Origin of the sequence: Psychrobacter sanguinis (assembly GCF_020736705.1) — a bacterium.
Lineage (GTDB): Bacteria > Pseudomonadota > Gammaproteobacteria > Pseudomonadales > Moraxellaceae > Psychrobacter > Psychrobacter sanguinis.
In genome coordinates this window covers 576,716-634,386 of record NZ_CP085990.1, presented here as the reverse complement: position 1 = coordinate 634,386, position 57,671 = coordinate 576,716, and the positions used below count along the sequence as shown (strand labels likewise).

Here is a 57,671-nt window from a genome sequence, read left to right as displayed (position 1 = left end):
CGAGGCATATTGATCAACAATTTTACAACCTAGTACTCTACCGATTACTTCTCTATGTTTAGGTAGAACAGTTTCTGCAGTAGGAAAGAAAACTTTTACCTTAGTCTTTATACGCAACCCTTGAGTATCAGCAATCTCGCATATTTCATAGACGCTTGATGGAAAACCAACTATGAATTCTGGAGCGAAATCATTTAAAGAATTCCAGTAAATATCGAAATTTTTTTGATTGAGGTGAAATGTCGAGTAAAATCTTATTTTATTTATAAAATCGTAGTGAGAACATATTTGTTTACTTAAATGCTTTTCTGATATTAAGTTCTTTCCCGAAAACCAAGCTGTTTTTTTGCCCAATTTATAGCCGTGCTGTGCTCTAAAATGATCAAGTATTGCATAGCGCTCTTGAACATCACTCCGAGTATATATTACTTTCATAGATGCACCAGTAGTGCCACCGGTTAGACTAATAATTCCATTTTTTTCTTCTAAAGTTTTAATTTCATCTAAATTATTTATAATATCTTCTTTATTCAATATGGGTAAAAGTTTTAGATTACTAAAATCAAAGCTTTTATACCAAGGAGAATGAGATTTAATGTAACTAAAGAACTCATCTCTTTTCTTAATCATTTCTTTTTCTAATTGTCTAGAGTCCATTGCATCTACTTTTGCATAGTAGTTTCTAAACGTTTTATATTTGCCCCCATGTCTAACTTTGTACTGATAAGTATTATAGGCAGTTATTGCAACATCTTGAATGAAGTATGGAGTAATTGCGAAAAATTTTTCTTTCAAAGACATTTAATTTACCTTTCTATTACGTGTTTTATAAATAAAATACAATTATGAATTTGAGATACTTAATTAATTAAAAAAATATAATTAAACGTCGTCTAGTTTTTTATTTAATTTGTCTAGATATTTACTTTTATATAACTTATAATTTTCCTTCGATTGTAAATATAATTTCACATATCTAAGATTCAGTCGATCTCTGTACCACTGAAGATTTCGACTTTTTTTACGCTGCAAACTAATTTTCATTAAATCGGATTTTCTAATTGCATCTATATCATTAAAATCAAGATTAGCTAAGCTTAATTCTGATGTTATTTTATTAATCAAAGGATGCCCATCTTCTTTTAAGATTAACATATTCTCATCACCCATATAGGTCCATATATGCTCTATATCTATTACTTTATTGTTTTCTATTGTCAAAATTGGAATTAAACCTAACTTATTAGCTTCAGACATTCTGACTAGAGGTGTACCTTTATTTTTACGTGAATAGACATCATCAAAACAAAAGTTACCTAAACTGTAATACAAATGAGACTTTTTGTGTTTCTCAAATGACTGTACGACGTGGGGGTGATGACCATATAATACAAAATCGATTTTATTAGCTAAGTATCGAAAAAAAGAAATATCTTCTATACTAGGTAGATGGATATGTTCTAAACCACTATGAAAAGCTATAATGTTTAAGTATCCTAAAGTATCAGTTTCAAGTAATTCTTTCTCAATAATATCGGCATCAGCAACGTTAACTCCATATAGTTTATTATCTATATTATGAAGAAAGACAGGGTTAGCGTTCATGTTACAAAACCCGCTTAAACAGATTCTATTATTATCATGATGGACATAGCTTTTTATACCTTCAATACCAAAGTAATGAATATCATTTTTTTCCAATATCTTTTTAGTTAAACTATAGCCTTCTAGACCAAAATCACCTATATGGTTATTAGCTAAATTTACATGAGTTAATTTTAATTGACTTAACAATGCAGCACTTTTACTTGAAGAGCCAATAACAGCTGATTTAGGTTTATATTCTTTAAAAATATCCGTAAAAGGTATTTCAAGATTACCAACTATATAATCACAATCACTAATTGCTCTAAGATAAGAGTCAAAATAACCTTCTAATGATGAGTTAGTATTGCTAAACTTACCAAAAAAACCGATGTCACCTAGCAAAGCAATCTTCATAATTAATCTCATTTCTTAATTTTAGATATTATATATAATATATATCGGGAATCGTTTTTACACTGGAGTTATAGTTTCCTTCCAAACAGTATTATATTTAGATATCATTTTTGATAAGCTAAAATTAGCTTTAATGTGACTTTCCGATGAGCTAATAAGTTTTTCCCAATCTAGACTATCATCCATAGTAGTTACGGCAGATAAAATAGCGTTTCCTAGAGCTTTTGAGTCTGATGGTTGAACTATCCAACCATTATCGCCAATAATATATTTTGAGTCACCAACATCTGTAGCTATACATACTGTTCCACAAGCCATTGCTTCGGTTAAAGCATTCGGAAATCCTTCACCGGATGAGGAATTAGAAATATGTATATCTAGTGCGTTCATAATACTTGGGATATCATTTCGTTGTCCTAGAAGTATTACATTAGTAGATAAATTTAATTCTTCAATCTTTTTAACAAGTTCAATATTTTTATTGTCTAAACCCTTCCCAACTAGTAATAATTTGAATTCTGGAAGCCTGTCTTTAATTAGACTCATTGATTCTAACAAACCTAAATGATTTTTATTTACTCCATACCTTGCTACTCTGCCAAATACAAGCATATCTTCTGGAATATTTAAGTTTGCTCTAATATCTGAACGAAGTTCTGAGTCTCTATAAAAATGTGTAAAATCGTAGCCATTATTGATAACTACCATTTTATTACTATCATAACCATTTTTTTCAAAATCTTCATAAGTTTGATAAGAGCAACATATTATTTTTTTTGGTAAAAATTTACTTAAAGCCATATTGGTATATATAACGGCGTTAGTTTTTAAATTTCTTAAGTTATTATTTAGTTTCGTATGTCTAATATTCCATACTATATTATCATTGCCTAAAATTTTGGCTACAATGCCCCCGATTAAATCAGCGTGCGACATCCAAGTTTGTACTACATCTGGTTTCTCTAGCTTTATAATATTTTTTAGATTAAATAAAGAAACAGGAAGTCTGAATTTTTTATTCATATTTAGTGTATATACTTTTATATTTTGCTTTTGTAGTAATACACCATATTTACCTTCATCCATTAAAGATATTACTACATGCTTATTTTCTTCGTCATTGGTTACTAGTCTATAAAGTACTCCTTCTGCACCACCATCTTCTAATCCAGTAATAATATGTATGATTTTCATAGTAACCTACGCCATTTTTAATTAATTTTATAAAAAATTGTATACCAATCAACAAACTGTTTTATACCTTCTTCGACAGAGAATTGAGGTTTATAACCAACGCTTTTCTCAAGGTTACTACTGTCTGCGAATGTATCAGGAGCATCACCTGGTTGTAAGGGTAACAATTCCAAAATTGCTTTTTTATTCAGTGCTTTTTCAATTGCATGGATATAATTTTTTAAAGTAACAGGGCTGTTATTACCGATATTAAATATTCTAAAAGGGGCATTACTAGTGTTTGGCTCAGGAGAGTCACTGTTCCAATCTAAATTCGGTGTAGCAATCTGATCGCTAGCGTAAATTACACCATTGGCTATATCATCTACAAAAGTAAAATCTCGGGTATGATTGCCATTATTAAATACAGGTATAGGCTTATCTTCGATAATATTTCTAGTAAATTTAAATAGAGCCATATCTGGTCGACCCCAAGGTCCATAAACAGTAAAGAACCTTAAACCAGTAGTAGGTAAGTTAAATAAATGACTATAGCTATGAGCCATAAGCTCATTAGCACGTTTGGTTGCAGCATAAAATTGAAGGGGATGATTTACTCCGTGTGTTTCTTTAAATGGCATAGTGGTATTAGCACCATATACACTACTTGTACTAGCATAAGTTAAATGTGGAGTATTAAAATGACGACAAGCTTCAAGAATGTTAGTAAAACCTACAATATTACTTTCCACATAACTGTGGGGGTTCTCGATAGAATATCTTACCCCAGCCTGTGCAGCTAAATGGATTACTCGATCGAAAATATGCTCGTTAAAGATATTATCTATAGCAACTTTATCAGCGATATTAGCACGGATAATTTGAAATGAGCCCTTAGTTGTATTAGCTATATCAATTAATTGTTGGTTTCTAGCTTGCTTTAACTTAGGATCATAATAATCATTAAAGTTATCAATACCGATAACATCGTCTCCACGCTCTAGTAATTTCTTGGACACATGGAAACCGATAAATCCTGCTGACCCTGTTACTAAAACCTTCACTCATCACCTCCAAAAATGTCTCTAGTGTATACTTTGTCTAGAACGTCACTTAAATCACTTGATAGCCTATTAGTTACAATAACATCGCTCAAACCTTTGAATTCTTCAAGATTATCAATAACGCGTGATTTATAAAACTCTGTATCATTTAGTGCAGGTTCATAGACTATTACCTCTACACCTTTAGCTTTGATACGTTTCATAATCCCTTGAATAGCCGAAGCTCTAAAGTTATCTGAACCACTCTTCATGACTAGTCTGTGAATACCTACTACATTAGGATTCATCGCTAAAATAGAATCAGCAATAAAATCTTTACGAGTTCGATTCGAGTCAACAATTGCCTTAATTAAATTATTTGGTACTTTGTCATAATTAGCTAGTAGCTGTTTAGTATCTTTAGGGAGACAGTAGCCTCCGTACCCCAGTGATGGATTATTGTAGTGGTTGCCGATACGATCGTCTAAGCAAACACCTTCAATGATTTGTTTCGTATCTAAATTATATGACTGTGCATAAGAATCTAACTCATTGAAGTAAGCTACCCTCATAGCTAAATAGGTATTTGAGAATAACTTGATAGCTTCTGCTTCAGTCGGGTCAGTAAACAGGATGGGACAATCCTTTTTTATTGCACCCTCTAATAAAAGCTTGGCAAACTGTTGTGCGCGATCTGAACGTTCTCCGATAATTATTCTAGAAGGGTAGAGGTTATCATGTAACGCCTTTCCTTCTCGCAAAAATTCAGGCGAAAATATAATATTTTTAATACCTAATTTATTCTTTATACTTTCTGTGAATCCTACAGGCACTGTTGATTTAATTATTATAATCGCATTAGGGTTTACGTCTTTTACCTGTTCAATAACCGATTCAACACTGCGAGTATTAAAATAATTAGTCTGAACATCGTAATCGGTCGGTGTTGCGATAATCACATAATCTGCTTTATTGAATGCATCGTAAGTGTCTATTGTGGCTCTGAAATTCAACTTTCCATCGGATAAAAATTCAGAAATATCTGTATCTACTATAGGAGATATGCCATTATTTAACATTTTTATTTTTTCAGAAATAATATCTAATGCAACAACCTCATTGTTTTGTGCAAGTATCATTGCATTTGATAACCCGACATAGCCAGTTCCAGCTACTGCTATTTTCATAACTATTCTTACCCTAGAAATTTTGAAATTAATATTTATTATCTACTTTATTTGAACTAATCTTATCTATCTTATCCCAGAAAGCATCGACAGAGTGCTTTTGAATAACTGTATTCTTGTATTGTTCGGAATAGTTTTCATTACTTTTGAGAGCCTGAGACAAAAGTTTAGAAATGCTTTCTTGAGAACAATCTTCTGAAATAGTGATGTTTGGTATGCCTTTGATCCCATCAGTACAAGGGGTTGAAATAATACTCTTTGTACCTGAAGCCATCATTTCTAGCAATACGTTTGGAAAGCCTTCTATTTTAGACGAAACAATACCAACCTGTGCATATTTAAAATAAATAAATGGATTATCTACCTTTCCAACAAGATATACAGAATCTTTAAGATTAAGTTTTGCTACTAGTTCAAGTAAGTTGTTTTTCTCACTACCTTCACCAATTATTAAAAGTTTATAATCGGAATACTGACGATAGACACTTTCAAATGCTTTTATGAGAAGATCGAATTGTTTAAGTTTAACTAATCTTCCACAAGCAACAATAAATTTATCCTTAGCCAATTCAGCATTAATTGAACTAGAAATTGAAGAATTTATAAAATCAACACTCACTGGATTAGGTATAACTACGGTATTTTTTACTGGATTAAAGCCTAGATTAGATAATAAAGATTTCTTCATCGATTCTGTCTGGCATATTAGTAAATCTTGACTACCATATAAGTATTTATAAACAAATTTAAAAAAATACTTTTTGTAATCAGTATTCCTTTCAAAAACCATGGTTGACTCTCTAGAAGTCAAGAATGAACCAGAAAAAACACCTAATTTTTTTAAGGTACTTAGATAGCTGTTAATATGAATATGTGACGAGAAGATATAGTCAAATTTATACTTTCTATCAAGTTTTAAGATTTGAAGAGTGATAGGTATTAATGAAGATTTCTCTGATTTATATTCTCCAATAATCCAGTTGAAGTTTGAATGATCATTTAATACGTCCCAACCTTTTTCAAATCCCCGTGTCATTGTTATTAACGTAACATCTTGATCGTTTAAAACTAAATGACGAGCTAAATTAAACATCACTCTTTGAGCACCACCGCTTAATTTGGCAGCAGGTAAAACAAATAGAAATTTTTTTTTCAAAATGTTAACTCCCATATCAATAACTGTCAGTTTCTAAATTATTATAATTAATATAGAAATTATGACTTTAATAATAAAGTTCCAAAATAATTTAGATCATGTTCGACTACTTAACATCTTGAACTTGAAAATATAATTTATAAATTTAAATAATTAAGAGTTAGTATCAGATTCAATGTGAGAATGGGAAAGTAGACTTTCAATCATCCAATATTGAGGATTAAATTTCTTTGTATACCAGTTCAAATTTTCGTCCCAATAACCTGGACATTGATCATATGCTTCAATAGAAAATCCATAACTAATTTCTACGATAAGTGGATTACCATCATCATCTAAAACGAAGTCGAAAGCCACACACTGGGACCGTAAAATTTCATTTACAGAAAAAGCAAGTTCAATAGTTTTTATATTAATGCTATCTATATCATATATGATATTACCACTTCCCGAAGCTCTAAAGTCGCCTGTGCGTACCATTCTTTTAATAGCAAAAGCTTTTCTATTTATAATTATGACCCGAGTATCTGACTTATTATTAGGGATAAAATCTTGAAAATAAACATAACCATTTTCATTATTTTGTAATCTAGAGAACTCAGGCGTAACGACTAATCTTCCCGCGCCTTTGAGCACACCTATTAAACTATCTTGACCAGCCTTAAATTTATTAAAACGTTCTTTTAAGTTACCAAGCTTATCAAACTGTGCAAAGCCTTTATTAAAAGCTTGATGTATAATTTTTTTAGCTTCTTTATAACTTCTTACAAGCTTGACGTTTTTGGCACCAGCTCCACCTTTTAGCTTAAATACTTTAGGAAAGGAAGTCTGCTTAGCCCAAGCTAGTGCTTCTGCCTGTTCATAAAAGACATAACTCGGCACAAGCGGAGCACCAATAGCTTCAAGTAAATATTTCTGAGCTACTTTGTCATCAAAATGCCAACCTGTATTGAAGTTAGGAAAAACAATAATACCTGCTTGTTCCAAAGCGAATAAAATTCTTTTTGCAGTAAGCACATCTTTGAATTTTCCATGATGATGATGCCACATAAAGATATCGCAATCTTTGACTTGATGAATGATATCATTATCAAAAGCGTTTACTATTTTGTAACTTATGTTATTTTTTATACAATACTGTAGCCAACGTTCAGAAAAACTTCCTTCTCTATGGTGAATTGCAATTTTCATTTATTTTTCTCTTTGTTAATCAATAATTAGTAATGTAGTGGATAAATATCTAATGTAAAACTAGTGAGAAAATAGGAGTCTATAATATTAGCTATATGACACAAATAGTTAGATTCTCAAAATAGATATTATATGTTAACTCAATTTTAAAGAGTTGCTTATTTAAAACTCAGCAAACTAATGTCACTTATATTGAAAACCCTATCTTTACTTATATAGATAAACTACTAAGATATGATTTATCAAAATCAAATATTTTAAATTAGCGATACTAGTAGCTAATTCTCAATAATAATATATTTTCTATACTAATATAATTCGATCCTTTAATTTTATAACTAACTATAATTATTGCAGCATGAATGTCATAGTTGACAACTTCTCTAAGATATTTTTCTTCTTCTATAATATATATCTATTTAAAATATTGTTAAAATTATTTGACTCAATATTAATAATTGTTTATAGCGAGTTGCAATCTTAAAATGAAGGATTAGTCTGATTAAAAAAGTAGTAAGGTAAATATAATTAAGCATGAAATAATCTAAAACTAAAAATGTAAATATTTTATTTACTAACCTGGAGAATTATAAAATTAAACTAATATGTTCTAATTATTAATTATTAATTATTAATTATTAATTATTTTTATTAACCATACTTTTTTTATAGAAAGTACGTAATGTCAGAATAGTACGCATAGGAGAGAATTGAAATTTTTTCTTATTATCATTACATATTGAATTATATAAATTCTCATATTTATCTAGAGCCTTTTCAATATTAAAATACTTATCGAATACTATATTCATATATGCAGAAATATTTTCATAAAATCTGGAATTAGTTATTAAATTTTCAATGTTCGAAAGGTTCTCATTATTATCCAGAGAAGGAAAAATATTTCTTCCAGAAAAATTAGTTTTAAAAGCTTGTTCGAAAGTATCTTGTGTTAATAAAACAGGAATATGGCTCTGGGAATTTATAGTCAAAACAGGTAAACCTAAAGAAGCTGCTTCCATAACTCCTCTACCTGTAGAAATCGTAGCATCTGCGAGGAATAGCATTTTCGAAGCATTATATGTATACTTATTTTCAGTTAATATAACTACATTACCGTTCTTAACATGTTCATTCAATATAATATCTTCTAAAACCTCATTATCTTCCACTACTCCAATTATAAATAGTTTGATTCTCAGTTTAGAATTTCTTTTATATAGGATATCTAATAAATTAATAGAATCTAGAATACTACTCTTGTATGTTTGTCCAATACGAGCAATTTTTACAAATGTAAAAGCATCTTGTGGTTTATTAATATCTGTACTTTTATCATCAGTATTAATCTTTGCTACTCGATTTGGTATAAGAGTAGTAACTGTATTTCTATAATTACTATTACTTTCAAACCATATTTGATTTTCAAGACTAAATAAGACAAGATTATGAACATGCGGAAATTCGTTCTCTTTCTTCGGATTAGGGCCTCCACATTTATTAAGAACAGTTTTAGTCGCCCATCTTGGATATAATGGTGCTATTACATTATAAGAAGCTACATCAAAATAATGAAAAATATCAGGTTGAAAATCTTTAATTGTTTTATCAATGGTCGACTTAAGTTTTAATAAATTTAAACCATTAAAATCAATGTGAACAATATGATGGGGATTATTACATATATTTCTACTATCACCAGGACCGATTGAAATCACACCAACATCATGTTTTTTTGAGATTATATTTGAAATGTGTAACAAACTATATAGATGCCCACCGTTACCATGTTTGAGTACGGAAATAAAGAACAAGATCTTCATTACGAAATTATCCTTTGCTCAACTACCAATTCAATACCAAAATGCATTTTTACCCTTCTTTGAATTTCACTAATTAGAGAAAGAATATCTTGCCCTGTTGCACAACCTTTATTAACAATGAATCCACTGTGCTTAGTTGATACCTGAGCTCCTCCTATGGATAATCCCTTAAGATTTAATTCATCAAGCATTGGCCCTACGAATCTACCTTCGGGTCTTTTAAAAACACTGCCAGAGTTAGGATATTCTCGAGGCTGCTTGGCCCATCTAAGTTTTTTTCCTTGCAACATTTTATGCTGTATTTCACTAGGATCACCAGGACTAAGCTTAAACCATGCTTTTAATATAATATGGTTATTTTCTTCTTGAAAAAAGCTATTTCGATAAGAAAAATTTGCTTGTTCACTTGTAATTTCACTTACCTCTAGAGTATTCAAATCTAAAAATCGGATTTTAGTTATTACATCTTTAATTTCTTTATCTTTATTGCCTGCATTCATTACGATAGCCCCGCCAACAGAGCTTGGGATATCATAAAACTCCTCTAAACCTGTTAAACCATAGTGTAGAGCTATTTCGCTCAACTTCAATAAAGTAGCCCCTGCTTCTGCTATCAATAAACCATTTTCGAATACTATTTTATCAAAACATTTGTTTAAAATTATGAAAGGGGTTTCATAATATTCCTTAGACAAAATAATATTATTACCATTACCAATAATATTTAAGGGTTTAGATGAGTTATCTTTAAGTAGGGCGATTAGTTCTTTTTCACTATCAGGGAAATAGGCCTTTTTACAGATGCTCTTTATCCGATAGGAATTTAGTTCAGTTAAGTCCATCTTCTCTATAACTTTCAAACCATACCTCATTTTTTATTCAATATTAATATTTATGGTGTAAGTAATATAGAAAAACCTATAGAGCATCTTAAAATAAATTATACTCTTATTATATGTAGATGCTCGATTATTAAGGTTCTTCTTTTATCCAATCTTAGCTTATCGTCTCAAATCTACGGCAATTAGCTAACCATATTTTTTAGAAAAAATTAACTTGATAAGGCTTTAAGTTTTTCAGTTATGTTTTCATAGCCTCGAGAAATCTGCCAAGCATCTTCAATTATAGTTTCTCCTTCAGAAACTAATCCTGCTAATATAAGAGCCATTCCTGCTCTTAGGTCTAATGCCTTAACTCTGGCACCTTGTAGTTGATTACCACCATGTATCTTTAGCATATCCCCTTCAATAGAGTACTTCATTCCCATTTTAGCTAATTCCTCAGCATAAGCATATCTTCCTGGAAAGCGTAAATCTACAATTTTAGAGTCGCCTTGTGAGCATGCTCCATAAACTGCAAAAAGTGGTTGCATATCAGAATTTATTCCTGGATACGGGCCTGTACTAATCTCTATAGGGTAAGGGGTACTGCCCTTTACAATTAGGGAACGCTCACCTTTATAGAAATTCATTCCACTTTCACGTAGAAAGACTAATGGTACCTCGAGATGCTCAAGAGGAAAGTTAATAATTTCTATATCTCCACCTGTAATTGCAGATGCAATTGCCCAGGTAATAGCTTCCATGTTATCTGGTATTACTTTGTGTTTTACACCTTGTAATTCTTTTACACCCTCTATCTCAATAGATCTCTGACCATAAACTTTAATATTTGCTCCCATTTTATTTAACATATCTATTAAGTCTAAGATTTCTGGACGAATGTGAGGGTTCCAGATTTTAGTAAAACCTTCTGCAAGCACACCACATAAGATCGCATTTTCTGTTGCGCCAGTTGAGCGAATAGGTAAGTGTATTTCACAACCTATCAATCGCCCGTTAGATTTTGCGCAAAGATATCCCTCTTCTTCCCATACTTTTGCTCCCATACTCTCTAAGACTTGTATATGTAAATCATATTTTCTATCCCCTAGAGGACAGCCACCAGGAAGTGGAACTTTTCCTTGACTAAAGCGAGCTGTTAGGGAACCTAGTATTAGTAATGAGTTTCTTATTGAGCGTTCGTCCCATAACAACTCATTAGATATGGTTGAAGATTCTTCTATACATAAATAACCATCTTTTTGGTAGCATGTTTTCCCCATTTTCTCTATCATACCGATATGAACCTGCATATCTAATAGACCATTAGGGGAGTCAAATAACTCGACTTTATCACTAGTTAAAACTGAGGCAGTCAGTAATTTTAAGGCAGCATTCTTTGCACCACTTACTTTAACTTTACCCTCTAGTTTAGTTTTTGAAACACATAAAATATTTTTTTTCATTATTAAAACTCTTTTAGTCTTAAGTTAAGTTGGATTTATTGTAATATTAGGTTTTCTAACTGTAAATATGATAAATAAGGTAGTTCCTAAATAATATAAACTTAGGTAAATACTAAGGGCTATTACAAAAGTTTCATGGCTGAATTCATAAGTATTAAAAATAAGCAATAAAACTGCTAAGCCCAAAATTCTAGTAATATTTATTAAAAGGAAATGCTTTTGAGAACCTGCTATATTTAAAACCTGCATTAATGGATTTGATGTGAATTGCAATAATACAAAAGGGGCTAGAATTGCAGCAAATTGTCCAGCAACTTGCCATTCTGCACCAAATACCACTTTAAACATAGACTCGGATAAAAGCATAACTAATATAGTGATTGGAATGCCAATTAAGAACAGCTTTTTTTGGATATCTATTGTCAAATATCTTACTTGGTCTAAATTTCTTCTACCAATTTTAGCGATTTCAGCATAGAACGCACTACTTATAGCTTGAGAAATAATACCTGTCGGCAGAGATATAGCCATAATTGCTAGGCTTAACTGTCCAGTTAGACCTTTACCATATAAGGCTGACATCATCAATACCGGTGCATTACTTGATACTTGAAGCAGTAATTGTGATGGCAGACGAAAAATAGGGAATTGCTTATAATAAGCAGCAGCAAATTTTATCCTACTAAGTTTAATATTGGGTAATAAAAGACGAAAATCTTTAAATGAAGCCTTTATCAATCCTCCAGAGCCACTACTAAGTGTTAATAGTTGGCCAATTATCAAACCAATAGGTTTATAACCCAATAGTCCTAATACTATTTTTGATGAGTTGCCAATGAATGATTGAGCAAACTGGGTAGTAGCCATAACGCGATACTGTTTCTTTCTAGTAGCCCAAGAGTTAAGCAATTCATAAATAGCAGCTCCCGCTATGCTGAGTATAACTAACCACCACAGACTACCTAGTTCAGAAATATTAAATTGTAGAAAAATTATGTCTGAAAAAAAATAAAAGATCGTAAAGAGAGATATGCAGTACAATAATATTAATAGGAAGCCTAAGGCTAGAAGATTTATAGCAAAAGCATCTTTTTTAGGTAATGGTATAGCAGTTCCGTATCTAAGGGTAGCTCCGGGGACTAAGATTGAGACTGTAGAGACATATAATGCTAATACCCCATAATCTGACGGCGAGTAGATACGAGTTATTATTGGAATAGACAGTATTCCAATAATTCTCGCTGTGCCTGACCCTATAGCTAATGTAAGCATTCCCTTAAAGATGCTAGAGCTATCTTTTTTATTAAAAGTATCTTTTAATAAAGCTACTATTTTGTGCGATATATTTTTATTCAATTTATATTATCTTTGAAGAGAAGTAACATACCAAGCCATTGCCTCATCAATACCCTGAGAAATATCGAATTCTGGCTCATAGCCTAATAATTTTTTAGCTTTACTAACGTCAGCTTGACTATGACGTACATCACCAGGTCTGAAGTCACAATAGGTGGGCTGTCGTTCATATGTCACATCATTATCTGCTAATGCTAACTTGATAGCATTAAATAAATCATTAAGTGTTGTACGGTTACCAACGGCAACGTTATACACTTGGTTAATCGCATCCTCATTTTTAGTAGTAGCTGCTAAGATGTTGGCTTGAATGGTATTTTCAATATAACAAAAGTCACGACTGGTTTCACCATCACCATTAATAAATACCGTATCATCTTTAATCATGGCTGTTGTCCATTTAGGGATAACTGCAGCATAAGCTCCGTCTGGATCTTGACGACGACCAAAGACATTGAAGTACCTTAAACCAATACTTTTGAAACCATATGAACGAGCAAATACATCGGCATATAATTCATTAACGTATTTAGTCACTGCATAAGGTGACAATGGTTTGCCAATCTTATCTTCTACTTTTGGTAGACCAGGGTGGTCACCATACGTTGAGCTACTCGCTGCATAGGTAAAGCTTTGTACTTCCGCATCACGAGCGGCGGTTAACATATTTAAGAAACCGGATATATTAACTTCATTAGTCGTAATGGGATCAGCAAGTGAACGAGGTACAGAACCCAACGCAGCTTGGTGTAATACATAATCTATGCCCATGCAGGCTTTTTGGCAGTCTACAAAGTTACGAATATCACCTTCGATGAAGCTAAAGCGCTGCCACTGTTCAGTAGAGACTAGGCGTTGAACTTCGTCTAAGTTCTTTTGATGGCCCGTAGCAAAGTTATCTAAACCTACTACTGTCTGATTAAGCTTTAATAAAGTCTCGAGTAGGTTCGAGCCAATAAAACCAGCCACACCTGTAATAAGCCAAGTCTTAGGAACGGTAACTAAGTCTTGTTGGGTTTTTTGGTATTGAGTCATAAAAGTTCACTCTTTTATATTCTATAAATTCAGTTCGTTTAAGTTTTACTGTATAAATGAGATCAGATTATAAACGTATATCGCTCAGCTCACTATCAAATAGATATTTTAAATCGTAGAGAACGTGGTTAGATTTCCCTAGCTCTCTAATTTTCTCCACACCCATCTCTACAAACTGTTTATGTGCCACAGCTAAGATAATACCATCGTAGCTATTGTTCTCTAAGTTACCAATATCATTAATAGGCGAAATACCATATTCATGTTGTGCTTCATGAACATCAACCCAAGGATCATACACATCAACATCGATGTTGTACTCTTCTAGTTCATGTACAATATCAATCACTTTAGTATTGCGTACATCAGGACAGTTTTCTTTAAAGCTTAAACCTAAGATTAATACCTTAGCACCTTCAACTTGGATGCGCTTTTTAATCATAGTCTTAACTAATTGAGTAACCACATATTCGCCCATGCTATCGTTTAAGCGACGACCCGCTAGGATTATCTCAGGGTTATAACCGATGGCCTGAGCTTTGTGCGTTAGGTAGTAAGGGTCAACACCGATACAATGCCCGCCAACTAAACCTGGGCGAAACGGTAAAAAATTCCATTTAGTACCAGCTGCGGTTAATACCGCTTCCGTATCAATTCCCATTTTATTGAAGATAACGGCTAACTCATTAATCAAAGCAATGTTGACATCACGTTGGGTATTTTCAATCACTTTAGCCGCTTCAGCTACTTTAATAGAAGGTGCTTTATGAGTTCCGGCTGTGATAATAAGGTTATACACGTCATCTACTAGGTCTGCCACCTCAGGATTAGAGCCTGCAGTCACCTTTAGAATGTTAGTAACACGGTGCTCTTTATCACCTGGGTTAATGCGTTCAGGGCTATAACCAGCAAAGAAATCTTTATTAAATGTTAAACCCGAGCTACGCTCTAATACGGGGATGCAGACCTCTTCGGTAGCTCCAGGATAGACGGTTGACTCATATACTACGATATCGCCTGTTTTAAGCACACTCCCAATAGCCGTAGAAGCTTTGACTAAAGGCGTTAAGTCAGGCTGTTTGTATTCATCGATAGGAGTGGGCACAGTCACGATATAAAAATTACATTCAGACAGCTCATTTATATCTGAACTAAACCGTAACTGTTTGGCGCCCGCTAGTTCTTCATCATTAACTTCTAAAGTATGGTCTGTGCCAAAATTTAATTCATTAATGCGGTTTTGATTAATATCAAAGCCGATAACTGGATATTTTTTACCAAATTCAACGGCTAAGGGAAGGCCAACATAACCAAGACCAATTACCGCAATTTTTATATCCTTAATATTTAGCGTGTTCATCTTTTAACTCTCTTGTTTAAAAATAATAATTATAAATTTATAAATACTAAATAAAACTCTAATCTTTAGAGTTATCATATGCATAGCTATAGTGGTAACTATACTTATCAGTAATACCACGTACTACATCATTTAGTACAATACCATCGACTATAATATTTGATTTCTGCATCTGTTTAATTGCATAAGCTAATTGTCCTTCGATAGAAACATTATAACGAGTGACCATTAATACTTTATCTGCATATTGTGCTGTAATTATAGCATCAGAAACGGCAAGAACCGGCGGTGTATCAATGATAATATAATCATATATAGACACTAACTCTAATAACATCTTACTGAATTTATCTGTAGATAGAAGTGAAGCCGGATTATAAGGATGTTTACCTCTTGGCATAAAATCAATAAATTCAAAGCTAGTAGGATGAATGTAGTCATTAAGGCCAGCATTATCTTCAGTTAAATAGTCGCCTAACCCATTATTTTGAGTAACAGTAAAAATCTTATTGAGCTCGCCACGGCGCATATCGCCATCTATAATTAACACTTTCTTATTAAGTTGGGAAAAGGTTTCTGCAAGATTCGATGAAATAAACGACTTACCAATGTTAGGGGCTTCCCCTGAGATAACAATAACCTTGCCTTGTTTAGCAGATAAAGCAGGATCCATATCGCCAAATATACTAGCTATTCTACTGGTCTTAGGCATTGCAAACATTAATGAAGTTCTTAAGCTCTTTATGCCTTCATAGCTCAATCCATCATGCTCAACCATAGCTAATAAGCGACGATGACTGTTTTTCTTTTTACTTAAGTTAAACGAGGTTTTAGATCTTGGAATAGTGGCAATAACAGGTACACCAGTTTTAGCCTCCAAACGTTCAGGGTCTTTAATAGAATTACGTAATAAGCTTTTGGCAAAAACAATAAGTATTCCTAATAACATGCCAGATAATAAACCAAGCATTTGGATTAAATCTTTCTTAGGCGTAATTATTTGATAAGTATTAATAGGCATATCTACAACACGTACATAACCTATCTCGCCAGCTTTAGCAATTTGCAACTGTTGATAGTTCTTGAGCATTGTTAAATAAATTTCTCGATTAATCTCTGTATCTTGTGAGAGCTGTAGAAACTCACGTTGCATCTCTGGTAAACGCGAAATGCCTTCCTTAATTTGATTACGTCTTTCTTCTAATGTATATAATTGATCATTTATTTGAATAACTAGAGGATGCTCTTCAGTATAGTAAGTTAATAGTTCTGCCTTTTTGAGATTCAACTCACTCACCTGTTTTTCAATAGCAGCTCTTTCGTTAACCAGTATCCCAGCCTCTTGATTTACATCAATAGTACCGTATTGTTGACGAAATTTATTAAAGTCTTGCTCTGATTGCTCTAACTTTTGTTTAAGCTGAGGAATCTGAGATTGCATAAAATCAAGGGTTGTTCGAGTCTGTTGTGAGCCACGCTCGAGGTTTTGTGATACATAAGACTGTATAACTTGAGCCAAAACAGTACTAATATGTTCCTGGTTACTACCGCTTAATGTCAACTCGATGATGCCAGTTTTAGATCCTCGCTCTGCCACAGACAGAGAGCCATTCAAAGCGTTAATAGCATTAGGCATAGCTATTTTAGAAATATTTATAGAATGGCCTTCGGAAGGTAATGCATTAACCAATAAACTGATCTTTCCCTCTGGAGTATTAATAGTAGTTGGCGTACCAATATTACCCTTATACTCTACTAATTCTTCATTAATAAAATGAGACAACTTGAAACCTGTGGCAGTCTTATTCAGAGTAAATGACTTATTCAAATAAGCCAATGGAACATTAAAACTAGCCACCTTAACGTCACCATACTTTGTATCTAATATTACTTCCTTTCCAGTACTAAATTGGGTCGGTATCTTATCCTGTAAAATACGGTCGACAGATCTGATCTCAGGATTACTGAGCCTAATATCTAAGTGTAGTTTTTCAATAACTGGTTGAAGAACCATACGTGATTTGATCAGCTCACGTTCTGTATCTGCAGGAGTAGATTCAGTACCGACTAATTCAGAGATATTAGCCCCTAACGCAGAAATGCTCTTAGAGGCACTATCTATTTGTACTAGCGCATCTGTTTTATAAGTAGGCTGTTCATAACGACTGTAAGTAACCCCTAATAACAGCCCTAATAGAGCCATTGCTAGAATGGTCTTCCAACCTTTAAAGATGGTTAGCAATAGAGCCATCAAGTCAATTTGCTCGTTATCTTGAGAGATACTACTCTTAGAATTGTTTAGATCAGTCTGACTCATAAGTTTTCACAATTTTATTAATGACTTGTTAAAAAAACGGGAATATAAATGCTGCTTATTAATTTAAAGATAATCTTTATAATTAGACTTAATAAGAAAATTAGATAATCTTATCTTGCCATTCATTGAGACCTTCAACGATATCTTGATATGCAGTCTGAAAAGCACTCAACTCATGTTTGTAAGGGTCAGCAATATCTTTATCATTCCAATGACCTAACTTAAAAGTTTTACCACGACAAAAAGGCCAGCGTTCCTCGATCCATTTATTTTGACTGTCTGACATAGTGAAAATAAGATCAGCGTTTAATGCCAAATTCTCATCAATTTGTTTGGCAACATGGCTAGTAATATCGATGTTTTGTTCTTGCATAATTTTGATGGCTGCTGGATCTGCACCATGGCCGACTAAAGCACCCACACCCGCTGAGTCAATATTTTTCTCAGGAAAGCGCTGCTTTAGTAAAGCTTCTGCCATCGGGCTACGGCAGATATTACCAACACAAACGACTAAAATATTTTCAAATGCCATAATGATACCTATCAATAAATTTAAAATGCATATCTATCAAGCGCTGAAGCTGAAGGAAGTATCGAACTAAGCACTCGGTTCCATCGCGTTAAACCGGTTGGATCAACATACACGATATCACCAGGTTGCATCTCAAAGCGATTGGCCAAAGCTAGATTAGTAACAGACTGCAAGTTGGCATGATAAATATCGGTATACGACGCATGGCCATGATCACGTATTACGTACAACTTAGCTGCGTCTGCTGTGCGTGAATCCAAACCTTGGACTTCCCCTAATACTTGGGTTAGGCTTAGCCCCTGTTCAGGGATCTCAATAGGTTTTACACTGCCAAACTCACCAAGTACATAGACTTTATTACGGTCACGACTGTTTACATGAATAGAGTCACCATCTCTTAGATAGATTCGACTAGCAGAAATCCCCATATTCTGTAAATCAAGTAGACCTAGCTCATAGGTAGTCCCATTGCGAGTTAATACCAGATTATTTGAGTCACCTTCAGGACCAACGCCACCTGCCATGGAAAGGGCGGTATATAGAGAAACAGGTCGGTCTTCAATACTGAACTCACCAGGCTGCTTAACCGCACCATCAATAAAAAAGTTATTACTACGATATTTAAGGACCTGTACTTGGGGATCTGGATATTTCAAGTAGCGTTGAAGTTGACTACGTAGCTGAGTGGTAAACTGAGGTAGTGATAGACCACTTGCTTTTATTCGACCTATCAAAGGGAACTGAATATAACCTTGTTGATCTATAGGATAACCGATATCCGATTTAGGGATTTGGGGATAGTCACCTAAGGTGATAGATAGAACATCACCTTTTGAAAGGCGATACTCAGAACTGCGTGAGCTATTTAATAACTCACGCACCCTAGCATTTTTCATAGTTGTGCCAGAACGATTGACAGAATAAGCGGGTGCTGATGGTAAAGTGGCTAAACTTAAGGGCTGAATATTAAATTGCATCCCATTTTCAGCAATAAAGGCACCTTGTGGCGGTAAGTCACCTGATTGCAAGCCTGAATTAATACTAGTACAACCAGAAGTTAATCCAATTATTACGGCAAGTGTCATGCTGGTAAGCAAAGGTTTACGGTGTCTTAAAAAATTCATGCTAGCTTCTCTACCTTAGTTGCCCATATCTATTCAATCATTCTAATCAGTTTCATCTTAATACTTTATTACTTTCTAGATAAGCTGCTTTTAAAAAGCAAAGAATTATTACATTCTTAGCGACTCAAAACTATATCTGTTTGGTTAACACAGCATTGATATTGGTTTAAAGAGTTTTTAGGCGTAATACAACCAATGTTCTAGTTATTTTAGCATTAAACCTGCAGTATTGTCGTAATTTGCTCCAATATGGCAATACAAAATAATATATATATTATAGAAGTAGGGAATTAAAAGAAAGCGTAAGTTTAGCAGGATAAATAAGCCAGTCAAACTTGATTAAAGCGAATTAATACAACCTGTTGCCAAGCCTTTCAACAAACATATTAAAAAACTACCACCAATCAGGCTCATTAGACTTGGGTTTATGACGGCTCATCTTTAGACTGGTGGTAAAGTCTACTTGGATAGTGTCTTTAGATACTTCACTAATAAAACGAGAGACCTTATCAAAGTAACCAGCAAAACTTGAAAAATAATCAGGAGCAGTTAGATATAAATGAGTTTTAGCACGGCTACAGGCAACATAAAATAGCTTACGCTCTTCTTCTAGTTCTTCAAATTCGGCTACAGAGCGGTGATGAGGCATCAGTCCATCAACCAACGCATTGACAAATACTACCGGCCATTCGAGACCCTTAGCACTGTGAATGGTAGATATGGTCACCGCATCTTTGTCTTTTTGCTCTGGCTGAGTTAAGGTCGCAACTGAGTCATTAGGCGGGTCTAAAGCTAAATTCTCCAAAAAGTTGTCTAAGCTGCTGTGCTCTTGGGCTAAGTTCTTAAGCACTCGGAAGTCTTCAGACCGTTCGCGCCAATTATCCTCAACCGTCTTTAACACTGGCAGATAAAATTCAATCAAAATATCTAAAGTATCGGCAACAGCGGTTTGTTGACCGGCTTTGATTAATACTTCATATAGCTCAATAAGCTGTTCTTTATTTTTGTTAAGCTTAGGGTCAAGTAAAGGCTCAAAAGAATCGTTACTGCTGTTAATCGCTTGGGTAATCCTAGTGGCAGTTACTTCACCCACGCCTTTAAATAAAGTAAGGATACGGTGCCATGCAATAGAATCATTAGGGTTATATAATATTTTAACCAAAGCCAAAATATCTTTGATATGACGTTTTTCAATAAACTTAATACCGCCAACCACAATGAAAGGAATATTACGTTCCATAAATTCCAATTGGATTCGGTTAGATTGGAAGGAGGTACGGCTAAGTACCGCAAAGTCATTGTAATCTAAGTCGGGTTTAAGGTCGATTATTCTATTGGCAATATATTTGGCTTCTTCTGCTTCATTACTACGACGCGATAATACTGGCTTATTACCAGCTATGGGTAGGTCTGAAAACAGTCTCTTTTGATAACCCAAAGTGATTTGCTCCGACAAAGCGTTGACATAGTCAAGTATCGCTGGCGTGCTGCGGTAGTTTTGTTCTAATTTAATAAGCTTGGCATCAGGGTAGCTGTTACCAAATAACAAAATGTTTTCATAGTTGGCACCGCGAAAAGCATAAATACTTTGATTGTCATCTCCCACCACCATTAACGACACATTATCAGGCTCGCAAATATAATCAATCAGTTGCTTTTGGGGGACGTTGGTGTCTTGATACTCATCGACCATTACATGACGATAGGTGTCTTGAATCAGCCTTCTAAACTGTAGGTTGTTTCTTAAGTGACTGACTACTTGGCTGATAATATCATCAAAGTCATACAGGTGATTGGCACGTTTATAGCGATGATACTCTTCTGCCAATTGCTCAATGGCTGGTATGTGAATGGTTAAGTCTGGATAATCATTTTCAATCAAATCCTTTAGCAGGATACGGCGGTTACGGGACGTAGAGATCAGGTTCTGTAGTGTCTTCTTGCGAGGGAAGGCCTGTTTCATGTTTTTGCGCACAAAACCTTTCTCTTTACAGATTAAATCTATCGCATCTTCACTGTCACTGGTGTCCAAAATCGTGAATCTAGGGTTAATGCCCAGCAAACCTGAATAGCGGCGCAATAGCATGTTGCAAAACGAGTGGAAAGTACCGCTAGTAATGGCGTTAAGATTCAAACCTCTTAGATTGGCTGAGGCACTGTTATCAGCGACGTTTTCTGCCAACAGTGCTTTTACCCGACCCTTAATCTCATCGGCGGCTTTACGGGTAAACGTTAGTAATAGAATGCTACTTGGAGAAGCACCGCTTTCAATTAAATAACTGGTGCGATAGGTCAGGGTCTTGGTCTTGCCAGAGCCGGCACCAGCAATAACCAACACCTTGCCTTTGATAGTGGTGGCTGCTAGAAGTTGACTTTGATTTAACTCGCCCGCGTAATCGACTGAACTTTGTTCAAGAATAGGATTATTATTAAAGTTATGGTCAGTATTAGCGTCTTTTGCTACTGAATGAGGGGTAAGTAGGTTGGCTTCAAGTCGAGCAATAGACTGACGCAATTTTGCAATTTTTATCCGAGTGTCATCATCCAACATTGGATAATTATAAGCTTGGGTGTCATATAGGCTATCGGTCATAAGGGTCAGTCAGGCTCTATTGAATAGGTTTAAAATGGCGCAAAAAGGTCGAACGGAATTAACAATATTAAAATTAACGCCGTTAAACCCATTATAAACTAACTATAAACAATAATCGCCCTGCTTAAAAGACAACATTGTTAGCCTATCTTTCAAACCTATTTATTAGACACAGAAGGCGACATTCAAAGACCGCAATTAAAAGAACCGCATTAACTGGCCAATAGAAACTGTTTAAGTGCACGGGAGAATTGTAGTGGCGCATCTAAAGGAATCGCATGACCTGATTTGGCAATTTCAATAATATTTGCGTGGGGCAAACCTTCGGCTACTTTATGCTGCCATTTGGGGTCATAAAGCTGGGACTGACCACCAATCAACATGGTTAGTGGAGATTGAATAGAGCTTAGCGCCTGCCGATAATCATAAGGTAATTCTAAGTAGGCCTGTAAACCGCGCAGTTTCTGTTGCCAAGTCGGATGTTGATAACGGTCGAGCACACGTGCGGGTTTATAACCACTGCTATTGATTAGCCACCGAGAAGGCAAACGCTGTACTGACATTAAAGAGAAAGCAGTCTCTAACTCGACAATCTGTTTTTTAACCTTCAAAGGTAACTGAGCAAATTCAAGGGTTTGTCGTTCTTCTAAACCCGGCTGCTCTAAATCTTGTTTCGGTAAATAAGGTAGGGTTGCCTGTAATACGTGATGAAAATGATTAAACACTTCAGTTTGCTTTTCACCGAAGACACCACCGCGCCAATCCGATTGGTTCTGCACAGTGGGCGACTGATCAATATTTAAATAACGACCTATTTTTGAATGCTGCGGCGAATCGGCATAGCGGTTAAAATGAGCCCAAGCCACCAATGCACCCATCGATATGCCTGCTACATCAACAGATGCCACTTGATGGGTGTCGCAAATATGAGTCAATAACTGATCCACATCTTTAGCATACTGTTCAATAAAGTCAAACTCAGAAGTAGGATTGTCTGCAGCTAAGCCGAAACCCCGAAAGTGGGGCAGATAAAAACAAAACCGACCCGCTAAAAGCAATACAAAAGGCAAAAATTGGCGGGCATCCATACCAAACGCATGAAGCATTAATACCGGCTGGGCTTCAGGATTACCAACCACGGTGACAGGAATAGCCATGCCATCGTAGCTTATAACCTGTTGCAATCGAGGAGTATAAGATTGCAGCAGATCTGATGCTTTGATTGAGAGGTTAGTTGGCTTAAGCTTTAACGATTTAATCATTGCTGTACATATCCAGAATTAGCCCATCCCGAATTAAAAATTTTATCTAGCTGCTTTTGATTAGGCTGGCCTTTTATCAAGCCAGCCTTCTAGTCAACTAACCAGTCTCTTAGACAACTAAATAATGAACTAAGTAATAAACTAAATTGGATCGAGAATTAACGATTTGGGGCGTCAGGTGAATCAACACACTCCACCACATTTAAATCAAAACCTGATAAGGCATTAAATTTAAGCGGCGTCGATAATAAACGCATATCACGCACGCCTAAATGACGTAAAATCTGAGCGCCAACACCAATGCTACGGTAAGGCTGATTAGATAGGGTAGAAATAGATTGATTGTTGCTGGCACGCTCAAGCGCTTCGCCCAAATCTACAGGTTGATTGCTACCAATCCATACCAGTACGCCACGCTCAGATTCGCTAATTTCTTTTAAAGAGCTTTGCACACTCCAGCCACTACGGCCAGTTTCATCACGTTTGGCGGAAAATAAGTCACGTAATGGATGGAAACCATGAACGCGTACGGTACTTACGCCTTCGCTTAGATCGCCCTTCACCAAAGCAACATGAGTTTCAGAAGCGCCATACTCTTTGAACTGATACAGGGTAAACGTACCAAAGTCGGTTTCAAAAGGACGTTTGCTCACTTCATTCACAGTCTGCTCATTGGCAATACGGTAATTGATTAAATCAGCGATGGTACCAATCTTTAAGTCATGTTCAGCGGCAAACTTTTCTAAATCATCACGGCGGGCCATGGTGCCATCAGGATTAATAATTTCAACGATGACGGCAGCAGGCTCAAGACCGGCTAGACGCGCCAAGTCACAACCGGCTTCAGTGTGACCAGCACGATGCAAGACGCCACCTTTTTGCGCCATAATCGGGAAGATATGGCCAGGCTGCACGATATCTTCCGCTTTGGCCGTGGCCGATACCGCCGCTTGAACGGTGCGGGCACGGTCGGCTGCAGAGATACCAGTGGTTACGCCTTCAGCCGCTTCGATAGATACCGTAAAGTTGGTACTAAATTTGGCTTCGTTACGGTCACTCATTAACGGTAATTCAAGACGACGGCAACGCTCCTCAGTCAAGGTTAAGCATACCAAACCGCGGGCGTGAGTAATCATAAAGTTGATGGCTTCGCTATTGACATGCGTGGCCGCCATAATTAGGTCACCCTCATTCTCGCGGTCTTCATCATCCATCAAGATGACCATTTTACCGGCGCGGATGTCTTCAATGATGTCTTTAATATTATCTAATGCCATGGGAATTTTTCTCTTATATATTCAATAGCTTTCGTTAAATAACGAAAGTTAAAAGCTGGTTTGTTGATTCAAGTTTTTTTGATTTAAATGTGGGTGTTCACTGCCAATCATGCAGGACTGCTGACCATTGTAACCCTAACTGAGACTGAGTGCCATTAACTGCACTCAATCGTTGATATTGAAAAATCGTGATTAACCGGTAATAAGCTAACAATTAGTCAATATAGTTAAGGTCGACGTTATGGCTAGGTAACTTAAATTTAAAGGTTATTAACTACCAATCTATTTAAGTCCAGCTTCTTTAAGTCTTTTAGTAACAGCTACTTAGATGGTGTGGACTGTGACTGTAACCACTGCATAAATTTCAGACTGTGCTGTTCGCGTTGGTTGTCAGCATAATAATAAAACTGTGTGCCCACCAAATTATCCGGCAGATACTGTTGAGGCTGATAATGATTGGGGTAGTCATGGGGATAAACATAACCCTCACCATAGCCTTGTGATTGCATTAGCTTGGTCACCCCATTGCGTAAATGGTAGGGCACAGGCGACTGGTCTTTTTGAGCCAGTTGCATCGCTTTATTGATTGCCAAATAGGTACTGTTACTTTTGGCTGAAGTAGCCAAATAGACCACCACTTGACCCAAAATAATACGGGCTTCTGGCATGCCAATCATTTTTACAGACCGCAAGGCAGCATCGGCCAACAACAAAGCATTAGGATTGGCATTACCGATGTCCTCGCTGGCCAAAATAACCAAGCGACGGGCGATAAACTCTGGCGGTTCGCCGGCGACTAACATACGTGCCATCCAATATAGAGCAGCATCGGGGTCAGAGCCACGTACTGATTTTATCATCGCCGAGATAATGTCGTAATGTTGATCACCGCCTTTGTCATAGCGCTGTAGTGCCGTTTGCGCCACACTGGACAGTAAGGCATCATTAATAACAATGGGCTGTTGGCTATGATCCGAGGCCTGTACGGCTAGCTCTAATAAATTCAGAGATTTGCGAGCATCACCTTGGGCAAGTTTGGCAATCTGTGGTGTTGCTTCCAGTCTAATATCTAGCTTTGATAAAAACTCATCTTCGCTAATAGCACGCTGTAGCAGCTGCTCAATCTGCTCTTCAGTTAAGGGCTCTAAACGATAGACCTGACAACGAGACAGTAGAGCATTATTAACACTAAACGAAGGGTTTTCAGTAGTGGCACCGATTAGGGTAATTTCGCCAGACTCGACTGCACCTAGCAAAGCATCTTGTTGGGCTTTATTAAAACGATGAATCTCATCGATAAAGACCACAGGTGCGGCAAATTCCAATCCTCCTTGTCCAGGTTTACTCCCTGCATCTAAGACTTCACGCAGTTGCTTTACCCCGGTATTAATCGCTGATAAAGGATAAAAAGGACGCCCTACCGCATCGGCTAGTAGCATGGCAATAGTAGTCTTACCAATACCCGCTTCACCGTGCAAAATAAGGGACGGCAGATGACCATGATCAACAAAGCGGCGGATAGGAGCGCTAGGAGATAAGAGATGAGTCTGCCCAATCACCTCTTCTAAAGTTTTGGGTCTCATGCGCTGGGCTAATGGGGTGTCAGAGTAGGGAAGGTTGCTGCTGTTATTGGCCATAATGAAGGACAACTGCCTTATATAAAAATGAGAAAATTTTAATATCGGTAAGAGGGATATTGTTAATATCATCGATTGTGAATCGCTTACTAATAACTCTTTAGTAGCTTCTTAATAATTTGTCGATAATGGATTAACGAGTTATTAAAGTTATTAATAAGCGATATTAAGCCTTTGATTACAGCTCAAAAGTGGTCAAATTGCAAGTTGAGCGCCTGTAACCTTTTATGTTTTTTGTAATTTATGCATAAGTAGGTAGTGTTGTAATGTACACCCATGTTGCTTGCCCTTGTAGCTGATGACGGGTGCACTCATTATGCTTTTATAATTCATTTAAGCTGTCTTTCTAGTCCTATTATTTTAGCCCTGCTATTCTGTAGTGGCATAATAAAATTGGACAGCAGCTAAGAGGTTATACTAACTCAAAGAAGGAAAATAGTATGACCAACAAACGCAATCAATATACCCGAGAATTTAAATTAGAAGCGATTAGCTTAGTTGTTGATCACAACCGCACCATACCTGACGTGGCCAATTCCTTAGGGATAGGTAAATCTACCTTGCAGAAATGGCTGAGTCAATACCGTCAAGAAATCAGTGGCGAAGCACCTAAAGCCGGCAACGCTTTAACGGATGAACAGCGCGAGCTTCAAGAGCTGCGTAAGCAGGTTAAGCGGCTGACTATGGAGCGCGACATTCTAAAAAAGGCTTCTGCTCTGCTGGCCTTGGACCGCCTGAACGGCTATCGTTAATAAGACAGCTTGCAGAGCAAGACAAACAGGTCAGTAAAAGCCTTCTGTGCAAGCTGTTTGGCGTGATGAAGAGCAGTTACTACTATGGACTAAAGCCTAAGCCCATCAGCCTTGAAACCGTCAAAACTAAAGCATTAGTCCGCCAAATATTTAACGACTCAAAGCGCTCAGCAGGCGCTCGCAGCATTGCCGCTATACTAATGAATGAACACGGCATCAAGCTGACCCGCTATATAGCAGGTAAACTCATGGCGCAGATGGGGCTTAAAAGCTGTCAATTGAAAACGCATAAATATAAGCATGCTGATGAAGAACACAAAGCTCATGACAATATACTGAACCGTAATTTTAGCCCATCAGCGCCCAATCATGTCTGGACAGGTGATGTCACATATATTCGTATCAAAGGCGGCTGGTGCTACCTAGCTATCGTTTTAGATTTATATGCTCGTCGTATTGTTGGCTTTGCTGTATCAGATTCGCCTGACAGTATGCTGACAACCAAAGCGCTGCAGATGGCGTATCAGTCGCGCTTAAAGCCAAGTGGGGTGTTGTTTCACTCTGATCAAGGCACCCATTACACTAGCAAGAAGTTTGCTGAATCCGTGGCAAGTTGTAATGGCATGAAGCAGAGCATGAGCCGAAAAGGTAACTGTTGGGACAACGCGCCAACTGAAAGGTTCTTCAGGAGCTTTAAAACAGAATGGATGCCAAAGGGCGGTTATGAGAATATTGCTGAAGCTCGGACTGCCATTATTGATTATATTTGGGGCTATTATCAGTCAGTGAGACCACACCGTTTTAATGACTATTTAACACCGTTAGAAAAAGAGAAACGCTACTTTAACAAAAACCTCTTATCAGGTGTCCTAAATTAGTTGACCACTATACCTCATGCGTGTCAGTATTGATCAGACATACCGAACGCATTTGGGGATAGGGCGCCTCTTTAGTTCTGCCTTTGCTTGAGCTAAAGTGCTGAAGGTTCTCATCAGTGGATGGGAGTGAGTATACGACACCGTCTACAGCTTGGACGCTAAGTCCCATGAAGTCTTGCTGCTGGGCTCGTGATTCTGTTTGGTAGTGAGCACTTAGTTGATGAAATAGCTGCTTTAGAGGCTCATGCCCGAGGCGTTGTCTTGCTTGTACCACAGCGCTGGGTACGCAGGCCTGTGAGTCTATATTAAGCCGCATTTGCTCTGTGATATACCAGATGGAACGGTTTCGATATAAAGCTGTGCCGATGACTATCCAAACAACGTGTTCGGCAGGTAGCTTACGTCTTCTAATGCTCGCTTTGCCCGTATATTCTAAAGCCTGCTGTATCCAGTCAGGATCTATTAATTCACTAAATTGTTCTAGGGTGTCTGGAATCCTTTTATGCGTCTCATTAATAGCGTCTTGTAGTCTCATAGTAAAATAGCCCATCTACTTATTAGATGGGCTATTTTATTACTTTTAGGGAGTTTTTGCCTTAACTGACTGGCATTACCCACTTCAGGGGGTGGATATAAGGCGACATACACTGTCGTAAGAAGTCGTTAAAGGGTTGTAAGTCAAAATTAACCTCGCCATACTAAGCATATGAAAACACTCAAACTACGCATCAAAGACAAGCACATAAAAGAGCTGAACAAGCTAAGCAGTTCAGTAAACTTCGTGTGGAACTATGTCAATGCGTTAAGTTTTGAGCATCTAAAACGTACCGGTAAGTTTTTTAGTGCTTATGATCTAAATGAGTACACCAAAGGTAGCGGTGAGTATTTAGGATTACACAGTCAGACGTTACAGGCTATCAATGAGACTCACGCTAAATCACGTAAACAATTTAAAAAAGCCAAACTTAACTGGCGTACCAATCGTGTGGATGCCAAACGTAAATCATTGGGATGGATACCTTTTAAGAAATCTGCTATCAAGTATTTGCAAACAAGGCAGACAGGTAAGAAGGCACTTAGATCAACCATACAGCTATCCCTAACTAAAGGTCAAAAGCTCATCATCGATGTATTCGATAGCTACAATTTGTCTTTGTATCAAATTAACACGCTTGAGATAGTACAAGACAGTCGTAATCGTTGGTATGCGTGTATTACCGTTAAAGACTTTCCTAAGCAAGTAAGTGGTAAGGGCAGCGTTGGAATTGATTTGGGCTTAAAAGAGTCTGCTACTACCTCAATGGGTGATAAACTTACTATTAAGCAGACTCAAAAATGGGCGAATAAATTAGCAGTAGCCCAGCGTGCTAAGAATAAAAATCGTGTCAAAGCAATCCACGCCAAAATAAAAAATACAAGGTTAGACTTAATTCATAAGTTCACCACCCAATTAGTTAAGGATAATGCTTTAATTGTGGTTGGTGATGTTAAATCACGCTCATTTACAACTAAAAAAACCAACCTAGCTAAATCGACATACGATGCAGGATGGTTTGAACTTAAACGACAACTGGAATATAAATGCAAGTATGCAGGTTGTCAGCTTGAGATAGTAAATGAAAGTTACACTACCCAGACCTGCTCGTGCTGCCTTGAAATAAGTGACAGTAGTCCGAGAGGTAGAGCAGATCTTGGAATAAGAGGATGGAGGTGTGCTGAGTGTGGCACATGGCATGATAGAGATATCAATGCCGCTAAGAACATCCTTGCGGTCGGGCTTGGCCGTCTAGCGGTAGGAATCCCCTCGGTTTAGCGAGGGGAGGAGGTCAATAGAGTGATAACCATGCGATCGAAACTCAAACAACTTAAACAAATCAATCAACTTAAGCGGCATTGGCAAAAATTGCCTAAAGCAACGGCCTATGTCAGTACTAAGGTAAACATAAAAACTGGGCCACAAAAGAGTAGGGCATTAAACGAAGCGGAGATTAAGATGGCACATTCGGTGTTTGGTCCGGATTTTGATGTCAGTCAAGTCCGTCTCAAAACAGCGTGGTGGGTACTAAAAAACTATGCGGTGAGTCCTAATGGTAATATTTACTTTAACCCTGAAGATTGGACAGAGGATTTTAGTAAAGCCCCATTGGGCAGAAAAAGCTGGCTGATTCATGAGCTGACTCATGTTTGGCAGTTGCAACAAGGCTTAAAGGTGGTGCGTGGCGCAGTGATGAACCGACGCTATGACTATACCTTAGCAGATGGTAAGTCTTTCTTCGCCTATGGTATTGAACAACAGGCACGTATGGTACAAGACTATTTTGTGCGCCGTGAGCAGGGTAAAGATTGTGGCGCTTGGCAAGCTTGCATTCCTTTTCTGCAGTCTAATAAGCAGTCGAATGAGGAGCACAAAGCATGATTGAGAGTAATAAAAATTCTGTGACATCTAACCAGGTCATTACTAAAAAGCCAGCGCCTGTCAAATCATTATTAACTTTTGGACTAGTGGCGGCGATTGGTTTATCGGGCTGCCAGCCGGACACAGAAGACGGCAATAAAGCACAAAATTCCACGCAAGAAGTGGCAAACGGTAATGCCGTTTCGATGAGCCAAGAGGCCAAAACACAAGTCGCTAATTTTGAGACTGAGTTTGTGAACCGTATGCTTGATTTGCAACAAAGCCAATTGGCTGAGTATGAAGCATTACAAGCAGCAGATAGTCCGGATGATAGCCCAATAAATACCGATAATGCAGCTAATAAGTCAGCAGCGACCGATGTCGTAGAGAGTCAAACTGCTGCGGATAAAACGCCCAACTCGCCACTTATAAGTAGAACGCCAGGTGAGGCAGCAGTTAAAGCCACAACTGAAGCGACGAGTAAAACAACGAATCAGCCCATAAATGAAGCAGTAGATGCTAACAAAGCGCCTTCTATCGACTCAGGTAAAAAGGGGACTGACACTGAGGAAGTAACGTTGCAAGAGTTGCCATTGATTAAACTGGCGATAGCACCTCCTCAAGAGTTGAGCGCTAAAGAAATTGGTCTCCGCTATAATGAGGCTATGCAGTCGTTGTATCTTGAAGATGACACACCGATATCAGCACAAGATATTGATACCTTGTTAAGTGTCGCTACTTTAACGCCTCAAGTGTTTAACAATGCAGAGTTGGCTGAACGTCTGGTGATAAAAAGCCCTGCTCTAGCCAGAATGCTTAAGCAGTATCAAATATGGGAGCAGATTGAAAGACAGCAGAGTGCCGAACTTGAAGCACTAAAACAGTCTCAAATCGAAGAGCAACAAAAGCAAGTGGCTGAGTTTGATAGGTTGGCAACAGAGTTCAATGAAAAAATTGAAGACTATGACAAGCAAATTGAGCAGTATCAACAAAAGCTGAAACAGTTTAAGTAAGCGCTAAGTTGATAAGGTTTAAGCTTAATAAGCGTATTAAACAAAAGAGACCCGTAAAAAAAGAGGATAAAAAAAGCCCCCGATATATCGGGGGCTTCTTTTTGAGAAAGGCTAAGATTAACAAACTGCTTAGGTTAGTCTTAGCTAATCCTCGAACTAGCTAAATAAACAATAAAGCTTATTTGCGGTCTTCAAGTTTTACGAAGTCACGCTTGGTTTCGCCAGTGTATAACTGACGTGGACGACCAATCTTGAATGGTGCTGAATGCATTTCTAACAAGTGGCTAATCCAACCTGAAGTACGGGCTAAAGCGAAGATAACGGTGAACATTTCAGTTGGGATACCAATCGCTTTAAGGATGATACCTGAGTAGAAGTCAACGTTTGGATATAGGTTACGTTTTACGAAGTACTCGTCTTCTAGAGCGATTTTCTCAAGCTTCATTGCAAGCTCAAGCTTAGGATCATTGATACCTAAAGCACCTAAAACTTCGTCACAAGTTTCCTTCATTACTTTCGCACGTGGATCGAAGTTTTTGTAAACGCGGTGACCAAAGCCCATTAGCTTCACTTCTTTGCGTTTAACTTTTTCCATGAACTCGTCAACGTTTTCTACAGTGCCGATTTCATCTAACATTTTTAGAACCGCTTCGTTAGCACCACCGTGTGATGGTCCCCAAAGCGCTACGATACCAGCAGCGATACAAGCATATGGGTTAGCACCAGTAGATGCGGTCAAACGAACAGTAGAAGTAGAAGCGTTTTGCTCGTGGTCAGCGTGTAAAGTAAAGATCTTGTCCATTGCTTTAGCAATGATTGGATCTACTTTGTAGTTTACATCTGCTGGCGTTGCGAACATCATGTATAAGAAGTTTTCCGCGTAATTAAAATCATTACGTGGGTACATGAATGGTTCGCCCTTGGTGTACTTGTAGCTCATCGCAGCGATGGTTGGCATTTTTGAGATTAAGCGGATAGCAGTGATATCGCGCTGTTTCTCATCAGTAACATCAAGATGGTCATGATAGAAGGCAGACAATGCACCTACCACACCTACCATGATAGCCATTGGGTGAGCATCACGGCGGAAACCTTCGAAGAATTTACGTAATTGGTCATGAACACCAGTATGCTCTCTTACTTTTTTGTAAAACTCTTCTTTTTGTTCAGCATTTGGCAAGTCACCATGTAATAACGCATAGCAAACTTCTAGATATTCAGCATTATCAGCTAACTGGTCGATAGGATAGCCGCGGTGTAACAATTCGCCTTTGTCACCATCAATAAAGGTGATGGCTGATTCTACTGGCGCAGTTACTTTGTAGCCTGGATCGTAAGTCCAATAGCCGGCTTCTTGGAAAGCAGCAATGTCAATTACTGACGGACCAAGCGTACCTTCAATAATTGGTAATTCATATTCCTTTCCATCTACCTTTAGATATGCATTTTCGTTAGCCATAAAATCCTCTTAATTATTGGAATAAACAGTAAGTTTGGGGTCGATAACAAAAATAAAAAAAAGGCCGTCAGGTTTAACTCAAACCAAGACCTACTCGGCCTCTAATTTAAAAAAGTTATCGGGGTATGACACTAAATATAAACGAGCTATTTAAGCGACTCAAAGGTTACTCCTAAAAGGGGTAGCTTTCCATGGCTTAAACAGCTTAAAACAACATTAAAAAATAATTTTTAACTCGCTTTATCTATTATGAAATTGATCTGTATAGCCTAACTGTTGATGAGACAACTGTTTGTCAGTTGGTCTAAGACTTTCTAGCCGACTTAAAACCAGTTAACTTAGAAACAATACGGTAATGTGGGTTTTTCCTAGCAAGAACGACTGAATAAGGTCATGATTGCTGGTCTATGTCATCAACAAAATTGCTTTAGTTATAATGATATATTAACAATATCAGACCAAATAAGGGAAAGGTATTAGCACATACCGATTATAGGCTATCAGTAAATATGTAGAATTGAAAAAACATTTATAACGCAAAATTGCCCCATTAGTCAATGGACGAGCACTAAATTAATGCTTTTCAAGTGTCTAAAATTTAATCAGTTTTTTTGAAACTATTGAATGATGATTAAGCCCTAGACAGTCTGGATTCTTATCAAATTAGCAGAATAAGCGTTATCTAATATCGGGGGAGAGTAATAGTGTGTACGTACTCTGCCCTTATCTAAAATTTTAAAAGATAGGCGAGGCTGTTTCAGGATAGAGTACGTTGATACAGAGGAATAAACCTTGTTAATGCCTTTTATAGAGCCAGATAGTTGGTAATATTTAGTTACGTTTTAGTAAGGGTAAACTTTAGTAGGGTCAAATTAGAGTAGCTATTAGGATTTAACTGAACCTATTAATAGACAACTGTCAATAATTAGCGAGGGTTATGACAGGTTTGAGCGGTAACTTGTTAATGAATAATTAGACACTATGAAGTGTTTAACTATGATTCAAGCTCTGTATATTATCTACCTATTATATAACCTTTCTTTAACTGTGGTTGACATGGCTTAACAACAGGCTTAATTTAAGCAGTTAATTAGAAATAAAATGACTAGAAAAGCTAATTTGGTATTTTATTTGTAATTGATAGCAACAAACTCTATAATTACTGCGTTATAGATGCTGGCTTACCATTTATTTAATTAATTGTGAGCTTAGAAATCAGGATGGATTCATCCATAAATTTATAATGGGTATCAAGGGCATAGGTGCTTATTAGTATTAATTATAAATTTTCGAACGTATTTCTTTGCAACAACAGTAGATTAATTTAGGAACAGTCGCCAACGCCCTTAAACTGGCGTAAGCTTTAGCATCGAATCTATATGCTCTAATTCTTATTTATATTTAACAAATATATTTAGAGTGCTGTAGCTTTACAGTACGGCTAGGTATGAATTTAGCCAGTTAGCAACTCCTTAACTTATCCGTCTCGTGTACGTTTTAGACTTCACAACTCAGGTAATGTAGAAAATAGCCGACTGCAATTTAAGTTAGCATTCCCCCTACAAATATTACTATCAAAAGTTGCTCAGTCTTTAAGGCGTAACCACGAGTGTCAACCGCAAAAGGACGCCCGCTGTGAAAAGCAACCGACCGATTAATCTGCCACTTAGCCAAGTGATAAGCGTTAACAGTTCACCGACGGCCAGAGCTTCGATTTTACATCGTATTTCAGGAATTATTCTTTTCATCTTAATTCCAGTGATGCTGTGGCTTTTGCAAACTTCTTTATCTTCTCCTCAAAATTTTGATGCTGTTTTTGACAACATGGTACTGCGCTTTATTGCGTGGATCTTTGTTGCTGCCACTGCTTACCATTTTGTAATGGGTATCAAACATTTATTTGCCGATATGGGCTTCAATGAAGAACTACAGTCTGGTAGAACAGCGTCAATTGTGAGCCTTGTTATTGCCGCTATATTGATAGTACTGTCATTTATATGGGTGATGTTCTAATGAGAAATGATTCTGGAATTAAAAGTGCGACAGGCCTAACTGGCTCAGGCTCGCGCGACTGGGTAATGCAGCGTATTAGTGCTGTGGTATTAGCCGTATATGCTGTTGTGATGGTAAGCTTCTTCTTATTCAATGGCCATATTGGTTATGACCAGTGGGTAACGTTTATCATGAGTATGCCAATGCGTTTATTAAGCTTATTGGCGATTGTTGCCTTGGCAGTACACGCATGGGTAGGGATGTGGACGGTATTTACCGACTATGTTAAATCTACCGGCTTACGCATCGTACTACAGGCTGCTATGATTATCGCAATTTTGGTATACCTATTCTGGGGCGTCATGATTTTTTGGGGCCGCGGTATCATGTAATTAACCAGTTTGCTCCGTCTTTTCTAATGTGAGTTGATTGCTTTGAAACATAAAGCGTTATAAATCGAATAGAAAGACTTAGCATAGGTTAATCGAGGTACTAAACAACTTTAGATTAAAGTGAGCCTGTCTGGTAATGTGAGGCTATAGTGTCATGACAATATAGCGCCCATCGCCAGCTGATATGACGACTAACGTATTCATTAGGAAAACGTAATGGCAACTAGACAAGACAATACAATTAGCAATATTAAAACCCTAAATTACGACTCTGTTATCGTTGGCGGTGGCGGCTCAGGCATGCGTGCAGCACTGCAATTAGCAGAAGGCGGCATGAAAGTAGCTGTCATTACCAAAGTATTCCCAACCCGTTCGCACACTGTTGCAGCGCAAGGTGGTATTGGGGCAAGCCTTGGTAACATGAGTGATGATAACTGGCACTTCCATTTCTATGACACCGTAAAAGGGTCTGACTGGTTGGGTGACCAAGACGCTATCGAATTTATGTGCCGTGAAGCGCCAAAAGTAGTTTATGAGCTTGAGCACATGGGTATGCCTTTTGACCGTAACGCAGATGGCACTATTTATCAGCGCCCATTCGGTGGTCATACCTCAAACTATGGTGAAAAAGCGGTACAACGTGCTTGTGCAGCAGCTGACCGTACCGGTCACGCTCTATTACACACGCTATATCAAAAGAACCTCGAAGCGGGTACTGAATTCTTCATCGAATGGATCGCTTTAGATCTTATCAAAGATGAAGACGGCAATATCAACGGTGTGGTCGCTATTGAGCAAGAGACAGGTACTGTGGCCGTATTCCAAGCCACTAATACTGTTTTAGCAACTGGTGGTGCTGGCCGTATTTTCGCTGCTTCAACTAACGCTTACATTAATACTGGTGATGGCCTAGGTATGGCAGTACGTGCGGGTATTCCATTACAAGATATGGAATTCTGGCAGTTCCACCCAACCGGTGTGTTCGGTGCTGGTGTACTCTTAACCGAAGGTTGTCGTGGTGAAGGTGCTATCTTACGTAATAAAGATGGCGAAGCTTTCATGGAACGTTATGCCCCAACGGTTAAAGATTTAGCACCACGTGACTTAGTATCACGTTCAATGGACCAAGAGATCAAAGAAGGCCGTGGTTGTGGTCCAAATGCGGATCATATCGTAATGGACATGACTCACTTAGGTGTGGATACCATTATGAAGCGTCTGCCTTCAGTATTTGAGATTGGTAAAAACTTTGCCAACGTTGATATTACTAAGCAGCCTATTCCAGTTATCCCAACCATTCACTATATGATGGGCGGTATCCCAACCACAATTAATGGTCAGGTTATTGTTCCAGATTTAGAAGGTAATGTAGACGAACACGGCCTATACACAGAAGGTAAGATCGTTAAAGGTCTATATGCCATTGGTGAGTGTGCTTGTGTGAGTGTTCACGGTGCTAACCGTTTAGGAACTAACTCATTACTTGACTTAGTTGTGTTTGGTCGTGCCGCTGGTAAACACATCATTGATGATTACCATCATGCTGACCATGCGTACAAGCCAATCGATCCTCGTGTACTTGATTACACTGTTGGTCGCTTGAACAAGCTTCAGCAGTCAACTTCAGGTTACAATGCCCAAGAAGTGGCTGACGAAATCCGCGCAACCATGCAAAAGCACGCCAGTGTATTCCGTACTCAAGCATTGATGGACGAAGGGGTTGAGAAGTTATTGGCCCTTCAAGAAAAAGTGGACAACATCCACTTAGCGGATAAATCTCAAGTATTTAATACGGCGCGTATTGAAGCTTTAGAAGTGGCTAACCTTTATGAAGTGGCTAAAGCTACTATGCTTTCAGCTTCTAAGCGTAAAGAATGTCGTGGTGCTCATACCGTACTTGATTATGAGCGTCCAGAAGATGATGCTGTTGCACCAAACGGTCGTAACGACAACGAATGGATGAAGCATACTATTTGGTATTCTGAAGGCAACAAGATTGTTTATAAGCCTGTTCGCAAAGTACCGCTTACTGTTGATTACGTTGAACCAAAAGTACGCGTTTACTAATACTGATTCAGTAAAAGCGTTGACTGATTGTAGTCAAGCTTGTTTAACGTGACTTATTTGACTTTAATTTTTTGAATTAGTAAAGCTGTTGGACGCTCCCAAGCTGGGAAACGCAAAAACAGCTTTACGCCGTGTGGAGTTAGCACTATGAGCCGAGGTACTCGCACCATTGAGATATACCGCTACGATCCTGATAAGGACGCAGCACCTTACATGCAAACTTATACGATCGAGCTTTTAGATTCTGATCGTATGTTGCTTGACGTTTTACTACGTTTGAAAAAACAAGATGAAAGCATCACTTTTAGACGCTCTTGCCGTGAAGGTATTTGTGGCTCTGATGGTGTTAACATCAATGGTAAAAACGGCTTGGCATGTTTGATTAACATGAACACTTTACCAGAGAAAATCACAGTACGTCCTCTACCAGGTCTGCCTGTGGTACGTGATTTGGTTGTGGACATGAACCAATTCTATGAGCAGTATGAGAAAGTACATCCTTACTTAATCAATGACCAACCAGCGCCTCCTACGGAGCGTTTACAGTCTCCTGAAGATCGTGAGAAGTTAAATGGTCTATATGAGTGTATTTTATGTGCTTGCTGTTCAACCAGCTGCCCATCATTCTGGTGGAATCCTGATAAGTTCCTAGGCCCATCTGCCTTACTTAACGCTTATCGTTTTGTTGCAGACAGCCGTGATAGTGATACTCAAGCGCGTTTGGCACGTATGGATGATCCATTCAGTCTATTCCGTTGCCGCGGTATTATGAACTGTGTGGCGGTATGTCCTAAGGGTCTAAACCCAACACGTGCTATCGGTCATCTACGTAACTTGTTACTAGAACAAGCCGGTTAGAATGGTTTAGTTACGGTAGCCATTAATAATATTGATTTTAATAACAGGTATCACTATAGCTTAGCAATACTTTACGTGAATACCACAGACCTCTATTTGTTGATAGGGGTCTTTTTTTGTTAAAATTAGCACTGTCAGAATGATGAACATTTAGTTTCTAAATAGTTGGTATTAAACAAACAAAACCAGTCATTTTGGGTTACATGTTACCCTTATATTCAGTGTGCAACTGTATTCTTAATTCATTTCAATGTAGAATATGCAGCACATACATGGCTTAAAAATTGCAAATGAATGGCCATTGCACAAATATTGTCCTTGTACGGATACATAGACCTGTACGCCTCTATAGATAAGTGCAAAGCGGTTATAAAGCAAATAAAAAAAAGTAAATCAGTTTTAGAGCAGGGCAGTGTAGAAGTAAGGCGTGTTAAAAATAAGACGCCACAAAAACTTCCCAAGTAAATTGGTTTGATAATTGCCATTCATACATTGTTCATTTGCAGTGGTTATACTTTCAACGATTATTATGATTAACATTGATGATGAATGTTGCCAATATTTATTTCAGCTTAGTTTTTTGAGTCAGCTTTATTTATAACAATTAAAATCTGTAAATAGTTGCATAGCTGCTACTCGGACCATGGTCGTTATAGAATACTTCTAAACTTACGTCACTGATATCAAGTTGATGAGCATGAACAATAAGAGGGGCAACGAGTCCTTGCTATTGATTTTTGCTTAAAAAGATATCTATTCAAAACTATGAGTTAGTTGGATTAAGCAGATAAGTTACCTGAAGCAACAGCCTGAACTAAATGTGTTTTATTTTAATTAAACCCTAATGTAAATAAGAAAAGACTATGAATACTATGACTAATGATGATGCTTTAAAAGCAGCAGATGCCACAGAGCTTGCAGGCGACAACGCAACTTATATCGAGTCGCTATACGAGCAATATTTACAAGATCCAGATAGCGTTGACGCTGACTGGAAAGCTTATTTTAAAGAATATGAAACCGGTAATGATGCGCTACACCATGTCATCCAAGACCAGTTCCTATTGCTAGCGCGCAATCAGAGCGCCAATAAGGGGGTCGTAGCTGCTCCTGCTGCGGACGGCTCGAATGCTAACTGCCTTGACCCAAGACATATGGGTGTGCAAAAGCTAATTTCAGCGTATCGCCGTCGTGGTCATCGCCGTGCACAGTTAGATCCTTTACAGTTAAACCCACGTGCACCTGTTGAAGATTTAACTTTAGAATACCACGGTCTATCAGAAGCGGATTTAGACACCGTATTCCCAACCAGTGATTTCAATATTGGTAAGCCTGAAGCGACCTTACGTGAAATTATTGAAACCTTAGATCGTATCTACTGCCGCCATATCGGCCTAGAGTACATGCATGTAACGACCAGCACTGAAAAACGCTGGTTTGAAAATTACATGGAAACCAACCTAGGTCACATCAAATTCGATAACGAAAAGAAAAAAGAAATTCTTGAGCGTTTAACTGCAGCTGAAGGCCTAGAGAAATATTTAGCCCGTAAATACACTGGTGTTAAGCGTTTTGGTCTAGAAGGTGGTGAAAGCTTTATCCCAGCCGTGCATGAAATCATTCAACGTGCGGGCGGTTACGGTACCAAAGAAATGGTTATCGGTATGGCTCACCGTGGTCGTCTAAACTTATTGGTAAACATTCTAGGTAAAAACCCAGCGGACTTATTTGATGAGTTCGATGGTAAAGTTATGCCAGAAAAAGGCTCAGGTGACGTTAAGTACCACAATGGTTACTCATCAAACGTGATGACGCCAGGTGGTGAAGCTCACTTAGCATTAGCTTTCAACCCATCGCATCTTGAGATTGTATCGCCAGTACTTGAAGGTTCGGTACGTGCACGTCAGGTTCGTCGTAATGATACAGACGGTAATTTAGTTCTGCCATTGGTCGTGCATGGTGATGCAGCGATTGCCGCTCAGGGCGTGGTACAAGAAACGTTCCAGATGTCACAGACCCGTGCTTATACTACAGGTGGTACGGTTCATATTGTTATCAATAACCAAGTGGGCTTCACCACTAGCCGTCAAGAAGATGCACGTTCTACTGAGTACTGTACTGATATCGCTAAAATGGTGCATGCACCAATCTTACACGTGAACGGTGATGATCCTGAAGCTGTAGTATTTGCCGCTCAAATGGCGTTAGATTATCGTCATGAATTCCATAAAGACATCGTTATTGACCTATTCTGCTACCGTCGTAATGGTCATAACGAAGCGGATGAGCCATCAGCGACTCAGCCATTAATGTATGCGATCATTAAGAAATTACCGACTACCCGCACTCAATATGCAGAAAGACTATTGGCAGAAGGTGTGATTTCAGAAGGCGAAGACAAAACGCTTGAAGATGAATACCGTGAAGCGTTAGACAAAGGTGAGTATGTTGTTAACTCATTGGTACGTGAGCCAAACAAAGAGCTATACGTTGACTGGAGCCCTTACCTAGGTCATGACTTAGAAGATGATTGGGATACAGGCGTAGATATTGAGAAGCTAAAACAGTTTGGTCGTCGTATGGCCGAAATGCCAGAAGACTTCAAGCTACAAAGACAAGTTCAAAAAGTCGTTGAACAGCGCTTAGCGATGCAAACCGGTGAAGAGCCATTGAACTGGGGTGCTGCTGAGACTTTGGCTTATGCAACTTTAGTTGATGAAGGTTACTTAGTACGTATTACTGGTGAAGATGTGGGCCGTGGTACTTTCTCACACCGTCATTCTGAAATTTATAACATAGAAAACGGCGATATGTATGTGCCATTAGCGCACTTAAATGATACTCAGGCCCGTTTTGCTACTTATAACTCTTTACTATCAGAAGAAGCAGTATTGGCCTTTGAATATGGTTATGCGACCACAGTGCCTAATGCGTTAATCGTTTGGGAAGCACAATTTGGTGACTTCGTAAACGGCGCACAAGTGGTTATTGACCAGTTTATCTCTAGTGGTGAAACCAAATGGCAACGTGTTTGTGGTCTAACCATGTTGTTACCACACGGCTTTGAAGGTCAAGGTCCTGAGCATTCATCTGCTCGTCTTGAGCGCTTCTTACAGCTATGTGCTGAAGACAACATGCAAGTAATCACACCGACTACACCGGCACAGATTTTCCATGCCTTACGTCGTCAAGCAGTTCGCCCAATTCGTAAGCCATTAGTAGTGATGTCACCTAAGAGCTTGTTACGTCATAAGCTTGCCACTTCAGAATTAGAAGAATTGGCAAATGGTAAGTTTGAGACAGTATTACCAGAATTGGATCAAGTGGATAACGACAAAGTAACCCGTATCGTAATGTGTGGTGGTAAGGTTTACTATGATTTACTTGAGCAACGTCGTGAGCTTGGTCTAGACCATGTGGCTATCATTCGTATCGAGCAGTTATACCCACTGCCTGAAGAAAGAATGGTAGAAGAAGTACAGAAATATGCCAACCTTGAAGAAATTGTATGGTGTCAAGAAGAGCCATTAAACCAAGGAGCTTGGTACTATCTAGCGCCGCATATGTTCCGCATCTTTGGACCACAAGGCGATCAACCACGTGTTACCAAAGCACATATTGTTGATCCTGTTGCCCGTCCTGCTTCAGCAGCGCCTGCAACCGGTCTGCCTTCAATCCACCTTCGTCAGCAAAGAGAATTGGTTGCTGGTGGCCTAGGTGTAGACGTTGATCAGTTAAAATAAGACATAACGAGGTCTAAGCGGCTAATAAGTTGCTTAGGCCTTCAGTGTTTGTGCAAATTTTTATTATTGATAATAGTTTTACGATAGATAACTTTCACAATAAACAACATACAAGTTACCGTTAAAAACCATAAGGTTTCACCTCGAGTTGTTTATTGCAAATCATAAAAATAATGCGCTTATTACCCAGAATAAAATAAGTCATTAACAACTTTATATTTATAACAGGAGCAGTTCCCATGGCAGAAATCAAAGCGCCCGTATTCCCAGAGTCAGTTGCTGACGGTACTATCGTTGAGTGGCATGTAAGTGAAGGCGATCAAGTAAACCGTGATGACATTCTAGCTGAAATCGAAACCGATAAAGTAGTATTAGAAGTTGTGGCGCCAGATGATGGTGTGTTAACTAAAATTGTTAAACAAGTAGATGACACTGTACTTTCTGATGAGCTAATCGCTGAATTTGAAGCTGGTGCAACTGGCAATGCCGGTGGTAGTGACTCAGCAGATGAAGCTAAAGAAGAAGAAACAGAAAGCACTTCTAAAGAAGAGCAATCAGCCCAAGGTGGCAAACCACAACAAGGCGAAGTTAACGAAAAAGATCATAAAGACCAAAGCCCTGCAGTTCGTAAAGCAGCAAAAGAGTCTGGTGTTGATCCTAAAAACGTTGAAGGTTCAGGCCGTGGTGGTCGTGTTACCAAACAAGACATGGCTAACCCAACGCTTAAAGCAGACAGCTCTATCAAGTCTGACAGTGGCCGTCCAGTAGCTGAGTCAGTAGGCGAACGTACTGAAAAACGTGTACCAATGACTCGTTTACGTAAAACTGTGGCCAACCGTCTGTTAGCCGCTTCACAAGAAACAGCAATGTTAACGACCTTTAACGAAGTTAACATGAAGCCATTAATGGACCTTCGTGCTAAGTACAAAGATCAGTTCGAAAAACGTCATGGTACTCGTCTAGGCTTTATGTCTATGTTTGTTAAAGCGGCGACTGAAGCTCTAAAACGCTTTCCAGCCGTTAACGCTTCAATCGACGGTGATGATATTGTTTATCATGGTTACTATGACATCGGTGTTGCAGTATCTTCAGACCGTGGTCTAGTGGTGCCTGTATTACGTGATACTGACCGTATGAGCATGGCTGACATCGAAGGTGGCATCCGTGAATTCGCAGGTAAAGCACGTGATGGTAAGCTTTCTCTACAAGAAATGACTGGTGGTACTTTCACTATCACTAACGGTGGTGTATTCGGTTCATTAATGTCAACACCAATCTTGAACCCACCACAAACAGCTATCCTTGGTATGCATGCTATCAACGATCGTCCAATGGCAGTAAATGGTCAAGTTGAAATTCTACCTATGATGTATCTAGCGTTGTCATACGATCACCGTATGATTGATGGTAAAGATGCGGTTCAGTTCTTAGTAACTATTAAAGAACTAGTAGAAGACCCAGCAATGCTACTATTAGACCTATAAGGTCAATAGGCTTGTATCGGAGAGAATCTGGTACAAGCTTTTTAGTTAGAGCGATTAATTTTTAAGTTATTTGATAGACAGTCTTAGGCCTTCCTTTCATAAGTGCTAAGACTGTCGATTATTGAATAGATTGAAATTTAAGAAATTGCAATTAAAGAAACCGATTAAATTTTGAAAGTCAGCAACTAACTAAAACAAGCAAAAGCTACAAGCACAAACTATAAGTAAAAGAGCTTTTAAACTTTTTGAATTAAAAGACGGAATATATTATGAAAGACAATTATGATTTAGTGGTTATCGGTGGCGGTCCTGGTGGTTATGAAGCAGCCATTCGTGCCGGTCAATTGGGTATGAGCGTAGCTTGTATCGAAAAACGCGTTTACAAAGGTGAGCCTGCGCTAGGCGGTACTTGCTTAAACGTAGGTTGTATCCCCTCAAAAGCATTATTAGATTCTTCACACCGTTATGAAGCGACCAAACATGAGCTTGCTGAGCACGGCATCACCACAAGTGATGTGGAAATCGACGTTGCTAAAATGATCGAGCGCAAAGAAGGTATCGTTAAGCAGTTAACCGGCGGTGTTGCCATGCTTCTTAAAGGCAATGGCGTAGACTGGTTACAAGGTTGGGGTACTTTAGTTGATGGTAAAGGCGCAGAGAAAAAAGTTAAATTTACCGCTCTAGAAGATGAATCAGAAACTGTTATTACTGCTAAAAACGTTATCTTAGCGGCCGGTTCTGTGCCTATCGATATCCCTGTTGCTCCAGTTAATAACGAAGAAGGCATTATCGTTGATTCAACTGGCGCTTTAGATTTCACTGAAACACCTAAGCGTTTGGGTGTAATTGGTGCCGGTGTTATCGGTCTAGAATTAGGTTCAGTATGGCGTCGTCTAGGCGCTGAAGTAGTGGTTTATGAAGCGCTTCCTGAATTCCTGGCAGCTGCTGACAAAGACATCGCTAAAGAAGCAGGCAAATTGCTGAAAAAACAAGGTTTAGACATCCGTGTTGATACCAAAGTAACTAACGCTGAAGTTAAAGACGGCCAAGTGGTTGTAACCAGCGAAAAAGGTGGTGAGTCTAACGAAGAGACCTTCGACAAACTAATCGTTTGTGTCGGTCGCCGTGCTTATTCTGAAAAACTATTGGGTGAAGACTCAGGCATCACTTTAACAGACCGTGGTTTGGTTGAAGTAGATGATCAGTGTAAAACCAACCTTGATGGCGTTTATGCTATCGGTGACTTAGTACGTGGTCCAATGCTTGCTCACAAAGCAATGGAAGAGGGTATGATGGCGGTTGAGCGTATCCATGGCGAGAAAGCTCAAGTGAATTATGATACTATCATCAACGTTATTTATACTCACCCAGAAATTGCTTGGGTAGGTCTAACTGAACAAGCCGCAAAAGAACAAGGTTATGAAGTTAAGACCGGTTCATTCAACTTAGCGGCTAACGGCCGTGCTCTAGCACAAAGCGAAGCTCAAGGCTCAATCAAAGTGGTTGCTGATGCAAAAACTGATCGCCTATTAGGTATGCATGCTATTTGTGCAGGCGCTGGTGATATCGTTCACCAAGGTATGATCGCTATGGAATTCGTTTCAAGCATTGAAGACCTACAGTTAATGACCTTTGCTCACCCAACAATTAGTGAAGCAGTACATGAAGCGGCTCTTTCAGCGGATGGTCGTGCAATCCACGCAATCCAACGTAAAAAGCGTAAATAAGAAAAAGTTATAGACTTAGTAAAGTGCTAATCAGTATTGATATAAAAGTCTGTTACTAATTAAGTTGCTGACACTAAACAGATTAAGACAGTCATCATTAAGAGATAGGTTTTTTAGTCTTTAAATGATTCATGATCTTAAATCATTTAGTGTCAGCTTTACCTGTTAAATAAAAAATTAAAGGATAACTTTATGAATTTACATGAGTATCAAGCAAAACTATTGCTAGAAAGCTATGGTCTACCTATTCAAAAAGGGATCATTGCTTACAATGGTGAAGAAGCTGCTGAAGCTTTTGACAAAACCCCAACGGATGTTGCGGTAATCAAAGCACAGGTTCACGCTGGTGGCCGTGGTAAAGCAGGTGGCGTTAAGCTTGCTAAAACTCGTGAAGAAGCTAAAGAAATCGCAGAGTCGCTAATCGGTACTAACCTAGTTACTTACCAAACTGACGCTGAAGGTCAGCCAGTAAACTTCGTACTAGTTGCAGAAGACATGTATCCAGTACAAACTGAGTTGTACCTAGGTGCTGTTGTTGACCGTGCTACTCGTCGCGTAACTTTCATGGCATCAACTGAAGGTGGTGTTGAGATTGAAAAAGTTGCCGAAGAAACACCAGAAAAAATCTTTAGCATCACGGTTGATCCTTTAGTTGGTTTATTGCCTTTCCAAGCACGTGAAGTAGGCTTCAAACTCGGTCTTGAAGGCAAGCAAATCAATCAGTTTGTTAAATTAATGACAGGTGCTTATAAAGCATTCATCGAAAACGATTTTGACATGATTGAAATCAACCCACTAGCGGTTCGTGAAAATGGCGAATTGGCATGTGTGGATGGCAAAATCGGTGTGGATTCAAACGCTTTATTCCGTCAGCCAAAAATTGCTGAGTTACATGACCCATCACAAGAAAATGAGCGTGAGCTTAAAGCGGCTGAATTTGACCTAAACTACGTTGCTTTAGAAGGTAACATTGGTTGTATGGTTAACGGTGCCGGTCTTGCTATGGCAACGATGGACATCATTAAACTATATGGCGGTAAGCCAGCTAACTTCCTAGACGTTGGTGGTGGTGCAACTAAAGAGCGCGTTGTAGAAGCATTCAAAATCATCCTAGAAGATGAAAGCGTAAAAGGCGTTCTAATCAATATCTTCGGTGGTATCGTACGTTGTGACATGATTGCTGAAGCCATCATTGCAGCGGTTAAAGAAGTGAATGTAACTGTACCTGTCGTGGTTCGCTTAGAAGGTAACAATGCTGAATTAGGTGCTAAGCTGTTAGATGAGTCTGATGTGAAAGTAATTTCAGCTCAAGGCCTATCTGATGCTGCGCAAAAAATTGTTGATGCTGTAAAAACTGCATAACCCCAAATAAGTGACCATAATTAGGAGTAAATAATGAGTGTATTAATTGATAAAGACACCAAAGTATTGGTGCAAGGTTTTACTGGTAAAAACGGTACTTTCCATTCAGAACAAGCGATTGAATACGGTACTAAAGTAGTTGGTGGTGTAACTCCAGGTAAAGGTGGTCAAACTCACCTAGGTCTACCTGTGTTCAACACTATGGCAGAAGCTATGGAAGCGACTAACGCTGATGCGTCAGTTATCTATGTTCCAGCTCCTTTCGTATTAGATTCAATCATCGAAGCGGTAGACGCAGGCGTTAAGCTAATCGTTGTGATCACTGAAGGTGTACCAACACTAGACATGCTTAAAGCAAAACGCTACATCGAAGAAGCTGGTGATGTGAAAATGGTTGGTCCAAACTGCCCAGGCGTTATCACTCCAGGTCAGTGCAAAATCGGTATCATGCCAGGCCACATCCACTTACCAGGTAAAGTGGGTATCATCTCACGTTCAGGTACGTTGACTTATGAAGCAGTGGCTCAAACCACTAAGCTTGGCTTTGGTCAGTCTACTTGTATCGGTATTGGCGGTGACCCAATTCCAGGTATGAACCAAATCGATTGTTTGAAAATGTTCCAAGAAGATCCTCAAACTGAAGCTATCGTACTAATCGGTGAAATCGGTGGTACTGCTGAAGAAGAAGCAGCAGCTTACATCAAAGAGCATGTAACTAAACCAGTTATCGGTTATATCGCTGGTGTAACAGCTCCTAAAGGTAAACGTATGGGCCATGCTGGTGCGATTATCTCTGGTGGTAAAGGTACTGCTGAAGAAAAATTCAAAGCATTCGAAGAAGCGGGCATCGCGTATACTCGTGACCCATCTAAGATTGGTGAGACCGTTAAAGAAGTTACTGGTTGGTAATTTTTTTACCCTTCAGGCAGCTTAATCTCTGTTTGAAAAACGTTTAGTTATAAAAAAAGAGCATCCTTCAGGATGCTTTTTTTTTGGTTAAATGTTCTGTGTTAGATTTTGTTTATAAGGCACGCTAACAGCTGTGGAATGGATACTGAAGTTTGCTACAATAGAGACATAGTTTTGGGTTAAATACCATTTGTGCTCAGTATAAAGATTAGTATTGTTAACCCATATTTACTTAGCTCACAGCTATTAGATTCTCTATAATCATTAAACACCTTACAACAATTAAAATTGGATGCTTATGACCTCTCAAGTTACTCATGCCGTTATCCCTGTCGCCGGTTTCGGTACTCGTATGTTACCTTTATCAAAATCTGTACCTAAAGAGCTATTACCACTGGGTAATCGTCCAGCGATTCACTACGTTATTGAAGAAGCGATAGCCGCCGGTATTAAACATATTGTGTTGGTCGGTCATGCTCAGAAAAGCGCCATTGAAAACTACTTCGATGTAAACGCAGAGCTAGATAATCAACTTCGTGCTAAAGGCAAAGATGAGTTGGCAGATAGCTTAAACTGGCTACCAGAAGATGTATCAGTGTCTATGATTCGTCAAGGCAAACCATTGGGTCTTGGTCATGCGGTACTAAAAGCACGTCCTATTGTCGGCGATAATCCTTTTGCGGTATTGCTACCCGATGTGGTGTTAAACCCTTATACCACAGATATGAGTACAGACAATCTGTCTTATATGATGCGTGCTTTTGCTCAATCTCAACACTCACAAATATTGGTGAGTGCTGTGGCCGATGAAGATGTGCATAAATATGGTATTGCTAAATTAGAAGATGCTCAGCAATTGGCACAATTAACTGATGATAAAAATGCCAACTTTGCGGTGGCCGGTTTTGTAGAAAAGCCTGATCTAGAACAGGCCCCTTCTAATTTAGCGGTGGTAGGACGTTACGTATTTACACCGACTATATTTGACTATCTGGCAGAGACTAAGCCTTCAGTAGGCGGTGAAATTCAATTGACAGATGCTATTGATGCGCTGATTAGTACCCAAGGGGTCGATGTGACCACCATGCTTGGTGATAGCTTTGATGCGGGTGATATGACTAGTTATATGCAGGCCTTTATCTATTTTGCCCAAAAACAGCTACAGGCTTAGTTTGTGCAAATTTAAGCATTTTGTAGCGAGCAGCTATTTAGTACTTATATTGTCCCTATACTTAGTACTTATATTATCCCTATACATTGAACTTCTATATTGAGCAGCTTTACTATGAAACCTACTTTGCCAAGTCAGTTGCCACAGTGGCAGAAACTACAGCAGCTGGCGCAACACCCTTGGTCGTTAACCCAACTGTTTGCTGACCAATCAGATAGAGCAAGAAAATTTAGCGTCACTGTCGAAGGTATTTATTTTGATTACTCTAAGCAGTGTCTTGACCAGAATGTTAAAAAAGCATTGATAGAGCTGGCAAATGCTTGCGATTTAAAGCAGAAAATTGCACAACTTTATCAAGGTGACAAGGTCAATAGCAGTGAGGATAGAGCAGCGCTACATACTGCCCTACGTTTGCCGAAGACGGCACAGTTATCGCACGAAGGTGTGGATGTGGTGGCAGAAGTTCATGACAGCTTAGAAAAAGCGGCGGTAATGGTGGACAGAATCAGAAATGGTATCTGGCGAGGTTACTCTGGCAAAGCCATTACTGACGTGGTTAATATTGGAGTCGGTGGGTCGGATTTAGGCCCAGTAATGACCAATACGGCGCTTGATGAATGGGCAGACAGTACTATTAAAGTGCATTTTGTGTCCAATATGGATGGCACTCAATTGGGCAGTTTACTGGAACGGCTTAATCCAGAAACCACTTTATTTATTATATCGTCTAAGTCTTTTGGTACCGTAGATACGTTATCCAATGCACAAACTGCCAGGGCATGGTTGTTCTCAACTGGTGCTAGTCAAGCCACTTTATTGCGCCGTCACTTTATTGGTATTTCTGCCAATCCTGAACGGGTCAGTGCGTGGGGTATTCCTGAGGAACATCAGCTGAAGCTTTGGGACTGGGTAGGGGGCCGTTTCTCAATGTGGTCAGCCATTGGTTTGGCAGTGGCGATACGCATTGGTACTAAGCAATTTAATGAAATGCTGCAAGGGGCATATGCCATGGATCAGCATTTTGCCCAAGCAGACTTTGAACAAAACTTACCGATACTCTTGGGTTTAATCGGGGTTTGGAACAGTACCTTTTTAGAGATTAATGCGCACACAGTACTGCCTTATGATGGCCGTCTAAAATACTTTCCCAGTTATCTGACGCAGTTAGAGATGGAAAGTAATGGTAAATCTGTAACCCATGACGGTCAGCCAGTGAACTATGCGACTTGTCCTATTCTATGGGGTGAAATCGGCTCTAATGCCCAACATGCGTTTTATCAGCTACTGCATCAAGGCACTCAAAAAGTCTCTTGCGACTTTATCGCCTGTGTTAATTACTACCAAGAATCTGAAGCGGGCGAGTTAAAGCATCAGCATGCGTTATCCTTAGCCAACTGTTTGGCCCAAAGTCGTGTTTTGGCTTTCGGTAACGATGCCTTAGCGCCAAAACCTGATCAGGCTGCATCTGACTTGGACAAATTTAAACGCTATCGTGGCAATCAGCCCTCTACCACTATTTTATTAGATGAGTTGACCCCAAGAAGTTTTGGTGCTCTTATTGCTCTATATGAGCACAAAGTGTTTGTCATGGCCAGTATCTGGGACATCAACCCTTTTGACCAGTGGGGTGTAGAGATGGGCAAACAAGTGGCCAATGAGGTATTTGCGCATATCCACTTACAAAAATCGTCCTCGACCCAAGTTGAGGATACGGATACTGACTTTGATAGTTCTACCGAAGCCTTATTGCAACACATCAATAAGAAAATAGAAGAATAACGCTTATCATCAAAGATTGATGAATATAAAGCCTTACTTTCTACCTTTAATGTTAAAAATAATAAAAAGGACACTGCGTCATGGTCACGCCAGCCAATACTATGCCTCACACTATAAATGATAAAGACAATAACAGTACCGTATATAAAAACAGTTCTGAGTCCAGATCTGCCGTATTGAAGACAGACAAGCATTGTGTGATTGTCGGTCATTCCATTGATGCCATTACCACCGCCACTGTGATGGTAAGTTTGGGCAATCAAGTTAGTCTATATGCCAATCAAGATGAGCTTGAACATACGCTCGCCAATTACACGTTTGAGCATCAGCAGCAGGCCTTATGGCAGCTTTATCTCAATCAACAAAGCCTCGTAGTCCAGTCTATTCCCGCGCACGCAAGCGACTTGTTTGAACAAGGCGCTGCCAATTTGTATTGGCTATTCCATAGTGACCTACCCGCTGCTTGGCAACAGGCCAATGACAGTAACAAGCCTACTTGGGTGACTCAACTGAATGAAAGCCGAGTGCCGAGTCAGACACCAGTAATCCTTAGTGGGATTCATAAGTTAGGGACTTTTGCCGCTATTGCTGAGTATTGTCAGCGTCCTTGGGTATATTATGTACCTTTTGTTTTCTTACAAGATGGCAGTGCGTATCCGTCTATGCTGACCCCTAAGCTGTGGTTAATGGGTGAGAAGACTCCAGACTCACTTGATAAGATAGGAGTGTTACAACCATTGATTGCTCAAGCTCAACAAAGTTATATCAGTGATATAGCGACTATTGAGTTTTCACGTAGCGCCATTATGAGCATGTTGGCCACCCGAGTCAGCTTTATGAATGAGTGGTCGAGACTGGCTGATCAGCAAGGGGTAGATATTCAAGAAGTGGCCAACATCATGGGTCTGGACGCGCGTATAGGCAGTAGCTATCTTAAAGCAGGTTGGGGCTTTGGTGGTCAGACTCTACCAGCTGAAATCAAAGCACTGCAACAAACGCTGCAACACACGCAAGTGGCACACAGCTTGATGCAGGCAGTTAGTCTGATTAACGATGATCAGAAAGAGCTTATTTTCCGCAAGTTTTGGCAGTATTTTGATGGGGCTATCGAACATAAGCAAGTAAGTATTTGGGGGGCAAGTTACAAATCAGGCTCTGGTCGCACGTCGGAAGCGGCGATTCACCCCTTATTGAGATTGCTGTGGTCATATAATATTACCACCCATGTTTACGCGCTTGAGGCAGAAAGTGAATTGGCTGCGTTATACCCTGATCAGCCTTTACTTAAGTTTATCAGTACCCCTACGCAACAGTTGACTGACAGCGATGCCTTGTTCATTTTGTCTTGGCCGGATACCAAGCGCTTACCGATTAATGCTATTAATGAGGTAGTTGTGCCGGTGTTTGATGCGCAGAATGCTTTTAGCAAAACACAAATTCAGTCGTTAACTGGAGACTATCAAGGTATTGGTCGTAGCAAATAGTTTTTATGCTTTGGCAGCATTCTGTTTGGACTTTAACGATATGCTTGAAAGCCGGAAAAGCTGTTTCTTAACTAAATTAAATAAGCTGAATGTAATAAGTTAAAACTAAATAGCTTTAGAAGACCATTAAAAAACCCGTTAATCTAATGGATTAACGGGTTTTTATTGTGCTTGTATTTAAGAGAGCTTGATAGAGCTAAGCTAAACTAAACATTAATCATTAAAGATTATAGAAAGTAGCCCCCTAAGACGTAAGTTTTCGAAATCAAATAAATCTTAAGCGGGATCGGCTCTTATACTAAACCTCTACGCTATCTGAGCCCCTTGTTGGCCCAACCAACTCTTCATCTCTTCAATCTTTTCATTCAATAAGGCTTCATTGCCTTTGGTCTCAATATTGAGTCGGACTAATGGCTCAGTATTAGAGGCTCGAATATTAAAGCGCCAGTCACCGAAGTCCAGACTTAAGCCATCTAAAGTATTTTTATCGGGATTTTCAGAGCTAAAGTAGGCTTCAATGGCGGTGATAATCTCATCGCTACTGGATTGAGTTAGCTTAAAGTTAATCTCCCCTGAGCTAGGATAGGCACTGATACGTTCATTAACCAACTGACCCAAGGATTTACCTGTGGTAGACAACAGCTCAATGGTAAGTAACCACGGAATCATGCCACTGTCGCAATAAAAGAAGTCGCGGAAATAGTGATGAGCACTCATTTCACCGCCGTAAACCGCGCCTGATTCACGCATCACTTGTTTGATAAACGAATGGCCAGACTTACTTATCACTGCCTTACCGCCTGCCTCTTCAATAAGTGCTTCTGTGTTGTATAAAACACGAGGGTCATAGACGATGGCCGCGCCGTCATGTTTTTGCAAAAAGGCTTGGGCCAGCATACCTACCACATAGCTGCCTTCTACAAACTCACCTTGAGCATCGAATAAAAAACAACGGTCAAAGTCGCCATCGAAGGCAATACCTAAGTCAGCGTTATGATTGATAACCGCTTGTTTGGTCGATTCACGATTGGCAATGATCATCGGATTAGGAATGCCATTGGGGAAGCTACCATCTGGCGTATGATGTATTTTGATAATTTCAACTGGGGCACCGCTTTGTTGTAAACGCTGCTCAATTAAATCAACAGTCGGACCCGCGCTGCCATTACCAGAGTTAATAACAATCTTTAATGGGCTGAGTTTATCGGTATCGATAAAGCTCATTAAGTGGTCGACGTAGGCCGTTTTATCAAACTTTTCAATCACCTGACCTTTTTGGCTACTGTTAGCAAAGCTACCTTGTTCCGCCAAGGCTTGAATCTCGGCCAATCCTGAGTCAGCACTGATTGGCTTTGAAGACTCGCGCACTAACTTTAGGCCATTATAGTTAATGGGGTTATGACTGGCAGTGACTTCAATACCACCCAAGGCTTGGTAGTGACTGGTGGCAAAATAAACCTCTTCAGTACCGGTCATACCTAGGTCAATCACATCCACACCCGCATCAACGATACCGCGAATGGTGGCTTGTTTTAAGGTCTCACTAGAGTCCCTAATATCACAGCCGATAACAATACTGTTGTTAACGCTGTCACTCACTTGATTTTGACTGCGCTGACTGGCAAGAATTTGAGCAAAAGCACGTCCAATACGGTAGGCAATGTCTTCGTCTAAGTTGACGCCCAACTCGCCGCGAATGTCATACGCTTTAAACGAAGTAATGGGGCGGTGCGATAAATTATCAGTAGATACAGGGTTTGTGGTACTCATTTTTGGCCTTATTTTTAGTAATTTTGATGACTTGTGACTAATAGGGCTGTCGTTACCCTAAACATAATTGTTATAACCAGGCTTAGTCTAAACAGACTTAATTAACCTTGTGCCTATCATTAAGCTATTCAGCTAATAAATTATATTATTAACAAACTAAGCTATTAAAGGTTAACTATAGCCAAACACGTCTCTTGAGTAAACTTTATCAGCCACATCTTCTAGTTCTGCATGCCAACGGTTGGCCACAATTAAGTCATTTTTCTGCTTAAATTGGTTAATATCATTAATAACCTCACAGTCCTCGAACGATGCTTCCTCCAAGGCAGGCTCATAAATAGTGACACTCATACCATGCTGCTTCAAGGTATGTATCACATCAAGTACGGCGGAATCTCTAAAGTTATCGGCATCTTTTTTCATGCTAAGACGATAAATACCTACTTGATTGGGATTTTTATCGATAATTTGACGGGCGATAAAGCGCTTTCGAGTGTTATTGGCATCAACCACTGCATGAATAAGGTTCGCTGGGATACCTGCATAATTGGCCTTGAGTTGCTGCGTGTCTTTCGGTAAACAATAGCCACCGTACCCAAAAGAGGGGTTGTTATAATGATCGCCAATCCGTGGATCAAGTCCCACACCGGTAATAATAGACTGACTGTTAAGGTTGTTTTTTTCAGCAAAACTGTCTAACTCGTTAAAAAAAGCAATACGAGTGGCCAAATAGCTGTTGGCAAAAAGTTTCACGGCCTCAGCCTCGGTAGGTGGCATCATTAGCGTCGGAACTTCAGTAGATTCACTGGCATCTTGATACAGGCTCATTAAGGCTTGAGCCAGTGCTTGTTGCTCTTCGGTGGCACCAACGATAATGCGCGAGGGATATAAGTTATCGTATAACGCTTGGCCTTCTCTCAGAAATTCAGGCATAAAAATAATTTGGCTGTCAAAGCGTTGACGCATACTGTCAGTAAAGCCAATAGGAATGGTCGATTTGATGACAATAGGTACGCTGCCGTTTTGCTCGCGGACGGCGGCGATACTGGCTTCAACCGAAGAGGTGTCGAAGTGCCCCGAAGCCACATCGTAGTTTGTGGGAGTGGCAATAATGACCAAATCACTATTCTGGTAAATCCCTTGACCGTCTATGTCTGTGTCATAACTTGCCCGTAAATTAAGCGGCTTATTGGCCAAATAATCACAGATTTCCTTGTCTTGCAGTGGCGATTGGTTTTGCTGTAGTTGTTTTATTTTAGTTTGATTGATATCAAATAGTAAAACTTGAGTGTCTAAGCGATCCTGGGCCAATAAAATGGCATTAGAGAGACCCACATAACCGGCACCAATGACCACTATATTGGCAAATTTAATAGACGGGGGTTGATAGGTATTGGGGTGTAGATTAGAGGCGGCTACTTTATTTGTAAACTCAGTCATATCTTTATTCTTATCGGTTTATAAAACTTATATTAAGTAATACCCAATCTAGAAACCAACCTATTGGTGAAAACGAACGCAAATATTACCAGAGATAGGTTCAACGGGTTTGAAAAAATAGGCTGTTTTATAGAAAAGGCTGTTTGTAGGAAAAGTATGGTTTTCTGAACCAAAAATCTTGCCATAGGGCAAAAGATTTAGAGTGATAAGACACAATAACTGTGTCTTTTGGCTCATTCATAACTCAATTATAAACAGTTACTATATTCTTATGACTTAATAATTACAATTGTAAAATGATACACTGCTGATATGACAAATTGACAACAGCTCAAGGGCTGCTTCGTTAACTGACTATCGATGAGAGTAACCGTCTTATGCCACACAAAAAAATTATAGCCCCGCAACCAGTTACTGGCCGTCCTGAACCTACGACCAATATTGAAGATTTAATAGCCTTAATGGCCAGACTTCGTGCTGACTGTCCGTGGGACATTAAGCAGACCAATCATAGCTTAATTCCTTACGCGATAGAGGAGGCATATGAGTTGGCAGAGGCGATACAAGAGGGAGATATCGAGGACATTAAAGGAGAGCTTGGCGACGTATTATTGCAGATTATTTTCCATTGCCAGATTTATGCGGAACAGCATCAGTTCGATTTAGGCGAAGTGGTTTATACCTTACAGAGTAAATTAATCTGCCGTCATCCGCATGTGTTTGAAGCAGATAATCTGCCTGATGAGGCCGCAGTGAAAAAACGTTGGGATGAAATTAAAGCATTGGAGAATGCAGAGCGAGAACGTCGCGGTAAGCCCAAACGCAGTCTTGACAAGGTCAAAGCAGGCAGTGCACTGATGCAGGCACAAAGTTTACAAAAGTCTGCCAGTAAGCTGGGGTTTGATTGGGACGGTGTCGCCGGTGCCATTGAAAAACTAGAAGAAGAAATTACCGAGCTGAAGCAAATTCTGCCTAAAGAAAACGAGAAAGTGGATGATACTTTAAAGCTAGAGTTAGAAAAAGAGCTCGGTGACTGTGTGTTTGGCTTGGTAAATGTCGCACGCAAACTAAATCTTGATGCTGAGGCCGCAACCTTAACCTGTGTTCATAAGTTCCGCAGTCGGTTTGGCTTTATCGAAGATGAGTTGGCGAAGCAGGGAAAAACCGCTGAGACCAGTAGCCTTGAGGAAATGGATGCTTTATGGGAGCAAGCCAAACAGCATGAGTAATTTCCTCACAATCAACACAGAGGACGCTGAAAGCAAGATTACGTGGTTAAAGCTGATTCAATTATTGCTACTGTCATTAGCTTTAAGCCTATGTCTTATACCCAAAGCTTTAGCCAAACAGTGTTTTGCTGATGCTGGACTGGCCTATACTTATCTTATTGAGCAACAAGATTTAGAGCAGCAGACTCAATTGGCGTATCAAAATCAGACCATTAATTTAAATGATGCCAGTGAGGCAGAGTTAACTCAGCTAAAGGGTGTGGGAAGCATCAAAGCAAAGCAGATTATTTCATACCGGCAAGCGTTTGGTGACTTTGCGAGAGTAGAGGATTTGACCAAAGTAAAAGGCATAGGCGACAAAACGGTCAGCAAAAATAGAGACCGTATGACCGTGAATTAACATTGTATAGCTGTAATTTAATTCAGAAAGCGACGGTCTGTCAGGACATAAAGCTCTTGCAGGTTAGTGCAGAAAATGGCTGTCTAAATACCTATCTAAATGGTTGTCTAAATACCTGTCTAATATGAGATTAGGAAGAGCAAACTGCCTGAAATAAAGCATCATCAGTGGCCAGTTTATGCCAAGTCAATTGTTGAAAATTTGCTGTCGAAAGCTTGGCCTCTGAGGTCAATGTCGTAGTAGCGGGGTGGGTGCAATTGACCAATTGCGGAATAATTTTGGTACTAATACGTCTTTCAAAAAGGTAGATTTTACTACGCTTGATACGGTCGGATTTGCCACTAATGCTAGGGTCAATGGTTTGAGCATCACTTACGGCCATAAAGCGGATCACTTGAGGTTTTAAATAACTCCAAGGACGATACCAGGTAGTGCCTTCAATGGTTTTTACTACCTGTACTTGCTCAGGTAGCGCTTGGATCTGCTGCTCATGCCAGTGATACTCTTGATGAATCTGAAAGCCAAGCATCCCTATACCAGCGAAAATTGGAATAAGCCACTTTGGGGCTTGCCGACCCATTAATTTGGTCAGTTGTCGCACAATCATGGCGATACCTGCCATACCAAATCCAGCGGTCACAGTAGCAATAAACTCATAAATCATTGAGGCTCGTCCCAATACAAAAGGTGAAAAACAAATAAACCAATAAAAATGAACAAGCCAATATTTTGGCTTATTCATCATGAAAGGACGCTATTCTTAGCTTGTTAATATTGGCCTGTTAAGACTAAAATCTGTTGATTAACTAGGCCAGTAACTATCAATTAATGATCAATTAATCAATGATCAATCGCTGAGCCTGCACCGCGTGGTGAACGCACACTTTCAACCAATTGCTGAATATGTAGCGGTGGTGCTTGAGTAGCAGAAGATACTAAGAATGCCACCACAAAGTTAATCAGCGCTCCGATAGCCCCAAAGGACATAGGAGAAATGCCTAACAACCAGAATT

At 38.9% G+C, this 57,671-nt stretch carries 45 protein-coding genes (2 of these 45 running past the window's edge); 19 read left to right on the top strand and 26 right to left on the bottom strand.

Annotation, left to right across the window (positions count from 1 at the left end):
* The 20 genes from LK453_RS02695 to LK453_RS02600 all read right to left on the bottom strand — a co-directional run.
* Positions 1 to 801 carry the 5' portion of a phenylacetate--CoA ligase family protein gene (locus tag LK453_RS02695; RefSeq protein ID WP_201542155.1) on the bottom strand. Its footprint begins 546 nt before the window's first position, so only the first 801 of its 1,347 coding nucleotides appear in the window; it begins with the start codon at positions 799 to 801; its stop codon lies off the left edge, out of view.
* A gap of 81 nt (positions 802 to 882) precedes the next feature.
* Positions 883 to 2,001 (bottom strand): CapA family protein, encoded by a 1,119-nt coding sequence (locus LK453_RS02690; protein ID WP_201542153.1) that lies wholly within the window; start codon positions 1,999 to 2,001, stop codon positions 883 to 885.
* 57 nt (positions 2,002 to 2,058) lie between these two features.
* Positions 2,059 to 3,195, bottom strand: coding sequence for a glycosyltransferase (locus tag LK453_RS02685; protein WP_201542152.1), 1,137 nt, complete (start codon positions 3,193 to 3,195; stop codon positions 2,059 to 2,061).
* Between the two features lie 17 nt (positions 3,196 to 3,212).
* Positions 3,213 to 4,238, bottom strand: coding sequence for an NAD-dependent epimerase (locus LK453_RS02680; protein WP_201542151.1), 1,026 nt, complete (start codon positions 4,236 to 4,238; stop codon positions 3,213 to 3,215).
* Entirely contained in the window at positions 4,235 to 5,404 is a 1,170-nt protein-coding gene (locus LK453_RS02675; protein WP_201542150.1) for a nucleotide sugar dehydrogenase, read from the bottom strand. Before LK453_RS02675 ends, LK453_RS02680 begins: the two co-directional genes overlap by 4 nt.
* 28 nt (positions 5,405 to 5,432) lie before the next feature.
* Positions 5,433 to 6,560 carry a glycosyltransferase gene (locus LK453_RS02670; RefSeq protein WP_201538369.1) on the bottom strand — a complete coding sequence of 376 codons (1,128 nt, stop codon included), beginning with the start codon at positions 6,558 to 6,560 and terminating at the stop codon, positions 5,433 to 5,435.
* A 153-nt stretch (positions 6,561 to 6,713) separates the two neighbouring features.
* Complete coding sequence (locus LK453_RS02665) at positions 6,714 to 7,751, bottom strand: ATP-grasp domain-containing protein (protein WP_201538367.1); 1,038 nt, start codon at positions 7,749 to 7,751, stop codon at positions 6,714 to 6,716.
* A 638-nt stretch (positions 7,752 to 8,389) separates the two neighbouring features.
* Positions 8,390 to 9,574: a glycosyltransferase gene (locus LK453_RS02660; RefSeq protein WP_227954053.1), complete on the bottom strand. Its 1,185-nt coding sequence runs from the start codon at positions 9,572 to 9,574 to the stop codon at positions 8,390 to 8,392.
* Complete coding sequence (murB, locus tag LK453_RS02655) at positions 9,574 to 10,446, bottom strand: UDP-N-acetylmuramate dehydrogenase (protein WP_265088911.1); 873 nt, start codon at positions 10,444 to 10,446, stop codon at positions 9,574 to 9,576. Before murB ends, LK453_RS02660 begins: the two co-directional genes overlap by 1 nt.
* Positions 10,447 to 10,625: 179 nt before the next feature.
* Positions 10,626 to 11,861 (bottom strand): UDP-N-acetylglucosamine 1-carboxyvinyltransferase, encoded by a 1,236-nt coding sequence (locus LK453_RS02650; protein ID WP_201542036.1) that lies wholly within the window; start codon positions 11,859 to 11,861, stop codon positions 10,626 to 10,628.
* A gap of 24 nt (positions 11,862 to 11,885) precedes the next feature.
* Positions 11,886 to 13,217 carry a lipopolysaccharide biosynthesis protein gene (locus LK453_RS02645; RefSeq protein ID WP_201538471.1) on the bottom strand — a complete coding sequence of 444 codons (1,332 nt, stop codon included), beginning with the start codon at positions 13,215 to 13,217 and terminating at the stop codon, positions 11,886 to 11,888.
* A gap of 6 nt (positions 13,218 to 13,223) precedes the next feature.
* Positions 13,224 to 14,252 carry an NAD-dependent epimerase/dehydratase family protein gene (locus LK453_RS02640; protein WP_201542034.1) on the bottom strand — a complete coding sequence of 343 codons (1,029 nt, stop codon included), beginning with the start codon at positions 14,250 to 14,252 and terminating at the stop codon, positions 13,224 to 13,226.
* 67 nt (positions 14,253 to 14,319) lie between these two features.
* The gene (gene tviB / locus LK453_RS02635; RefSeq protein WP_201542032.1) at positions 14,320 to 15,612 is read right to left on the bottom strand and encodes a Vi polysaccharide biosynthesis UDP-N-acetylglucosamine C-6 dehydrogenase TviB; all 1,293 of its coding nucleotides are present in this window, start codon (positions 15,610 to 15,612) and stop codon (positions 14,320 to 14,322) included.
* A gap of 58 nt (positions 15,613 to 15,670) precedes the next feature.
* A complete protein-coding gene (locus tag LK453_RS02630; protein WP_201542030.1) occupies positions 15,671 to 17,929 on the bottom strand; it encodes a polysaccharide biosynthesis tyrosine autokinase in 2,259 nt (752 codons plus the stop codon).
* 100 nt (positions 17,930 to 18,029) lie between these two features.
* Complete coding sequence (locus LK453_RS02625) at positions 18,030 to 18,461, bottom strand: low molecular weight protein-tyrosine-phosphatase (RefSeq protein ID WP_201538355.1); 432 nt, start codon at positions 18,459 to 18,461, stop codon at positions 18,030 to 18,032.
* Between the two features lie 20 nt (positions 18,462 to 18,481).
* Positions 18,482 to 19,585 (bottom strand): polysaccharide biosynthesis/export family protein, encoded by a 1,104-nt coding sequence (locus LK453_RS02620; RefSeq protein WP_201538352.1) that lies wholly within the window; start codon positions 19,583 to 19,585, stop codon positions 18,482 to 18,484.
* Positions 19,586 to 19,979: 394 nt separating this feature from the next.
* Positions 19,980 to 22,178, bottom strand: a complete 2,199-nt coding sequence (locus tag LK453_RS02615; RefSeq protein ID WP_201538350.1) for an ATP-dependent helicase — start codon at positions 22,176 to 22,178, stop codon at positions 19,980 to 19,982.
* Between the two features lie 212 nt (positions 22,179 to 22,390).
* Positions 22,391 to 23,440: an alpha/beta fold hydrolase gene (locus LK453_RS02610; RefSeq protein ID WP_201542025.1), complete on the bottom strand. Its 1,050-nt coding sequence runs from the start codon at positions 23,438 to 23,440 to the stop codon at positions 22,391 to 22,393.
* Between the two features lie 158 nt (positions 23,441 to 23,598).
* Positions 23,599 to 24,717 carry a bifunctional 3,4-dihydroxy-2-butanone-4-phosphate synthase/GTP cyclohydrolase II gene (ribBA, locus tag LK453_RS02605; protein WP_201538346.1) on the bottom strand — a complete coding sequence of 373 codons (1,119 nt, stop codon included), beginning with the start codon at positions 24,715 to 24,717 and terminating at the stop codon, positions 23,599 to 23,601.
* 320 nt (positions 24,718 to 25,037) lie between these two features.
* The gene (locus LK453_RS02600) at positions 25,038 to 26,354 is read right to left on the bottom strand and encodes a replication-associated recombination protein A (protein WP_201538344.1); all 1,317 of its coding nucleotides are present in this window, start codon (positions 26,352 to 26,354) and stop codon (positions 25,038 to 25,040) included.
* Between the two features lie 440 nt (positions 26,355 to 26,794).
* On the opposite strand from LK453_RS02600, the gene LK453_RS02595 reads away from it, so the two are divergent.
* Together LK453_RS02595 and LK453_RS02590 are read left to right on the top strand one after the other, a co-directional pair.
* On the top strand, positions 26,795 to 27,106 hold the full coding sequence (locus LK453_RS02595; RefSeq protein WP_201542024.1) for a transposase: 312 nt from the start codon (positions 26,795 to 26,797) through the stop codon (positions 27,104 to 27,106).
* On the top strand, positions 27,106 to 27,984 hold the full coding sequence (locus LK453_RS02590) for an IS3 family transposase (RefSeq protein ID WP_201538359.1): 879 nt from the start codon (positions 27,106 to 27,108) through the stop codon (positions 27,982 to 27,984). The genes LK453_RS02595 and LK453_RS02590 overlap by 1 nt, the downstream gene beginning before the upstream one ends.
* A gap of 7 nt (positions 27,985 to 27,991) precedes the next feature.
* On the opposite strand, the gene LK453_RS02585 is transcribed toward LK453_RS02590, so the two are convergent.
* Positions 27,992 to 28,519 (bottom strand): transposase domain-containing protein, encoded by a 528-nt coding sequence (locus tag LK453_RS02585; protein ID WP_227945182.1) that lies wholly within the window; start codon positions 28,517 to 28,519, stop codon positions 27,992 to 27,994.
* A gap of 171 nt (positions 28,520 to 28,690) precedes the next feature.
* Between LK453_RS02585 and LK453_RS02580 the strand changes: the two genes are divergently transcribed.
* From LK453_RS02580 to LK453_RS02570, 3 genes are read left to right on the top strand one after another with little or no spacing between them, the layout of a single operon-like run.
* Entirely contained in the window at positions 28,691 to 29,797 is a 1,107-nt protein-coding gene (locus tag LK453_RS02580; protein ID WP_201541891.1) for an RNA-guided endonuclease InsQ/TnpB family protein, read from the top strand.
* 30 nt (positions 29,798 to 29,827) lie between these two features.
* Entirely contained in the window at positions 29,828 to 30,400 is a 573-nt protein-coding gene (locus LK453_RS02575; RefSeq protein ID WP_201538420.1) for a hypothetical protein, read from the top strand.
* Entirely contained in the window at positions 30,397 to 31,392 is a 996-nt protein-coding gene (locus LK453_RS02570; RefSeq protein ID WP_201541893.1) for a hypothetical protein, read from the top strand. Before LK453_RS02575 ends, LK453_RS02570 begins: the two co-directional genes overlap by 4 nt.
* A gap of 178 nt (positions 31,393 to 31,570) precedes the next feature.
* Here LK453_RS02570 and gltA read toward each other — a convergent pair whose 3' ends face one another.
* Complete coding sequence (gene gltA / locus LK453_RS02565) at positions 31,571 to 32,851, bottom strand: citrate synthase (protein WP_201529036.1); 1,281 nt, start codon at positions 32,849 to 32,851, stop codon at positions 31,571 to 31,573.
* Between the two features lie 1,635 nt (positions 32,852 to 34,486).
* Here gltA and sdhC point away from each other — a divergent pair.
* The 12 genes from sdhC (at position 34,487) to LK453_RS02505 (ending at position 51,819) form a co-directional block, all read left to right on the top strand.
* The gene (gene sdhC, locus LK453_RS02560; protein WP_201538414.1) at positions 34,487 to 34,864 is read left to right on the top strand and encodes a succinate dehydrogenase, cytochrome b556 subunit; all 378 of its coding nucleotides are present in this window, start codon (positions 34,487 to 34,489) and stop codon (positions 34,862 to 34,864) included.
* Between the two features lie 17 nt (positions 34,865 to 34,881).
* Entirely contained in the window at positions 34,882 to 35,235 is a 354-nt protein-coding gene (gene sdhD, locus LK453_RS02555; protein WP_201541919.1) for a succinate dehydrogenase, hydrophobic membrane anchor protein, read from the top strand.
* 216 nt (positions 35,236 to 35,451) lie between these two features.
* On the top strand, positions 35,452 to 37,302 hold the full coding sequence (gene sdhA, locus LK453_RS02550; RefSeq protein WP_201541895.1) for a succinate dehydrogenase flavoprotein subunit: 1,851 nt from the start codon (positions 35,452 to 35,454) through the stop codon (positions 37,300 to 37,302).
* Positions 37,303 to 37,449: 147 nt separating this feature from the next.
* Positions 37,450 to 38,160, top strand: coding sequence for a succinate dehydrogenase iron-sulfur subunit (locus LK453_RS02545; protein WP_007394420.1), 711 nt, complete (start codon positions 37,450 to 37,452; stop codon positions 38,158 to 38,160).
* An 872-nt stretch (positions 38,161 to 39,032) separates the two neighbouring features.
* Positions 39,033 to 41,903, top strand: a complete 2,871-nt coding sequence (locus tag LK453_RS02540) for a 2-oxoglutarate dehydrogenase E1 component (RefSeq protein ID WP_379652708.1) — start codon at positions 39,033 to 39,035, stop codon at positions 41,901 to 41,903.
* 239 nt (positions 41,904 to 42,142) lie between these two features.
* Positions 42,143 to 43,387 carry a 2-oxoglutarate dehydrogenase complex dihydrolipoyllysine-residue succinyltransferase gene (gene odhB / locus LK453_RS02535; RefSeq protein WP_201529029.1) on the top strand — a complete coding sequence of 415 codons (1,245 nt, stop codon included), beginning with the start codon at positions 42,143 to 42,145 and terminating at the stop codon, positions 43,385 to 43,387.
* Positions 43,388 to 43,656: 269 nt separating this feature from the next.
* A complete protein-coding gene (gene lpdA, locus LK453_RS02530; RefSeq protein ID WP_201541899.1) occupies positions 43,657 to 45,114 on the top strand; it encodes a dihydrolipoyl dehydrogenase in 1,458 nt (485 codons plus the stop codon).
* A 192-nt stretch (positions 45,115 to 45,306) separates the two neighbouring features.
* Positions 45,307 to 46,476, top strand: coding sequence for an ADP-forming succinate--CoA ligase subunit beta (gene sucC / locus LK453_RS02525; protein ID WP_007394413.1), 1,170 nt, complete (start codon positions 45,307 to 45,309; stop codon positions 46,474 to 46,476).
* A gap of 33 nt (positions 46,477 to 46,509) precedes the next feature.
* Entirely contained in the window at positions 46,510 to 47,385 is an 876-nt protein-coding gene (gene sucD / locus LK453_RS02520) for a succinate--CoA ligase subunit alpha (protein WP_007394412.1), read from the top strand.
* Positions 47,386 to 47,677: 292 nt separating this feature from the next.
* The gene (locus LK453_RS02515; RefSeq protein ID WP_201541901.1) at positions 47,678 to 48,556 is read left to right on the top strand and encodes a UTP--glucose-1-phosphate uridylyltransferase; all 879 of its coding nucleotides are present in this window, start codon (positions 47,678 to 47,680) and stop codon (positions 48,554 to 48,556) included.
* Positions 48,557 to 48,670: 114 nt separating this feature from the next.
* Positions 48,671 to 50,335, top strand: a complete 1,665-nt coding sequence (gene pgi, locus LK453_RS02510; protein WP_201541903.1) for a glucose-6-phosphate isomerase — start codon at positions 48,671 to 48,673, stop codon at positions 50,333 to 50,335.
* 80 nt (positions 50,336 to 50,415) lie between these two features.
* Entirely contained in the window at positions 50,416 to 51,819 is a 1,404-nt protein-coding gene (locus LK453_RS02505; protein ID WP_201541904.1) for a UDP-glucose/GDP-mannose dehydrogenase family protein, read from the top strand.
* Positions 51,820 to 52,125: 306 nt separating this feature from the next.
* Here the strand turns inward: LK453_RS02505 and LK453_RS02500 are convergent, their stop codons facing one another.
* Both LK453_RS02500 and LK453_RS02495 read right to left on the bottom strand, forming a co-directional pair.
* Positions 52,126 to 53,589: a phosphohexomutase domain-containing protein gene (locus tag LK453_RS02500; RefSeq protein ID WP_201541906.1), complete on the bottom strand. Its 1,464-nt coding sequence runs from the start codon at positions 53,587 to 53,589 to the stop codon at positions 52,126 to 52,128.
* Between the two features lie 171 nt (positions 53,590 to 53,760).
* Positions 53,761 to 55,029 carry a nucleotide sugar dehydrogenase gene (locus tag LK453_RS02495; protein ID WP_227674425.1) on the bottom strand — a complete coding sequence of 423 codons (1,269 nt, stop codon included), beginning with the start codon at positions 55,027 to 55,029 and terminating at the stop codon, positions 53,761 to 53,763.
* A gap of 377 nt (positions 55,030 to 55,406) precedes the next feature.
* Here LK453_RS02495 and mazG point away from each other — a divergent pair, with 377 nt between their 5' ends.
* Together mazG and LK453_RS02485 are read left to right on the top strand one after the other, a co-directional pair.
* The gene (mazG, locus tag LK453_RS02490; RefSeq protein WP_201541907.1) at positions 55,407 to 56,258 is read left to right on the top strand and encodes a nucleoside triphosphate pyrophosphohydrolase; all 852 of its coding nucleotides are present in this window, start codon (positions 55,407 to 55,409) and stop codon (positions 56,256 to 56,258) included.
* Positions 56,251 to 56,658, top strand: a complete 408-nt coding sequence (locus tag LK453_RS02485; protein ID WP_201541908.1) for a ComEA family DNA-binding protein — start codon at positions 56,251 to 56,253, stop codon at positions 56,656 to 56,658. Before mazG ends, LK453_RS02485 begins: the two co-directional genes overlap by 8 nt.
* Positions 56,659 to 56,788: 130 nt before the next feature.
* Here LK453_RS02485 and LK453_RS02480 read toward each other — a convergent pair whose 3' ends face one another.
* Entirely contained in the window at positions 56,789 to 57,403 is a 615-nt protein-coding gene (locus LK453_RS02480) for a hypothetical protein (RefSeq protein WP_227674426.1), read from the bottom strand.
* Positions 57,404 to 57,498: 95 nt separating this feature from the next.
* A protein-coding gene (locus LK453_RS02475; RefSeq protein WP_201541909.1) for a sodium:solute symporter family protein crosses the window boundary here: on the bottom strand, positions 57,499 to 57,671 show its final stretch. Its footprint extends 1,696 nt past the window's final position; 173 of the gene's 1,869 nt are visible here — the last part of the coding sequence; its start codon lies beyond the right edge, outside the window; the stop codon is at positions 57,499 to 57,501.

What these genes read in the sequence shown, in the direction of transcription:
- LK453_RS02690 (WP_201542153.1), bottom strand. Translation starts at nt 2,001, where the DNA reads ATGAAGATTGCTTTGCTAGGTGACATCGGTTTTTTTGGTAAGTTTAGC.
- LK453_RS02685 (WP_201542152.1), bottom strand. Translation starts at nt 3,195, where the DNA reads ATGAAAATCATACATATTATTACTGGATTAGAAGATGGTGGTGCAGAA.
- LK453_RS02675 (WP_201542150.1), bottom strand. Translation starts at nt 5,404, where the DNA reads ATGAAAATAGCAGTAGCTGGAACTGGCTATGTCGGGTTATCAAATGCA.
- LK453_RS02665 (WP_201538367.1), bottom strand. Translation starts at nt 7,751, where the DNA reads ATGAAAATTGCAATTCACCATAGAGAAGGAAGTTTTTCTGAACGTTGG.
- LK453_RS02660 (WP_227954053.1), bottom strand. Translation starts at nt 9,574, where the DNA reads ATGAAGATCTTGTTCTTTATTTCCGTACTCAAACATGGTAACGGTGGG.
- murB (WP_265088911.1), bottom strand. Translation starts at nt 10,446, where the DNA reads ATGAGGTATGGTTTGAAAGTTATAGAGAAGATGGACTTAACTGAACTA.
- LK453_RS02650 (WP_201542036.1), bottom strand. Translation starts at nt 11,861, where the DNA reads ATGAAAAAAAATATTTTATGTGTTTCAAAAACTAAACTAGAGGGTAAA.
- LK453_RS02640 (WP_201542034.1), bottom strand. Translation starts at nt 14,252, where the DNA reads ATGACTCAATACCAAAAAACCCAACAAGACTTAGTTACCGTTCCTAAG.
- tviB (WP_201542032.1), bottom strand. Translation starts at nt 15,612, where the DNA reads ATGAACACGCTAAATATTAAGGATATAAAAATTGCGGTAATTGGTCTT.
- LK453_RS02630 (WP_201542030.1), bottom strand. Translation starts at nt 17,929, where the DNA reads ATGAGTCAGACTGATCTAAACAATTCTAAGAGTAGTATCTCTCAAGAT.
- LK453_RS02625 (WP_201538355.1), bottom strand. Translation starts at nt 18,461, where the DNA reads ATGGCATTTGAAAATATTTTAGTCGTTTGTGTTGGTAATATCTGCCGT.
- LK453_RS02620 (WP_201538352.1), bottom strand. Translation starts at nt 19,585, where the DNA reads ATGAATTTTTTAAGACACCGTAAACCTTTGCTTACCAGCATGACACTT.
- LK453_RS02615 (WP_201538350.1), bottom strand. Translation starts at nt 22,178, where the DNA reads ATGACCGATAGCCTATATGACACCCAAGCTTATAATTATCCAATGTTG.
- LK453_RS02610 (WP_201542025.1), bottom strand. Translation starts at nt 23,440, where the DNA reads ATGATTAAATCGTTAAAGCTTAAGCCAACTAACCTCTCAATCAAAGCA.
- ribBA (WP_201538346.1), bottom strand. Translation starts at nt 24,717, where the DNA reads ATGGCATTAGATAATATTAAAGACATCATTGAAGACATCCGCGCCGGT.
- LK453_RS02600 (WP_201538344.1), bottom strand. Translation starts at nt 26,354, where the DNA reads ATGGCCAATAACAGCAGCAACCTTCCCTACTCTGACACCCCATTAGCC.
- LK453_RS02595 (WP_201542024.1), top strand. Translation starts at nt 26,795, where the DNA reads ATGACCAACAAACGCAATCAATATACCCGAGAATTTAAATTAGAAGCG.
- LK453_RS02585 (WP_227945182.1), bottom strand. Translation starts at nt 28,519, where the DNA reads ATGAGACTACAAGACGCTATTAATGAGACGCATAAAAGGATTCCAGAC.
- LK453_RS02580 (WP_201541891.1), top strand. Translation starts at nt 28,691, where the DNA reads ATGAAAACACTCAAACTACGCATCAAAGACAAGCACATAAAAGAGCTG.
- LK453_RS02575 (WP_201538420.1), top strand. Translation starts at nt 29,828, where the DNA reads ATGCGATCGAAACTCAAACAACTTAAACAAATCAATCAACTTAAGCGG.
- LK453_RS02570 (WP_201541893.1), top strand. Translation starts at nt 30,397, where the DNA reads ATGATTGAGAGTAATAAAAATTCTGTGACATCTAACCAGGTCATTACT.
- gltA (WP_201529036.1), bottom strand. Translation starts at nt 32,851, where the DNA reads ATGGCTAACGAAAATGCATATCTAAAGGTAGATGGAAAGGAATATGAA.
- sdhA (WP_201541895.1), top strand. Translation starts at nt 35,452, where the DNA reads ATGGCAACTAGACAAGACAATACAATTAGCAATATTAAAACCCTAAAT.
- LK453_RS02545 (WP_007394420.1), top strand. Translation starts at nt 37,450, where the DNA reads ATGAGCCGAGGTACTCGCACCATTGAGATATACCGCTACGATCCTGAT.
- LK453_RS02540 (WP_379652708.1), top strand. Translation starts at nt 39,033, where the DNA reads ATGACTAATGATGATGCTTTAAAAGCAGCAGATGCCACAGAGCTTGCA.
- odhB (WP_201529029.1), top strand. Translation starts at nt 42,143, where the DNA reads ATGGCAGAAATCAAAGCGCCCGTATTCCCAGAGTCAGTTGCTGACGGT.
- lpdA (WP_201541899.1), top strand. Translation starts at nt 43,657, where the DNA reads ATGAAAGACAATTATGATTTAGTGGTTATCGGTGGCGGTCCTGGTGGT.
- sucC (WP_007394413.1), top strand. Translation starts at nt 45,307, where the DNA reads ATGAATTTACATGAGTATCAAGCAAAACTATTGCTAGAAAGCTATGGT.
- sucD (WP_007394412.1), top strand. Translation starts at nt 46,510, where the DNA reads ATGAGTGTATTAATTGATAAAGACACCAAAGTATTGGTGCAAGGTTTT.
- LK453_RS02515 (WP_201541901.1), top strand. Translation starts at nt 47,678, where the DNA reads ATGCTTATGACCTCTCAAGTTACTCATGCCGTTATCCCTGTCGCCGGT.
- pgi (WP_201541903.1), top strand. Translation starts at nt 48,671, where the DNA reads ATGAAACCTACTTTGCCAAGTCAGTTGCCACAGTGGCAGAAACTACAG.
- LK453_RS02505 (WP_201541904.1), top strand. Translation starts at nt 50,416, where the DNA reads ATGGTCACGCCAGCCAATACTATGCCTCACACTATAAATGATAAAGAC.
- LK453_RS02500 (WP_201541906.1), bottom strand. Translation starts at nt 53,589, where the DNA reads ATGAGTACCACAAACCCTGTATCTACTGATAATTTATCGCACCGCCCC.
- LK453_RS02495 (WP_227674425.1), bottom strand. Translation starts at nt 55,029, where the DNA reads ATGACTGAGTTTACAAATAAAGTAGCCGCCTCTAATCTACACCCCAAT.
- mazG (WP_201541907.1), top strand. Translation starts at nt 55,407, where the DNA reads ATGCCACACAAAAAAATTATAGCCCCGCAACCAGTTACTGGCCGTCCT.
- LK453_RS02485 (WP_201541908.1), top strand. Translation starts at nt 56,251, where the DNA reads ATGAGTAATTTCCTCACAATCAACACAGAGGACGCTGAAAGCAAGATT.
- LK453_RS02480 (WP_227674426.1), bottom strand. Translation starts at nt 57,403, where the DNA reads ATGATGAATAAGCCAAAATATTGGCTTGTTCATTTTTATTGGTTTATT.